52 protein-coding genes and 1 other RNA gene (1 of these 53 running past the window's edge) are annotated in these 56,912 nt (G+C 66.9%); 38 read left to right on the forward strand and 15 right to left on the reverse strand.

Annotation, left to right across the window (positions count from 1 at the left end; all coding sequences use genetic code 11):
* Positions 1-198: 198 nt before the first annotated feature.
* Both WS69_RS05120 and WS69_RS05125 read right to left on the reverse strand, forming a co-directional pair.
* Positions 199-621 carry a YidB family protein gene (locus WS69_RS05120; protein WP_059469727.1) on the reverse strand — a complete coding sequence of 141 codons (423 nt, stop codon included), beginning with the start codon at positions 619-621 and terminating at the stop codon, positions 199-201.
* A gap of 80 nt (positions 622-701) precedes the next feature.
* On the reverse strand, positions 702-1,283 hold the full coding sequence (locus WS69_RS05125) for a ComEA family DNA-binding protein (RefSeq protein WP_059469728.1): 582 nt from the start codon (positions 1,281-1,283) through the stop codon (positions 702-704).
* Between the two features lie 443 nt (positions 1,284-1,726).
* On the opposite strand from WS69_RS05125, the gene WS69_RS05130 reads away from it, so the two are divergent.
* A complete protein-coding gene (locus WS69_RS05130) occupies positions 1,727-2,212 on the forward strand; it encodes a MerR family transcriptional regulator (protein WP_059469729.1) in 486 nt (161 codons plus the stop codon).
* On the forward strand, positions 2,161-2,571 hold the full coding sequence (locus tag WS69_RS05135) for a carboxymuconolactone decarboxylase family protein (protein WP_059469730.1): 411 nt from the start codon (positions 2,161-2,163) through the stop codon (positions 2,569-2,571). The genes WS69_RS05130 and WS69_RS05135 overlap by 52 nt, the downstream gene beginning before the upstream one ends.
* Before the next feature lie 209 nt (positions 2,572-2,780).
* Here WS69_RS05135 and WS69_RS05140 read toward each other — a convergent pair whose 3' ends face one another.
* From WS69_RS05140 to trxA, 8 genes are all read right to left on the reverse strand, one after another.
* Positions 2,781-4,136, reverse strand: a complete 1,356-nt coding sequence (locus WS69_RS05140; RefSeq protein ID WP_059469731.1) for an MATE family efflux transporter — start codon at positions 4,134-4,136, stop codon at positions 2,781-2,783.
* 3 nt (positions 4,137-4,139) lie between these two features.
* Positions 4,140-5,888: an ArnT family glycosyltransferase gene (locus WS69_RS05145; RefSeq protein WP_059469732.1), complete on the reverse strand. Its 1,749-nt coding sequence runs from the start codon at positions 5,886-5,888 to the stop codon at positions 4,140-4,142.
* 224 nt (positions 5,889-6,112) lie between these two features.
* A complete protein-coding gene (locus tag WS69_RS05150; RefSeq protein WP_010103191.1) occupies positions 6,113-6,376 on the reverse strand; it encodes a type B 50S ribosomal protein L31 in 264 nt (87 codons plus the stop codon).
* 218 nt (positions 6,377-6,594) lie between these two features.
* On the reverse strand, positions 6,595-7,440 hold the full coding sequence (locus WS69_RS05155) for a zinc-dependent peptidase (protein ID WP_059469733.1): 846 nt from the start codon (positions 7,438-7,440) through the stop codon (positions 6,595-6,597).
* Positions 7,441-7,481: 41 nt separating this feature from the next.
* Positions 7,482-9,038, reverse strand: a complete 1,557-nt coding sequence (locus WS69_RS05160) for an MFS transporter (RefSeq protein WP_059469734.1) — start codon at positions 9,036-9,038, stop codon at positions 7,482-7,484.
* Entirely contained in the window at positions 9,035-9,550 is a 516-nt protein-coding gene (locus WS69_RS05165) for a MerR family transcriptional regulator (RefSeq protein ID WP_059469735.1), read from the reverse strand. Before WS69_RS05165 ends, WS69_RS05160 begins: the two co-directional genes overlap by 4 nt.
* A gap of 138 nt (positions 9,551-9,688) precedes the next feature.
* Complete coding sequence (rho, locus tag WS69_RS05170; protein WP_059469736.1) at positions 9,689-10,951, reverse strand: transcription termination factor Rho; 1,263 nt, start codon at positions 10,949-10,951, stop codon at positions 9,689-9,691.
* Between the two features lie 194 nt (positions 10,952-11,145).
* The gene (gene trxA, locus WS69_RS05175; protein WP_009890789.1) at positions 11,146-11,472 is read right to left on the reverse strand and encodes a thioredoxin TrxA; all 327 of its coding nucleotides are present in this window, start codon (positions 11,470-11,472) and stop codon (positions 11,146-11,148) included.
* A gap of 394 nt (positions 11,473-11,866) precedes the next feature.
* On the opposite strand from trxA, the gene ffs reads away from it, so the two are divergent.
* The 10 genes from ffs (at position 11,867) to WS69_RS05225 (ending at position 21,455) form a co-directional block, all read left to right on the forward strand.
* An RNA gene (gene ffs, locus WS69_RS05180) (signal recognition particle sRNA small type) lies at positions 11,867-11,965 on the forward strand.
* A gap of 134 nt (positions 11,966-12,099) precedes the next feature.
* Complete coding sequence (locus WS69_RS05185) at positions 12,100-14,547, forward strand: DNA polymerase III subunit gamma/tau (protein ID WP_059469737.1); 2,448 nt, start codon at positions 12,100-12,102, stop codon at positions 14,545-14,547.
* A gap of 94 nt (positions 14,548-14,641) precedes the next feature.
* Complete coding sequence (locus WS69_RS05190) at positions 14,642-14,968, forward strand: YbaB/EbfC family nucleoid-associated protein (protein ID WP_059469738.1); 327 nt, start codon at positions 14,642-14,644, stop codon at positions 14,966-14,968.
* A gap of 31 nt (positions 14,969-14,999) precedes the next feature.
* Positions 15,000-15,602, forward strand: coding sequence for a recombination mediator RecR (gene recR, locus WS69_RS05195; protein WP_082715960.1), 603 nt, complete (start codon positions 15,000-15,002; stop codon positions 15,600-15,602).
* 63 nt (positions 15,603-15,665) lie between these two features.
* A complete protein-coding gene (locus tag WS69_RS05200; protein WP_059469739.1) occupies positions 15,666-16,871 on the forward strand; it encodes a CaiB/BaiF CoA transferase family protein in 1,206 nt (401 codons plus the stop codon).
* Between the two features lie 92 nt (positions 16,872-16,963).
* The gene (gene surE / locus WS69_RS05205; protein WP_059469740.1) at positions 16,964-17,725 is read left to right on the forward strand and encodes a 5'/3'-nucleotidase SurE; all 762 of its coding nucleotides are present in this window, start codon (positions 16,964-16,966) and stop codon (positions 17,723-17,725) included.
* Entirely contained in the window at positions 17,722-18,720 is a 999-nt protein-coding gene (locus tag WS69_RS05210) for a protein-L-isoaspartate(D-aspartate) O-methyltransferase (protein ID WP_059469773.1), read from the forward strand. The genes surE and WS69_RS05210 overlap by 4 nt, the downstream gene beginning before the upstream one ends.
* A gap of 11 nt (positions 18,721-18,731) precedes the next feature.
* Positions 18,732-19,571: a peptidoglycan DD-metalloendopeptidase family protein gene (locus WS69_RS05215; RefSeq protein WP_197419206.1), complete on the forward strand. Its 840-nt coding sequence runs from the start codon at positions 18,732-18,734 to the stop codon at positions 19,569-19,571.
* A gap of 11 nt (positions 19,572-19,582) precedes the next feature.
* Complete coding sequence (rpoS, locus tag WS69_RS05220; RefSeq protein ID WP_059469742.1) at positions 19,583-20,671, forward strand: RNA polymerase sigma factor RpoS; 1,089 nt, start codon at positions 19,583-19,585, stop codon at positions 20,669-20,671.
* 7 nt (positions 20,672-20,678) lie between these two features.
* Positions 20,679-21,455 (forward strand): 3'-5' exonuclease, encoded by a 777-nt coding sequence (locus tag WS69_RS05225; RefSeq protein ID WP_059469743.1) that lies wholly within the window; start codon positions 20,679-20,681, stop codon positions 21,453-21,455.
* A gap of 57 nt (positions 21,456-21,512) precedes the next feature.
* Here WS69_RS05225 and WS69_RS05230 read toward each other — a convergent pair whose 3' ends face one another.
* Complete coding sequence (locus tag WS69_RS05230) at positions 21,513-22,373, reverse strand: endonuclease/exonuclease/phosphatase family protein (RefSeq protein ID WP_059469744.1); 861 nt, start codon at positions 22,371-22,373, stop codon at positions 21,513-21,515.
* A gap of 76 nt (positions 22,374-22,449) precedes the next feature.
* On the opposite strand from WS69_RS05230, the gene rlmD reads away from it, so the two are divergent.
* Positions 22,450-23,847, forward strand: coding sequence for a 23S rRNA (uracil(1939)-C(5))-methyltransferase RlmD (rlmD, locus tag WS69_RS05235; protein ID WP_059469745.1), 1,398 nt, complete (start codon positions 22,450-22,452; stop codon positions 23,845-23,847).
* Between the two features lie 83 nt (positions 23,848-23,930).
* On the opposite strand, the gene WS69_RS05240 is transcribed toward rlmD, so the two are convergent.
* Positions 23,931-24,626 (reverse strand): Bax inhibitor-1/YccA family protein, encoded by a 696-nt coding sequence (locus tag WS69_RS05240; RefSeq protein ID WP_059469746.1) that lies wholly within the window; start codon positions 24,624-24,626, stop codon positions 23,931-23,933.
* Between the two features lie 248 nt (positions 24,627-24,874).
* Here WS69_RS05240 and ndk point away from each other — a divergent pair, with 248 nt between their 5' ends.
* The 16 genes from ndk to WS69_RS05320 all read left to right on the forward strand — a co-directional run bounded on the left by ndk (position 24,875) and on the right by WS69_RS05320 (position 41,407).
* Positions 24,875-25,300 carry a nucleoside-diphosphate kinase gene (ndk, locus tag WS69_RS05245; protein ID WP_059469747.1) on the forward strand — a complete coding sequence of 142 codons (426 nt, stop codon included), beginning with the start codon at positions 24,875-24,877 and terminating at the stop codon, positions 25,298-25,300.
* Between the two features lie 42 nt (positions 25,301-25,342).
* Positions 25,343-26,479 carry a 23S rRNA (adenine(2503)-C(2))-methyltransferase RlmN gene (gene rlmN, locus WS69_RS05250; RefSeq protein WP_059469748.1) on the forward strand — a complete coding sequence of 379 codons (1,137 nt, stop codon included), beginning with the start codon at positions 25,343-25,345 and terminating at the stop codon, positions 26,477-26,479.
* 147 nt (positions 26,480-26,626) lie between these two features.
* A complete protein-coding gene (locus WS69_RS05255; RefSeq protein WP_059469749.1) occupies positions 26,627-27,700 on the forward strand; it encodes a helix-turn-helix domain-containing protein in 1,074 nt (357 codons plus the stop codon).
* An 88-nt stretch (positions 27,701-27,788) separates the two neighbouring features.
* The gene (ispG, locus tag WS69_RS05260) at positions 27,789-29,093 is read left to right on the forward strand and encodes a flavodoxin-dependent (E)-4-hydroxy-3-methylbut-2-enyl-diphosphate synthase (protein ID WP_059469774.1); all 1,305 of its coding nucleotides are present in this window, start codon (positions 27,789-27,791) and stop codon (positions 29,091-29,093) included.
* 19 nt (positions 29,094-29,112) lie between these two features.
* Positions 29,113-30,453, forward strand: a complete 1,341-nt coding sequence (gene hisS, locus WS69_RS05265) for a histidine--tRNA ligase (RefSeq protein ID WP_059469750.1) — start codon at positions 29,113-29,115, stop codon at positions 30,451-30,453.
* A 51-nt stretch (positions 30,454-30,504) separates the two neighbouring features.
* Positions 30,505-31,134 carry a tetratricopeptide repeat protein gene (locus tag WS69_RS05270; protein WP_059469751.1) on the forward strand — a complete coding sequence of 210 codons (630 nt, stop codon included), beginning with the start codon at positions 30,505-30,507 and terminating at the stop codon, positions 31,132-31,134.
* A 43-nt stretch (positions 31,135-31,177) separates the two neighbouring features.
* Positions 31,178-32,323 (forward strand): outer membrane protein assembly factor BamB, encoded by a 1,146-nt coding sequence (gene bamB / locus WS69_RS05275; RefSeq protein WP_059469752.1) that lies wholly within the window; start codon positions 31,178-31,180, stop codon positions 32,321-32,323.
* Positions 32,324-32,595: 272 nt separating this feature from the next.
* A complete protein-coding gene (der, locus tag WS69_RS05280) occupies positions 32,596-33,933 on the forward strand; it encodes a ribosome biogenesis GTPase Der (protein WP_059469753.1) in 1,338 nt (445 codons plus the stop codon).
* A 133-nt stretch (positions 33,934-34,066) separates the two neighbouring features.
* A complete protein-coding gene (gene hfq, locus WS69_RS05285; protein ID WP_004192796.1) occupies positions 34,067-34,306 on the forward strand; it encodes an RNA chaperone Hfq in 240 nt (79 codons plus the stop codon).
* A 71-nt stretch (positions 34,307-34,377) separates the two neighbouring features.
* Complete coding sequence (gene hflX / locus WS69_RS05290; protein WP_197419207.1) at positions 34,378-35,541, forward strand: GTPase HflX; 1,164 nt, start codon at positions 34,378-34,380, stop codon at positions 35,539-35,541.
* An 81-nt stretch (positions 35,542-35,622) separates the two neighbouring features.
* The gene (gene hflK / locus WS69_RS05295; RefSeq protein WP_059469755.1) at positions 35,623-36,936 is read left to right on the forward strand and encodes an FtsH protease activity modulator HflK; all 1,314 of its coding nucleotides are present in this window, start codon (positions 35,623-35,625) and stop codon (positions 36,934-36,936) included.
* 15 nt (positions 36,937-36,951) lie between these two features.
* Positions 36,952-37,851: a protease modulator HflC gene (hflC, locus tag WS69_RS05300; protein WP_059469756.1), complete on the forward strand. Its 900-nt coding sequence runs from the start codon at positions 36,952-36,954 to the stop codon at positions 37,849-37,851.
* Between the two features lie 24 nt (positions 37,852-37,875).
* The gene (locus tag WS69_RS05305; protein WP_059469757.1) at positions 37,876-38,067 is read left to right on the forward strand and encodes a DUF2065 domain-containing protein; all 192 of its coding nucleotides are present in this window, start codon (positions 37,876-37,878) and stop codon (positions 38,065-38,067) included.
* A gap of 120 nt (positions 38,068-38,187) precedes the next feature.
* Entirely contained in the window at positions 38,188-39,336 is a 1,149-nt protein-coding gene (locus WS69_RS05310; RefSeq protein ID WP_059469758.1) for an ATP phosphoribosyltransferase regulatory subunit, read from the forward strand.
* A gap of 124 nt (positions 39,337-39,460) precedes the next feature.
* The gene (locus tag WS69_RS05315; protein ID WP_059469759.1) at positions 39,461-40,807 is read left to right on the forward strand and encodes an adenylosuccinate synthase; all 1,347 of its coding nucleotides are present in this window, start codon (positions 39,461-39,463) and stop codon (positions 40,805-40,807) included.
* Positions 40,808-40,813: 6 nt separating this feature from the next.
* The gene (locus WS69_RS05320) at positions 40,814-41,407 is read left to right on the forward strand and encodes a phosphoribosyltransferase (RefSeq protein ID WP_059469760.1); all 594 of its coding nucleotides are present in this window, start codon (positions 40,814-40,816) and stop codon (positions 41,405-41,407) included.
* A 116-nt stretch (positions 41,408-41,523) separates the two neighbouring features.
* Here the strand turns inward: WS69_RS05320 and WS69_RS30160 are convergent, their stop codons facing one another.
* The gene (locus tag WS69_RS30160) at positions 41,524-41,718 is read right to left on the reverse strand and encodes a hypothetical protein (RefSeq protein WP_082715961.1); all 195 of its coding nucleotides are present in this window, start codon (positions 41,716-41,718) and stop codon (positions 41,524-41,526) included.
* Between WS69_RS30160 and WS69_RS05325 the strand changes: the two genes are divergently transcribed.
* A complete protein-coding gene (locus WS69_RS05325; RefSeq protein WP_059469761.1) occupies positions 41,683-43,575 on the forward strand; it encodes a potassium transporter Kup in 1,893 nt (630 codons plus the stop codon). The genes WS69_RS30160 and WS69_RS05325 overlap by 36 nt on opposite strands.
* Positions 43,576-43,876: 301 nt before the next feature.
* Here the strand turns inward: WS69_RS05325 and WS69_RS05330 are convergent, their stop codons facing one another.
* A complete protein-coding gene (locus WS69_RS05330) occupies positions 43,877-46,204 on the reverse strand; it encodes a Tex family protein (RefSeq protein ID WP_059469762.1) in 2,328 nt (775 codons plus the stop codon).
* Positions 46,205-46,344: 140 nt separating this feature from the next.
* Between WS69_RS05330 and WS69_RS05335 the strand changes: the two genes are divergently transcribed.
* The 3 genes from WS69_RS05335 to WS69_RS05345 all read left to right on the forward strand — a co-directional run bounded on the left by WS69_RS05335 (position 46,345) and on the right by WS69_RS05345 (position 49,731).
* On the forward strand, positions 46,345-47,094 hold the full coding sequence (locus tag WS69_RS05335; RefSeq protein ID WP_059469763.1) for a hypothetical protein: 750 nt from the start codon (positions 46,345-46,347) through the stop codon (positions 47,092-47,094).
* 107 nt (positions 47,095-47,201) lie between these two features.
* Positions 47,202-47,417, forward strand: coding sequence for a YdcH family protein (locus tag WS69_RS05340; RefSeq protein WP_010103275.1), 216 nt, complete (start codon positions 47,202-47,204; stop codon positions 47,415-47,417).
* Positions 47,418-47,475: 58 nt separating this feature from the next.
* On the forward strand, positions 47,476-49,731 hold the full coding sequence (locus tag WS69_RS05345) for an ATP-dependent DNA helicase (protein WP_059469764.1): 2,256 nt from the start codon (positions 47,476-47,478) through the stop codon (positions 49,729-49,731).
* 156 nt (positions 49,732-49,887) lie between these two features.
* Here WS69_RS05345 and WS69_RS05350 read toward each other — a convergent pair whose 3' ends face one another.
* Positions 49,888-50,712, reverse strand: coding sequence for an outer membrane protein assembly factor BamD (locus WS69_RS05350; protein WP_010103277.1), 825 nt, complete (start codon positions 50,710-50,712; stop codon positions 49,888-49,890).
* Positions 50,713-50,765: 53 nt separating this feature from the next.
* On the opposite strand from WS69_RS05350, the gene WS69_RS05355 reads away from it, so the two are divergent.
* The 5 genes from WS69_RS05355 to WS69_RS05375 all read left to right on the forward strand — a co-directional run.
* Complete coding sequence (locus WS69_RS05355; RefSeq protein ID WP_059469765.1) at positions 50,766-51,953, forward strand: RluA family pseudouridine synthase; 1,188 nt, start codon at positions 50,766-50,768, stop codon at positions 51,951-51,953.
* 6 nt (positions 51,954-51,959) lie between these two features.
* Positions 51,960-52,817, forward strand: coding sequence for a peptidoglycan editing factor PgeF (gene pgeF, locus WS69_RS05360; RefSeq protein ID WP_059469766.1), 858 nt, complete (start codon positions 51,960-51,962; stop codon positions 52,815-52,817).
* 505 nt (positions 52,818-53,322) lie between these two features.
* Positions 53,323-55,122: a class I poly(R)-hydroxyalkanoic acid synthase gene (phaC, locus tag WS69_RS05365; protein ID WP_059469767.1), complete on the forward strand. Its 1,800-nt coding sequence runs from the start codon at positions 53,323-53,325 to the stop codon at positions 55,120-55,122.
* Between the two features lie 96 nt (positions 55,123-55,218).
* Positions 55,219-56,400 (forward strand): acetyl-CoA C-acetyltransferase, encoded by a 1,182-nt coding sequence (locus WS69_RS05370; protein ID WP_059469768.1) that lies wholly within the window; start codon positions 55,219-55,221, stop codon positions 56,398-56,400.
* A 126-nt stretch (positions 56,401-56,526) separates the two neighbouring features.
* Positions 56,527-56,912 carry the 5' portion of a 3-ketoacyl-ACP reductase gene (locus WS69_RS05375; protein WP_059469769.1) on the forward strand. The gene runs 355 nt beyond the window's last position, so the window shows 386 of its 741 coding nt (coding positions 1-386); it begins with the start codon at positions 56,527-56,529; the stop codon falls past the right edge of the window.

Below are 56,912 nucleotides of genomic sequence, written 5' to 3' on the forward strand. Positions count from 1 at the left end.
TGGGCAGGCCTCGCCTCACCTGACCTCAACTACTCGAACCGCCCGGTGCGGACCCGCATGCCGGGTGGTGTGGGAGGCGATCGGCTAGGTCACTGGCCGCCCCTATCCCGATTACCGGCGGCGCGTTTCTGCGGCCGCCGTGGCGGGGGCATCGCGCGGGGCGCCGACGGCGCCGCACGCGATGCCGTGCGCTGCCGCTCAGGCCTGCTTGTTGCCGAACAGGCCCGCCAGCTGCGACAGCGTGCCGAGCACGTTCGACGTGTCGAGCTGGCCGTTCGCCGGCACTTCGCCGTTCGGCGTCGCGCCGTTGACGATGTGCGGCAGCACCTGCGCGAGGATGCCGGACGCCTGCTGCGGATCGACGCCGATCTTCTGCGCGAGCGCGCCGACCGTGTCCGAGCCGAGCACATTCTGCAGCGTCTCCGACGAGATCGGCTGGTTTTCGCCGGTGCCGATCCACGAGCCGATGATTCCGCCCGCGCCGCCCGCGTTGAATTTCTCGATGAGGCCGTTCAGGCCGCCCGGCTGGTTGTTGATGAATTCCAGCGCGGCGCTGACGAGCGCGTTCTGATTGCCGCCTTGGCCGCCGATCAGACCGCCAACGATGTCGAGTAGACCCATGATTCACCTGCTAGGTTGAGGCGGCGCCGCGAACGGCGCCGGTGGAACGAAGACGCCGCGCGCGGCGCGCGGCGCCCGACTTATGCGCCCGATGCAGCGGGCGCGGGCGTCGCCGCCTTGTTCTTCTTGCTCTTCTTCGAGCCCTTCGCCTTTGTCGACGACGCGGCGGCCGGCGCGCTCGCGTCGGTTGCGGCGCTTGCAACTGCCGCGGCTTTTTCCTTCTTCTTCGACGCACGCGTCTTCTTCGCCGTCGGCGTGCTCGCCGCCGTCGCCGGCGTGGTGGCGGCAGGCGACGGCGTCATCGTGGCCGGCGTCGGCGCCGGTGCGGCGGTCGTCGTGGTCGCGGCCGGCTTCGCCGTGCTGGTCTTCGCCTTCGCGCCCGCCGGCGGCGTCGACGAGCCGCCGATCGTCAAGCCTGCCGCCTCGAGATTGGCGACCGACTTCGCGCCGAGGCCCTTCACGCGGCTCGCGAGATCGTCGGCGTCCTTGAACGGGCCGTGCTTCGCGCGCTCGTCGATGATCGCCTTCGACTTCACCGGGCCGAGGCCCTTCACCGATTCGAGCGCCGCCTGATCGGCGGTATTGACTTCGACCGCGGCGGCGAACGCTGCGGTCAGCGAAAGCGACAGTGCGACGACCAGCATCAGCAGCTTTTTCAGCATGGCGGGGGCTCCCTTGTGACGAAACGGATGAATGGCTGTCAGAACGGACGCCGGCGCGCGGCGCGGGCCGGGCGTTGCGTTCAAGCATAGGACAAATGCGTGCCCTTTTTAAGACAGCGGGGGCAATGTTGCGCATCGACGGCCACACTGTAAAGGTTGCGGCGGGGCATGCGGGCGGGTTTTTACCATCTTTGACGGAAATCGGGCCGGACGGGGGCAATCGGTAATCACGAACCCTGCCGACCGAGATCCGCGGGTCCCAAATCCCGGATATCGGCTGCAGTTTGCCGGGTCGCCCGGACCTCCGCCCGCTTACTCGTCAACGCCCGTTCTCGCCGGCAGTGCGACCTCCGTCGCCGCGAGGCGATTCGCACTATGCCGCCGCTGGCCATCACGCGCTGCTTGACTTAGAGTGCACTCTAAGTCCTAACCTTGAGAACGTCATGTCGAACGCATCGAAGCAAACGTCCCCGCGCGCGTTGACGATCGGCCAGGTCGCCGCGCTCGTCGGCGTGTCGACGCACACGCTGCGCTACTACGAACAGGCCGGCCTGCTGCGGTCGATCTCGCGCACGCAGTCGGGGCATCGGCTGTACGCGCCCGCCGATCTCGATTGGCTGCGCTTCGTGATGCGCCTGAAGGCGACCGGGATGCCGATCGCCGGGATGCACGCGTTCGCCGAGCTGCGCGCGCTGGGCGACGCGACGATCGGCGAGCGGCGTGCGCTTCTCGCCGCGCATCGCGACAGGGTGCGCGCACAGATCGACACGCTGCAGACGAACCTCGACGCGATCGTCGACAAGATCGCGTATTACGAGCGGGCCGAGCGCGACGCGATTCGACAGGCGAATCAACCTCAACCGGACAAGGACGAACGATGGAACAATGCACCGCAGAAGACCGCTATACGCGAGGCTGGAACAAGCTGAAGGAAATCGACGGCGACGTCGGCGAGCGCGTGGTCGCGGCGCTCGCGCCGATCGCGCCCGACTTCGGGCGGCTGCTTGTCGAGTTCGGTTTCGGCGACATCTACAGCCGGCCGCAGCTCGATCTGAGGTCGCGCGAGATCGCGACGATCGCGTCGCTCGCGACGCTGGGCCACGCGCAGCCGCAGCTGAAGGTGCACATCGAGGCGGCGCTCAATGTCGGCTGCACGCGCGACGAGATCGTCGAGGTGTTCATGCAGATGGCCGTGTACGCGGGCTTCCCGGCCGCGATCAACGCGCTCTTCGCCGCACGCGACGTGTTCGAACAACGTGATGCCGCCGACGCGCGCGCGCATGCGTGACGACCGCTGCGGCGGCCGACGCCGCCGCGCTCACGCGCGATGCGGCGCGACGATGCCGGACTTGGCGATACGCCACTCGGGGGAACTGGCGCGTGGGCGCTGACATGCAGGCTCGACATAGGGGCGAGAGGCCGAGCGCCGGAATGCAGAAGGCAGAATTCGCGCATCGAAAACCGCAAGGGCAGGAAGCGCGCGGCACCCGCCGCCCGTCACCGCCCGCCGCTCAGATCCCGCCGCCCGATGCGTCGCAGATAGAGCGCGAGCCCGCCGCCCGCGAGGATCAGGCTCGCCGTGTTGGCGATCCAGAAGCCGCGCGCGCCCGTGAGCGACGCCGGCACGACGCCGCCGACGTCGAAGCCGAGCAGATAGCCGCCGCCGAGCCCGACGCCCCACAGCGCGATCGCATAGATCGCGGTCGGCACGACGGCGACCTTGTGTGCGCGCAGCACGAACGCGGTCGTGATCTGCAGCGCGTCGAAGAAGTGATAGAACGTCACGATCGCGATGAGCGGCATCGCAGCCGCGGCGACGGCCGGATTCGGCGTGTAGCCCGATACGATCAGCGGCCGCAGCGCGAACACGACGATCCCGTATACGCACGCGGCCGCGCATGCAAGCGCGATCCCGTGCCGGCCGAGCGCGCGCGCTTCGTCGAGCCGCTTCGCGCCGAGCGCGCGCGCGACGAGCGTCGACGACGCGACGCCGATGGAAAGCGGCGTCATGTACAGCACCGCGCCGACGTTGCTCGCGATCTGATGGCCGGCGAGCGTCGTCGTGCCGAACTGCGCGATGAAGAGCGCCATGAACGTGTACGACGTGACCTCGATCAGATATGAGAGCCCCATTGGCACGCCGAGCGTGAGGAGGGCCTTCTGCCGCTGCCAGACGGGCCGCGTGAAGCGCGAGAAGATCGCGAGCGGCTCGAACACGTCGAGTTTCGCGAGCAGCGTGAAGCCGACGGTCGCGAGCGCCCAGTTGACCAGTGTGCTCGCGAGCCCGCAGCCGGGGCCGCCGAGCGCGGGCACGCCGAGGCCGCCGAAAATGAACCAGATGTTGAGCGGCACTTTGACGACGAGCGCGCCGAGCTGCAGGATCATCGCGAGCCGCGGCTTGCCTGCCGCGTTCGTCAGCGCGTTGTAGATCCGAAAGAGGAGGCTCGCGGGCAGCCCGAACGACAGAATGCGCAGATAGGCAACCGTGCGCTCGTGCAGCTCGGCGGGCGCGTGCGCGATTTGCAGCAGCGGTTGCGGAAAATGCAGCAGCAGGAAGCCGGGGATCGCGAGCAGCACGGCGAGCCACATCGCCTGGCGCGCTTCCTCGCCGATCTCGGCGTAGCGTCGCGCGCCGTACAGCTGTCCCGCGATCGGCTGCAGGGCGGACAGGATCCCGGTCAGCCCGATGAACACGGAGATGTAGATCGACGTGCCGAGCCCGAGCGCCGCGAGATCGAGCGCGGAGAAGCGGCCGACCATCGCAGTGTCGATCACGCCGAACGCGATGATCGCAAGCTGGCCGACGAGCACCGGCCACGCGAGACCGGCAATCTTGCGGATGTCGCCGAGCATCGGTCAGCGGGCCTTGTGCAGCGGGCGGCGCTTGACGGGCGTTTTCGGGCGTTCGATCCGTTCGTACAGGCGGAAGCGCTCGTCGCGGTCGGCGGCGCGGCGGCCTTCCCACACGAGGCGCCACACGTACTGCGACATCGAGCTCGGCTCGCCGAAGTCCGCGCGGTCCTGGCGCAGGATCACGTCGCAATCCTCGGTGAACGAGAAGTGCATGTCGCCGAAGTACGCGAACGTCGCGATCTGCGCGTCGCCGAGGCGCACGGGCGAGATGCACTCGTAGTCGGACGGCAGGTGCGCGGCGATCTGCTGCGCGACGTCGCGATAGGTCCGGCTGTAGTTGACGATCGGCAGCCACAGCGTCATCAGCAGCACCCACATCAGCGTCGTGCCCGCGCTCGACAGCACGACGCTGCGCCACAGCACCTTCGGCTGCCGCGAGATGCGCCAGCGCACGAGCATCAGCCAGCATGCGGTCGCCGCGACCGCGCAGACGAACGACAGCACCTTGAAGTGCGGCTCGTAGCCCGGCACGAGGCGGCCGAGATTGCGCGCGAGCGGATGCGGGAAGCCCGTCAGCGACGCGAGCCACACGAGCCACACGAACGTGCCGAGGATGGTGAAGCTCAGCACCGCGAACCAGTCGATCGCGTTGATCGCGCCGCGCTTGAGCGTCGGCAGCGCGAACGTCGCGACGACGGCGAGGGGCGGCAGCAGCAGCATGTACATCCGGTTCGTCTGCTGGCTTTGCAGGATCACGAGCGCGACGAGCGGCATGACGACCGACAGCGGAATCGCGATATGCGGCCGGCGGCGCAGGCCCGCCCAGCTCACCCACGCCCAGATCGCGAGCGGCCAAGCGGGCCACGTGAAGAGCGGAAGGTTCTTCGCCGCGTACGCGAGCACCGTCGTCGGCGGGCCGGAGAAGCGCATCAGGCTGCCGTGCAGCCATTGATTGAAGAACCAGCTCGCGTCATCCGGGAAGGCGGCGAGCGCGGCGAACGGCCAGATCGCGAACACCGCGACGGCGAGCGGCAGCCCGATCGCGGGCAACTGCACGCAGCGGATCTCGGGCGTGACGAGATAGAGCGCGAGCGTGCCGACTGCGAGCGCGGCGACGAGCACCGGATTGCCCGACAGCGCGACGAGGCCGAGCGCGATGCCCCACCAGAGCGCGCCTTGCGCGGGCTTGTCGATCGCGCGCACGAGCCCGTAGACCAACATCGCGATCCATGCGAATTGCGCGAGCTGCGGCGTGGTTTCGTGGCCGCGCTCGGCGAGGCCGAAACAGGCGAGCAGGACGAGGAGTGCGCCGTCGGCGAGCGTGCGGCCGTAATCGCGCGGCTCGGGCTCGCCGCCGAACGCATACTTGAACGGCTGGATTTCGGCGCGCCGGCCGAGCAGGTACGCGGCGTACCAGACGAACGTGGACGCGACGCAGAACAACACACCCGAATAGACACGCGACGCGTTGCTCGCGTCGATCCACGGCAGCGCGCGGATCGCAAGGCTGCCGAGCCAGTAGCCGAGCGGCCCGTCGGACGTGACGAATTTGCCGACGAGATTCGGCAGCAGCCAGTCGTGCAGCCCGCCTTGCGCCATCGTCCACATCACGCCGAAGCCCGCCGCGTCCTCGTTCTTCCACGGATCGCGGCCGAACAGCCCGAACGCCGCATAGACGATGCAAAGCGTGAGCAGCAGCCAGCGCGGCAGTGCTCGGGTGGCGGAAGCGGTAAGGCGAACGACAGGCTTCATGCAGATGGGCGGCAGAGGATGGGTGACATGCCCGACGCGGGCGCGGCGGGCCATTTCGAGCATCCGGCATTGTAGACGCGCTGGACGACGCGCGTCAGCGAACCGGATGGCCCGCGCGGCGCTCGGCGACCGTGCGGGATGAGCGGGGACAAAAAAAGGCAGCCTGGGCTGCCTTCTTTGCGGAGCCGGTCCGGCGCGAGGCCGGTGCCGACGGGGCGCGAAGCTTACTTCGCAGCCTTGCCGCTGGCGCGTGCGCCGAACTTGTTCTTGAACTTCTCGACGCGGCCCGCCGTATCCATGATCTTTTGCTGGCCGGTGTAGAACGAGTGCGACTCCGACGACACTTCGATCTTCGCGAGCGGGTAGGTCTTGCCGTCGAGCTCGACGGTTTCGCGCGTCTGGATCGTCGAGCGCGTGATGAACTTGAAGCCGTTCGACATGTCTTGGAAGACGACTTCGCGGTAATCCGGGTGAATGCCTTGTTTCATGGTTTTTCCAGTGTAAGAGCGGTAGCCAGCCCGCCGCTTGCGCATCGCGCTTCGCATCATGTCCGGACAGCCGGACATGCGTGCTGGGCGCGTCGTGAATCGACGCCGGTCGGCGCTGCGCGGTGCCGAGGTGCGAAAGCCCGGCGCGAGCCACTTGCCTAAGGTCGAAAGCTCGCGATTATGCCAGAAAATCAGACGCCTGGCGAATTTTTCGTCCGTCAAGCGCGCGCCGCGGGCTGCGCGAGGACACCCGTTTGCGCGGGATCCTGCCGGTAATAGCGGGCGAGCAGCCGGTAAAGCTCCGGAAATTCGGCCTCGAACGCCCGGGGCTTGACGAAGAGCGCTTCGCTGCAGACCGCGAAGAATTCCGACGGGTGGTCGGCCGCATACGGATCGATCAGCGAATCGCGCTCGAAGCGCGCCCACGCGCGGTCCGGCACCGCGTCGACGCGGTCGCAGAATTGGTCGTACGCATGGTCGAACACGTCGGCCCAGCGTTCGGCGTCGAGGTCCGGCGCGTGCCAGCGGCGAAAAAGGGGCGGATGACCGTCGGCCGGGCCGCTCATCATGTCGATCTTGTGCGCGAATTCGTGGATCACGACGTTGTACGCGTCCGAGCCGTCCGACATCTGCACGTCCTCCCACGACAGGATCACCGGGCCGCCTTCCCACGCTTCGCCGCTCGCGTCGTGCTCGACCTCGTGAACGACGCCGTCCTCGTCCTCGACCGTCTTGCGGATCACGAACTCGCCCGGATAGACGACGATGCCGACCCAGCCGCGATACAGGTCGAGGCCGAGATTCAGCACGGGCACGCACGCTTGCACGGCGATGCCGACGACGATCGCATCGGTGAGCTCGAGCCCGTGCGCGGTCGAGAACGACTTCTGAGCGAGAAAGAGACTCGTCGTCTCGCGCAGCCGCTCACGGTCTTCGGTCGACAGATACGACAGAAACGGCAGGTGCTCGAGCGTGTCGCGCCACAGCGCATCCGGGATCGGATGCGCGCGCAGCGCGCGGTCGCGGCGGCGCGCGTCGAACCACTGGGTGAGTTTGGAAAACATCGGGATGGCGAGGGCGTGAAGCGACAGGCGCTAAACGTACCTCAATCGATCTCTTTTTGCCAGGCGGCGAAGATGCCGCCGCAGATCGCGACGCCCGCGAGGAAATAGAAGCCGTCGAGCGACGACAGAAACGACGCCTGCTGCGCGATCGTCCGGCTCACGGTGACGAGCGCGAGCGCGTGCGCCTCGTTCAGCGCGTGGCCCGCCTCGGCGAAGCTGCGCGTCAGCGTATCGATGGTCTGCTGGAACAGCGGGTTGTAGACGTTCGCCTGCTCGACGAGCCGCGTCTGATGCACGGCGAGCCGGTGCTGCTCGACGATGATGACGGACGCGGTCGCGAACGAGATCGTCAGTTGTCGAACGATGTTCTTCAGCCGGTAGCCGTGCGAATATTCTTCGATCGCGAACACGCGGAACGTTAGATTCGCGACGGGCAGCACGATGAAAAGGAGCAGCAGCCCGCGCATCAGGAGCGGCACGACGAGCGCGGCCTGGCCGACGTCGGGCGCCATCCGCGTCATCCACAGTGCGGCGAACGCGGCCATCGCGAAGCCCGGCACGATGATCCATTTCTTGTGCGTGAGCCGCGCCGCGTAGCGCAGATAGACGAAGAGCGCGCTCGCGGAGATCAGCGACATCGTGCCGACGAGCCGCCCGGCGTTCTCGACCGGATAGCCGAGTCCGGTTTCGAGAAAGCGGGAGATCAGGTAGCTGTAGCCCGTCGTCTCGTAGTAATAGAACATATAGAGCAGCAGGCCGACCTGAAACGTGCGCTCGCGAAACGCGTGCAGCCGCACGAGCGGCGCCGGATGGCGCCACTGGTGGTAGCCGAACCACGCGAGCGCGGCGAGGCCGCCCGCCGTCAGCAGCACGAGCTGCGGCGAGCCGGCGAAGAGCTGGAAGCGCACCTGCTGCATCACGATCTGCAGCGCGGCCTGCGCGAGCGCGAAGGTCACGTACGGCCAGAAATGCGCGCTGCCGCGCTCGTCGGGCGGCGTGTGGCCGGAATCCGGCAGCGCGACGAATGCGAGCGCGGCGAACAGGATGCCCGTCGGCACCGTGCACGCGAACAGGGCGCGCCACGTGAAGTGCGCGACCAGCAGGCCGCCCGCGATCGGCGCGAGCGCGCTGCCGAGCAGCAGCATGATGAGGAACGCGCGCGTCGCGGGCGGGCGGTCTTTCGGCGCGAAGCTGGTCTGGATCAGGATCCGGCACGCGCCCATCATCGGGCCGATGAAATAGCCTTGAAAGCCGCGCGCGAATGCGAGCTGCAGCGACGTGTCCGCGAGCGCCGCGGCCGCCGCGCCGAGCGAGAACATCAGCATGCAGCCGGCGACGTAGCGGCGATGCCCGAGCCGGTCGACCCACCATTGCTGCTGCAGGATGCCAAGCACCGCGGTCACCGCGTACGTGCTCGACGCCCACACGAGCTCGTCCGGCGACGCATTGATCCCGCCCGCGATGTAGCTCGCGAAAAACGAGAACGCCGCGTTGTCGAAGTAGTCGAGGCCGGTGACGATCGCGAGCACCCATGGAAAGAAATCGCCGCGCAGGTTCGCGGCGCTCCAAAGCGGCGGCCGATCCGGCGTTGCGCTCATGCGTCGGTCCCGCCCGTCTTGCGGCTGCTCGATTGGCGGCCGTGCGCCGCGGCCCGGCGCTGGGCGATCAACTCGTCGGGGTTTTCGCCGGCGAGCCGGCGCTCGACATAATCGATGTCGTGCTGCAACTCTTTCTTCAGCGCGCGCACCTCCTTCAATTCACGCTGTGCGGCGGCGATGCGCGCATCGAGCGTCGCGATCTGCTGCGACAGATCCGCGTGAATGTCGCGCAGCGACGCGTCCGAGTAGCGCCGCCGCCCGTCGCCCGTCGCTTCGAGCGGGCGCTTCAGCATCTCGGTGATGCCGTGCAGCGAGAAGCCGAGCGCGCGCAACCGCAGGATGCGCTCGAAGCGCTCGAGATCCGAGGCGTCATACAGCCGGTAGCGGCCTTCGCTGCGCGACGGCGTGATGAGCCCGCGCTCCTCGTAGTACTTGAGCGTGCGCGGCGTCACGCCGAGCCGCGCGGCGGCGTCGCGTACGGTCAGGAGCAGGGTGGGAGGGGCGTCGCTCATGGCTGGGAAATCTCCGGACGACGAAGGGTCGATATCCGCGATTATAGATCAACGTGTACGTTCACGTACATGTTGATCTATAAAAAACCGCCCGGCGAACGGGCGGTTCTTCACTGCGGCGAGCGAGCGGAGCGGGCGTCAGCCGCCGCGGCGCATCAGATCGAAGAATTCTGCGTTGCTCTTCGTCTGGCGGATCTTGTCGAGCAGGAATTCCATCGCTTCGACTTCGTCCATGTCGTGGATGAACTTGCGCAGCACCCAGATTTTTTGGAGGATCTCGGGCTTGATCAGCATTTCTTCGCGACGCGTGCCGGACTTGTTCAGGTTGATCGACGGATAGACGCGCTTTTCCGCGAGGCGGCGCTCGAGGTGCACTTCCATGTTGCCCGTGCCCTTGAACTCTTCGTAGATCACGTCGTCCATACGGCTGCCGGTTTCGATCAGCGCGGTGCCGATGATCGTGAGCGAGCCGCCTTCCTCGATGTTGCGCGCCGCGCCGAAGAAGCGCTTGGGGCGCTGCAGCGCGTTCGCGTCAACGCCGCCCGTCAGCACCTTGCCCGACGCCGGGATCACGGTGTTGTACGCGCGTGCGAGACGCGTGATCGAGTCGAGCAGGATCACGACGTCGTGCTTCATTTCGACGAGGCGCTTGGCCTTCTCGATCACCATTTCGGCGACCTGCACGTGACGCGTGGCCGGTTCGTCGAACGTCGACGCGATCACTTCGCCCGCGACCGAGCGCTGCATTTCGGTCACTTCTTCGGGGCGCTCGTCGATGAGGAGCACGAACAGGATCACGTCCGGATGGTTCTGCTTGATCGCATGCGCGATGTGTTGAAGCATCACGGTCTTGCCGGACTTTGGCGACGCGACGAGCAGGCCGCGCTGGCCCTTGCCGATCGGCGCGATCATGTCGATGATGCGGCCCGTCACGTTTTCCTCGCCGCGCATTTCGCGCTCGAGCGACAGCGGCTTGTTCGGGTGGAGCGGCGTGAGGTTCTCGAACATGATCTTGTGTTTCGAGGCCTCGGGCGGCTGCCCGTTGACTTTGTCGACCTTCACGAGCGCGAAATAGCGCTCGCCGTCCTTCGGCGTGCGGACTTCGCCTTCGATCGTGTCGCCGGTGTGCAGGTTGAAGCGGCGGATCTGCGACGGGCTGATGTAGATGTCGTCGGTGCTCGCGAGGTACGACATTTCCGGCGAGCGCAGGAAGCCGAAACCATCCGGCAGCACTTCGAGCGTGCCGTCGCCGAAGATCGTTTCTCCCGTCTTGGCGCGCTTTTTGAGAATGGCGAACATCAACTCCTGCTTGCGCAGGCGGTTCGCGTTTTCGATCTCCAGGCCATTGGCCATTTCGATCAATTCGGAGACGTGCAGAGACTTGAGCTCGGATAAATGCATACGGAGATCCCGCCAGGGAGGAGATGCGACGAAAGATATAGGGAGGAGGGCGAGCGGAAGCGCTCAGAGACTTATATGCGTCTTATCGACGTTTTTGATTCTAGCATAGGCCGATTCGGGCTTGAGCGGCCGATCGGCGGATTTCGCGGCGCATGTGTTGTCGGCTGACAACACGTGCGCCGCGGTGTATCCGTTTAGAGATGGCTGTCCAGGAACGCGGTAAGTTGCGACTTCGACAGCGCGCCGACCTTCTGCGCGGCGACCGCGCCGTTCTTGAAGAGGATCAGCGTCGGGATGCCGCGCACGCCGAACTTCGCGGGCGTCGCCTGGTTGTCGTCGACATTGATCTTCGCGATCTGCAGCTTGTCGCCGTAGTCCTTCGCGACTTCGTCGAGGATCGGGGCGATCATCTTGCACGGACCGCACCACTCGGCCCAGAAGTCCAGCAGGACCGGCTTGTCGGACTTGACGACGTCCTGCTCGAACGATGCGTCGCTGATGTGTTTGATCTGTTCGCTCATTGGGTCAATACCTCTTTCGGTTCGGGGACTGCCTGCGCCGGCTGCCCACGGGCTTTGCCGGTCGCCGGGGCAGGAAGCTCCGCTCTTGCGAAAAGAAGGGCGTGAGCGCTGCATGCCGCGGCTCGCGGGTCATTCGGGCGTCATATTAGCCTAAATTGCTATCTGCTGTTGACGGCGATAGTAGCCGCTACGCGAATAAGGGGTGATGCGCATCCGGCTCGCCGCCCGCGTGTGCATCAAATGGGCGCGGCGCAGCGAATTGCAAGGGGGCAATCGGATAATCGACGGCGGTGCGTTCGGGAAAGCGCGGATCGGCATTGGGAATGGCGCGATTTATCGTCTCGTATGCGAATAACGGTCGCGCCGCGCGCGAAGCGATGCTAGAATGCGCCGTGACGGGCCTCCTCGCATGGTGGGGTGGTCAACCTGGTCAGGTCGGGAACGAAGCAGCCACAGCCGTTTTCCGCCAGTGCCGAGGGTCGGGCTCGTCACCTTCCGCTTGTATTTCCCGCGCACGTTCTTCCGTTTTCTTCCCTTTCCTTTCGCTTCCCAATCGACTCCGATGTGCGCGTGCTTCGCGACGTTCAACCTGTCGGCGCGGCGCAGCGTTGCTGATACAATTTCCCGATGACCTATCAAGTTCTCGCACGCAAGTGGCGTCCGAAGGATTTCGCTTCGCTCGTCGGCCAGGAGCACGTCGTCAGGGCGCTCACGCACGCGCTCGACGGCGGGCGTTTGCACCACGCCTATCTATTTACAGGCACGCGCGGCGTCGGCAAGACCACGCTGTCGCGAATCTTCGCGAAGGCGCTCAATTGCGAGACGGGCGTCACGTCGCAGCCGTGCGGCGTGTGCCGCGCGTGCCGCGAAATCGATGAGGGACGCTTCGTCGACTATGTCGAAATGGACGCGGCGAGCAATCGCGGCGTCGACGAAATGGCCGCGCTGCTCGAGCGCGCGGTGTACGCGCCCGTCGATGCGCGCTTCAAGGTCTACATGATCGACGAAGTGCACATGTTGACGAATCACGCGTTCAACGCGATGCTGAAGACGCTCGAGGAGCCGCCGCCGCACGTCAAATTCATCCTCGCGACCACCGATCCGCAAAAGATCCCTGTCACTGTGTTGTCGCGCTGCCTGCAGTTCAATTTGAAGCAGATGCCGGCTGGGCACATCGTGTCGCATCTCGAACGGATTCTGGGCGAAGAAAAGATCGCGTTCGAGCCGCAGGCGCTGCGTCTTCTCGCGCGCGCCGCGCAAGGCAGCATGCGCGACGCGCTGTCGCTGACCGACCAGGCGATCGCGTATTCGGCGAACGAAGTGACGGAAACCGCCGTGTCCGGCATGCTAGGCACGCTCGACCAGACTTACATGGTGCGCCTCCTCGATGCGCTAGCAGCGGCCGACGGTCCGCAGATCCTTGCCGTCGCCGACGAGATGGCGCTGCGCAGCCTGTCGTTCTCGGCCGCGCTGCAGGATCTCGCGAGCCTGCTGCACCGGATCGCATGGGCGCAGTTCGCACCGGCGTCGGTGCTCGACGAATGGCCGGAAGCGGCCGATCTGCGCCGCTTCGCCGAGCTGATGAGTCCCGAGCAGGTGCAACTCTATTATCAGATCGCGACGGTCGGGCGCGGCGAGCTCGGTCTCGCGCCCGATGAATACGCGGGCTTCACGATGACGCTGCTGCGGATGCTCGCGTTCGAACCCGCGACGACGGGCGGCGGCGCGCCGGGCGGCGGGTTGCCGGCTCAGGCGAGCGGCGCGGCGACGAAGTCGAGCGCGCGCGCGGCTGCGGCACTCAGTGCATCGCCGGCGGCGATTGCCGCTACGGCGCAAGCGCCGAAGGCGGCTGGCGCACGCGCGGCGGCGGTTCGCTCCGACTTGCCGCCTGCGCAAGCGGAGCCGGCAGCGGCAGAGCGAAGTGGCGACGCGCCCACGAACGCGCGTGTTCCGGCCAGCGCTCGATCGGACGACGCGCAATTGCGTTCCGCTGCGCCGCGCGCCGAATCGAGCGCACCGGAAAACTCGCAGCCAAGCGTTGCATCCGAATCCGCGGCGCGCGCGACCGCTTCGCACGAGCCGGCATCCGCCGCGACGATCGCCGCGGCCACGCCTGCTGCTGCCGCATCGACGGCTGAAACCGCTGCGGAGCCGGTGCCTGTCGCGGCCGGGCAAGCGCCGGCTCCGGCCGCGCTCGCCGCACAGGGTTCCGCATCCGCGTCGCGCGCGACCGGTGCGGCCGCGGCGCTCGACGTACTGCGCAACGCGGGCATGCGCGTGTCGTCCGATCGCGGTCGTGGCGCCGGTGCCGCCCGCTCGGCCGAGCCGGCTGCCGCACCCGCGGCGAAGTCCGCGCCGCGCGCGCCGGTGCCGGTGCCGACGCCGCGCGCCCGTTCGGCGCCAGGCGATGCGTCGCCGAACGGCGCTGCGCGCGCGGATGCGCGATCCGAGTCTCGCAACGCGCCGCCGCCGTGGGAGGACATTCCGCCCGACGACTACGTGCCGTTTTCGATGGACGACGGTTTCATCCCGCCCGACGACGGATTCATGCCGGTATTCGGCAGCGGTCCCGACGACGTTCGGGTCGCGCCGAAGCCGGCGCCCGCGCCGCCCGTCGACACGCGTCCGCTGCCGGAGGCGATTCCGCTCGACGCGATCGGCTACGACGGCGAATGGCCGACGCTCGCTGCCAGCCTGCCGCTCAAGGGCGTCGCTTATCAGCTTGCGTTCAACAGCGAGCTGACGTCCGTCGACGGCGGCGTGCTCAAGCTCGCCGTGCCGGTGCAGCAATACGCGGATGCCGCGCAAATCTCGAAGCTGAAGGCGGCGCTCGCGGATGCGCTCGGCAAGCCGGTCGACGTCTCTGTCGAAGTCGGGCCGGCGCGCCGCACCGCGGCCGCGATCGCCGCCGCCGAGCGCGTGAAGCGGCAGCGCGAGGCCGAGCAGGAAATGAGCGCCGATCCGTTCGTCCAGCAGTTGCTGCGCGAATTCGGCGCGAGCATCGTCGAGGGTTCGATCCGACCCGTCGGCCCGGATGCGGGCGCTGCGGACGGCGCTGCGCCGACGCTGCATTGACGCGAATCGGACGCCTCCCCGCGTCCGATTCCCATATTCATGAACCGGCGCTAAGATCGCGCCCGTTCGCAATCGATTACGAAGGAGCAAGTCCATGATGAAAGGCCAACTCGCGGGGCTGATGAAGCAGGCCCAGCAGATGCAGGAAAACATGAAGAAGATGCAGGAGCAACTGGCCCTCGTCGAAGTGGAGGGCCAGTCGGGCGCGGGGCTCGTCAAGGTGACGATGACCTGCCGCAACGAAGTGCGCCGTGTGTCGATCGATCCGAGCCTGCTTGCCGACGACAAGGACATGCTCGAGGACCTCGTTGCCGCCGCGTTCAACGATGCGGTGCGCAAGGCCGAGGCGACGTCGCAGGAGAAGATGAGCGGCATGACGGCGGGCCTGCCGCTGCCGCCCGGCTTCAAGCTGCCGTTCTGACGATGAACCGTACGGTCGACGCCGTTTGCGCATGAGCATCAAGCCGCCTTCCGCGCTGTCCGGGCTCGTCGAAGCGCTGCGCGCGCTGCCGGGCGTCGGACCGAAGTCCGCGCAGCGCATCGCGTACCACCTGATGCAGCACGATCGGGAGGGCGCGGAGCGGCTCGGACGGTCGCTCCTGTTCGCGACCGAGCATCTGCGTCACTGCGAGAAGTGCAACACGTTCACGGAGGCGCAGATCTGCGAGGTCTGCAGCGATCTGGAGCGCGATCCGACGCTGCTGTGCGTCGTCGAAACGCCGGCTGATCAGATCATGCTCGAGCAGACGATGACCTACCGCGGGCTGTACTTCGTGCTGATGGGCCGCCTGAGTCCGCTCGACGGCATCGGTCCGAAGGAGATCCATTTCGACCGGCTCGTGCGCCGCGCGTCGGACGGCGTCGTGAAGGAAGTCGTGCTCGCGACGAACTTCACGAACGAAGGCGAGGCGACCGCGCACTACCTCGGCCAGACGCTGAAGGCACGCGGCCTCGCCGTCACGCGGCTCGCGCGCGGCGTGCCGGTGGGCGGCGAGCTCGAATACGTCGACGCCGGTACGATCGCCCGCGCGATGCTCGACAGGCGCACCATCTAGCCGGCGCGCGCCGGCACCGCGCGGCCGAACGCCGCGCTCCGTTCAACGATCCAAGGAAGCGATATGAGCGCAACCCACGGCCCGCTCGCGGGCGTCAAGGTGCTCGAACTCGGCACGCTGATCGCGGGCCCGTTCGCCGCGCGCCTCTTCGCCGAGTTCGGCGCGGAAGTCATCAAGATCGAAGATCCGAACGGCGGCGACCCGCTGCGCAAGTGGCGCAAGCTGTATCCGGAGGCGGGCGGCACGTCGCTGTGGTGGTCGGTGCAGGCGCGCAACAAGAAATCGGTGACACTCAACCTGAAGTCCGACGAGGGCAAGGAGATCATGCGCCGCCTCGCGCGCGAAGCCGACATCGTCGTCGAGAACTTTCGCCCGGGTCTCCTCGAAAAGCTCGGGCTCGGCTACGACGTGCTGTCCGCGGAAAATCCGGGCCTCGTGATGGTGCGCCTGTCCGGCTACGGGCAGACGGGCCCGTACCGCGACCGTCCCGGCTTCGGCGCGATCGCCGAATCGATGGGCGGGCTGCGACACATCACGGGCTACCCGGAACTGCCGCCGCCGCGCATCGGCATCTCGATCGGCGATTCGATCGCGGCGCTGCACGGCGTGATCGGCGCGCTGATGGCGCTGCATCATCGCAACGCGAACGGCGGCGCGGGGCAGGTCGTCGACGTCGCGCTGTACGAGGCCGTCTTCAACATGATGGAGAGCGTCGTGCCCGAATACGGCGTCTACGGGCTCGTGCGCGAGCGCACGGGCGCGTCGCTGCCGGGCATCGTGCCGTCGAACACGTATCCGTGCCGCGATGGCAGCATCGTGATCGGCGGCAACAGCGATCCGATCTTCAAGCGCCTGATGAAGGCGATCGGCCGCGACGACCTCGCGGCCGATCCGGCGCTCGCGCACAACGACGGCCGCGTGCCGCGCACGCAGGAGATCGACGCGGCGATCGGCGCATGGCTCGCCGAGTGCACGATCGACGACGCGCTCGCGGTGCTGAACGCGGCCGACGTGCCGGCGTCGCGGATCTACAGCGTCGCCGACATGTTCACCGATCCGCAATTCGTCGCGCGCCAGATGATCCAGCGTTTCAAACTCGCGGGCGGCGCGGAGATCCCGCTGCCGAACGTGACGCCGAAGCTGTCCGATACGCCGGGCGAAACGCGCTGGCTCGGCCCCGAGCTCGGCGAGCATACGGACGAGGTGCTCGGCGCGCTCGGCTACGACGCGCAGGCGATCGCCGCGCTGCGCGAGAAGCGCGCGATCTGAGCGTTGAGGCCGCGCGCGCACCGCTGCCCGCTGCGCGCGAGGCGGCCCCGGCTGTCGCTCTCGCGCAATCTTTCCTCGGTTACAATCGCCGGATGCGAATACTACTCAGCAACGACGACGGATACCTCGCGCCCGGCATCGCCGCGCTGTACGAAGCGCTGCGCCCGATCGCCGAGGTCATGGTGATGGCGCCCGAGCAGAATTGCAGCGGCGCGTCGAACTCGCTGACGCTGTCGCGTCCGCTCTCGGTGTCGCGCTCGGCGACCACGGGTTTCTACTACGTGAACGGCACGCCGACCGATTCGGTGCACATCGCGCTGACGGGCATGCTCGACGCGAAGCCGGACCTCGTTGTGTCGGGGATCAACAACGGCCAGAACATGGGCGACGACACGCTGTATTCCGGCACGGTCGCCGCCGCCACCGAAGGCATCATGTTCGGCATGCCGGCGATCGCGTTCTCGCTCGTTCACAAGGACTGGGCGCATCTCGCGGATGCGGCGCGCGTCGCGGCCGAGGTCGTTCGCCACTATCTCGACAATCCGCTGCCCGGCCAGCCGCTCCTGAACGTCAACATTCCGAACCTGCCTTACGACGAGCTGAAGGGCTGGTGCGTGACGCGGCTTGGCAAGCGCCATCCGTCGCAGCCGGTGATTCGCCAAACCAATCCGCGCGGCGAGCCGATCTACTGGATCGGGGCGTCGGGCGAGGCGCTCGACGCGAGCGAAGGCACCGATTTCCACGCGACCGCGGCGGGCTGCGTGTCGATCACCCCGCTGCAGCTCGATCTCACGCACACGCAGATGCTGGCAGCCACGCGCGATTGGGCGCGGGCTGGGAGCGGCGCTTCATGAGCGGCGAGCGCGCGAAGCGGTTTCCGCTCGCGCTCGAGGACCTGAAGCGCGAGCCGCGCAAGCCCGAAGGGCGCGCGGCCGAGCGCCAGGCGACGGGCGACGCCGCCCGCCAGCGCCTCACCGCCGCGGCGGCTGCGGCGCCCGCCGCGGCATCCGCGCTCACGCCCGATCGGCGCACGCATCGCACGGCCGGCGCGACGGGGGCAGCCGGCGTGTCCGCTCCGAAGGCGAAGGCCACGCACGCGAAGAAGCATGCGCCGGGTGCGCCCGGCGCCGCGAAGGGCGCGCCGCCCGCATCCGCGAAGAGCGGAGACAAGAGCGCCGCGCCGAACGTCGCGCTGACGGGCGCGCTCGCGCTCACTTCGGAACGGGTGCGCGAGCGCATGGTCGAACGGCTGCAGGCGAACGGCGTGACCGATCCGCGCGTGCTCGCTGCGATGGCGGCCGTGCCGCGCCACATGTTCGTCGATCCGGGTCTCGCGGCCCAGGCGTATGAAGATGCGGCGCTGCCGATCGGCCATCAGCAGACGATCTCGAAGCCGTCGGTCGTCGCGCGGATGATCGAGCTCGCAGCGGCGGGCCGCACGCTCGAGTGCGTGCTCGAAATCGGCACGGGCTGCGGCTATCAGGCCGCGGTGCTGAGCCGCGTCGCGCGCGACGTGTATTCGATCGAACGCGTGAAGCCGCTCTACGAGCGCGCGAAACTGAATTTGCGGCCGCTGCGCGTGCCGAACATCCGCCTGCATTATGGCGACGGACGCGTGGGCCTGCCCGCTGCGGCGCCGTTCGACGCGATCGTGATCGCGGCGGCGGGGCTCGACGTACCGCGGGCGCTGCTGGAACAATTGGCGATCGGCGGCAGGCTCGTCGCGCCTGTCGGCGAGCAGGCGGGCGAGCAGGTGCTGACGCTCGTGGAACGCGTCGCACCCGCGCAGTGGCGCGAGTCGCGGCTTGATCGCGTTTTCTTTGTCCCTTTAAAATCCGGAGTGATTTGATACCGATGAGTATGCTGCGCGCGATGCAAAACAATCGTTCGAAGGTTCCGCTCTCGCTCGCTCAGCGCGCGATTTGCGTGGCGGCTTTCACGCTGCTCGGCGCGTGCGCGACGCGGCTCGACCAGGCGCCCGTCGTCGACCGTTCCGGCTCGCTCGGCACGACGGCTGCGACGCAGCCGGCCGCGCCGCTGCCGCCGGCGCCCCCGGGCTTCTACCGGGTGAAACCGGGCGACACGCTTTATCGGATCGCGCTCGAGAACGGTCAGAATTATCGCGACATCGCTGTGTGGAACAACCTCACGAACCCGAACCAGATCGAAGTCGATCAGTTGCTGCGCGTCGCGCCGCCCGCAGGCGGCACGGCGACGCCGCCGCTCTCGAGCGGCCCGGCCGCGGCGCCTCCGATCTATGGCTCCGGTTCCAGCGCGAGCTCCGCGCCTGCCGCGCCTGCGCCGAGCGACACGAGCGCACCTGCCGCGAGCAGCAACGTGTCGTTCGCGTGGCCGGTGCGCGGCGCGCTGTTGAGCACGTTCGACGATTCGAAGAACAAGGGAATCGACATCGGCGGTTCGGCCGGCGAGGCCGTGAAGGCCGCGGCGGACGGGCGCGTGGTCTATGCGGGGAACGGGCTGCGCGGCTACGGCAACCTCATTATCATCAAGCACGACGCAACTTATCTCACGGCGTATGCACACAATCGCGCTTTGATGGTAAAAGAGGGGGACGCGGTGACGAAAGGCCAGAAGATCGCCGAGATGGGTAACAACGATTCCGACCGCGTGATGCTGCATTTCGAGGTTCGCCGGCAGGGTAAACCTGTCGATCCGCTGAAGTATTTGCCGCCTCAATAAACGAGACGACCATGCCGAAATCGAAGCGCCACGAGCCGCAAGCCGAGTCTGAGAAAATCAGTCGAGCCACGCAAGCATCGGTGGAGCGTGCTGGTGCTTCGACGGACGAGGACGAAGACGTCGCCGACAACGAACGCGACTACGAGTCGCGCGAAGCCGATTCGGACGACTCGGGCGAAGAGCGCGGCGGCACAGCCGACGCGGCGCCCGATCTCGACGACTTCCGGGCGCTTCTGCAGGCGGAGCTCACCGCCGACACGATCCAGCACTACCTGAACCGCATCAGCGTGAAGCCGCTCCTGACGGTCGAGGAGGAACAACGCTATTCGCGGCTCGCGAAGGCGGGCGAGTTCGACGCGCGGCAAGTGATGATCGAGCGGAACCTGCGGCTCGTCGTCAGCATCGCGAAAGGCTATCTGAATCGCGGCGTGCCTCTGCTTGATCTGATCGAAGAGGGCAACCTCGGGCTCATGCATGCGATCGAGAAATTCGATCCCACGCGCGGCTTCCGCTTCTCGACGTACGCGACCTGGTGGATCCGCCAGAGCATCGAGCGCGCGATCATGAATCAGGCGCGCACGGTGCGGCTGCCGGTGCACGTGATCCGCGAGCTGAACCAGGTGCTGCGCGCGAAGCGCCATCTGGAGAAGAACTCGATGTCGACGGGCGAGGCGGCCGAACGCCGCGAGGCGAGCATCGACGACATCGCGTATCTGACTGGCAAGACGGCCGAGGAGGTCACGGACATCCTCGCGCTGAACGAGCACACCGCGTCGCTCGACGCGCCGCTCGATCTCGATCCGGCGAGCAGCCTGCTCGATCTGCTGCCCGACGATCAGAGTCAGTCGCCCGACGCGGAGGTTCAGCATCGCGAGCTGGAGACGCTGACGCGCGCGTGGCTGTCGCGCCTGTCCGACAAGCACCGCCACGTGATCGAGCGGCGCTTCGGCCTCAATCACATCGAACCCGCGACGCTCGAGGAGCTTGCCGACGAGATGGGGCTGACCCGCGAGCGGGTCCGCCAGATCCAGCAGGAAGCGCTCGTGCGGCTCAAGCGGTTTTTCGCATCCAACGGCGTACGCAAGGACGCCGTTCTGTAACTGATCAATGACACCGATTCTGGTTTTTGACATCGAGACGATTCCCGATGTCGACGGCATTCGCCGTCTTGAAGATCTCCCCGCCGACCTCGCCGACGCCGATGTGGCCGAGCGCGCGTTCGCCGCGCGCCGCGAGAAGACGGGCAGCGATTTCCTGCCGCTTCATCTGCAACGGGTCGCGGCGATCTCGTGCGTGTTTCGCGACAACACCGGCTTTCGCGTGCGCTCGCTCGGTGCGCCGGGCGACCCGGAAGCGACACTGATCCAGTCGTTCTACCGCGTGATCGAGAAATACACGCCACAGCTCGTGTCGTGGAACGGCGGCGGCTTCGATCTCCCGGTGCTGCATTACCGCGGACTCGTGCACGGCGTCGCGGCGCCGCGCTACTGGGACATGGGCGAGGATGATCGCGAGTTCAAGTGGAACAACTACCTGTCGCGCTATCACACGCGGCACCTCGACCTGATGGATCTGCTCGCGCTCTATCAGCCGCGCGCGAGCGCGCCGCTCGACGCGCTCGCGAAGCTGTGCGGCTTTCCGGGCAAGCTCGGGATGAATGGCAGCCAGGTATGGGCGGCGTTCCAGGAAGGGCGGATCGAAGAGATCCGCAACTACTGCGAGACCGACGTCGTGAACACGTACTTGCTGTATTGCCGGTTCCAGCAGATGCGCGGCGGCCTGTCGCCCGCCGAGTACGCCGAAGAAATCGCGCTCGTGAAGAACTCACTCGTGCAGGAGCCTGCGCCGCACTGGGCCGAATACCTCGCCGCGTTCGACGCGTGACCGGACGTCGCCCTTCCCGTTCGCCTCCATCCGTCTGACCGACCGGCGCTTCGATGCTTACGTGTCGCTCAATTCGAGCACGATCGGCTGGTGGTCGGACGCGCGAATCGCGCCGTCGATCTCGCAGCGCGACAGACGGCCGACGAGCGTATCGGTGACGAACACGAAATCGCAGGTGAGCGGCCCTTCCTTCCATTGCTCGATGTCATAGACGCCCGCCGTCATCGGCGGCGTCTCGCCCGGATGGCGCGCGAGCCACGCGTCGACGAAGCGCGGCGCGTCCGGAAGCGGCGCGAGAAAGCGCCGGTACGCGTCGCTGCGGTACGCGCTGTTGAAGTCGCCGCAGACGATCGCGTCGGCCGCGCGCGCCGACGGTGCGAACGGGCCGGTCGGCGTCTCCGGCGGCGCGCTCGCGCGCGTATGCGCGGCTGCCTCGCGATGCAGGCGTCGCAGCGCGTCGACCTGTGCGAGCCGCTGCTCGGCCGAGTAGTACTCGAGATGCGTGACGACGACGCGCAGCGCACCGAGCGGCGCGCGCAGCGTGACTTCGAGCGCGCAGCGCGGCATCGATGGCGCGGCCGCGCTCGCGGGCCACGGCAGCGCGTGGCGCATCACGCGCTCGACGGGCAGCCGTGTCGCGAGCGCGTTCCCGAATTGCCGGCGCGGCGCGCCCGGCTCGAGCGGCGGCAGATCGACGCCGATCGCGTCGAACACGGCGTAGCCTGGCAATAGCGCGGCCAGTTCCGCATACTGATCGTCGGACGGACCGCCCGGCAGCGCGCGAAAGCCGCGCGTGACTTCCTGCATGCACAGCACGTCGAAGTCGCCGAGCCGCCGGGCGGCGCCGACCGTGCGAGCAAGGTCGACCGTGCCGTCGGCGTCCCTTCCCCATTGGATGTTCCAACTGATGAGTCGCATCGTCGAATCTCCATTGTGTGACGGCCGTTCGTCTACAATCTCGTCTTTCCCCACAATCGTTCGTCAGGAAAAGCTGGTGTCAGAAGCCGTCCCTCTCTCCTTGCGCCGCGCGTCGAATGCGCCTGCCGCCCCCGATCGCGCCCCGGTTCTCGATATCGATTCGCTCGACATGGAAGCGCGCGGCGTCGGCCGCGTCGTCGACGAAAACGGCAAGCCCGGCAAGGTGATCTTCGTCGAGGGCGCGTTGCCCGGCGAGCGCGTCACGTATTCGAGCTTCCGCCGGAAGCCGACCTACGAGCAGGCGCAGGTCGTCGATATTCTGCGCCCGAGCGTGATGCGCACGCAGCCGAAATGCGTGTTTTTCGGAACCTGCGGCGGTTGCTCGATGCAGCATCTCGACATGCGCGCGCAGGTCGCGATCAAGCAGCGCGTGCTCGAGGACAATCTGTGGCATCTCGCGAAGCTGCGCGCGGAGGCGATGTTCGCGCCGATTCACGGTCCGTCGTGGGGCTACAGGTATCGGGCGCGCCTCACCGTGCGCCACGTCGCGAAGAAGGGCGGCGTGCTTGTCGGCTTCCACGAGAAGAAGAGCAGCTACGTCGCCGACATGACGAGCTGCGAAGTGCTGCCGCCGCACGTATCGGCGATGCTCGTGCCGCTGCGTCGGCTCGTCGAGCAACTGTCGATCCGCGACCGCATGCCGCAGATCGAGCTCGCGGTCGGCTCGCAGGTGACGGCGCTCGTGCTGCGCGTGCTCGAGCCGATCAACGCGGCCGACGAGGCGCTGTTGCGCGAATTCGCCGACGCGCACCGCGTACAGTTCTGGCTGCAGCCGAAGGGGCCGGATACGGTCGCGCCGTTCTATCCGCTCGACGTGCAGCTCGACTACACGCTGCCCGAATACGGAATCCGGATGCCGTTCAAGCCGACCGACTTCACGCAGGTCAATCACCAGATCAACCGCGTGCTCGTCGGCCGCGCGCTGCGCCTTCTCGCGCCCTCGCGCGACGATCGAGTGCTCGATCTGTTCTGCGGGATCGGCAACTTCACGCTGCCGCTCGCGCGGCTCGCGCGCGAGGTGGTCGGGATCGAGGGCAGCGAAACGCTGACGTCGCGCGCGCTCGAGAATGCGAGGGAAAACGGCGTTGGCGGCCATACGTCGTTTGCATGCCGCAACCTGTTCGAGGTCACGGCCGACGATCTGCGAGCACTCGGCGCGTTCGACAAGTTCCTGATCGATCCGCCGCGCGAAGGCGCGCTCGCGGTGTCGAAGGCGCTCGCGGAGATCGCGCAGAGTGGCGTCGGGCCGCTGCCTTCGCGGATCGCCTACGTGTCGTGCAATCCGTCAACGCTCGCGCGGGACGCGGGTCTCCTCGTGCACGAGGCGGGCTACCGCCTGAAGGGCGCGGGCGTCGTCAACATGTTCCCGCACACGTCGCACGTCGAATCGATCGCGCTCTTCGAGCGCGCGTGACGGCGGCGCCCGCGCGGCACGCACGCAAAAAAACCGGCCAGAGGGCCGGTTTTTCGTGACGTGCGCCGAGGTGTCGCTCAGGCTCAGTTTCGGTTGCCGCCGAAGATGCCAAGCAGCGCGAGCAGGTTTGTGAACACGTTGTACAGATCGAGGTAGATCGCGAGCGTCGCGCTGATGTAGTTGGTTTCGCCGCCGTTCACGACGCGCTGGACGTCGAACAGCATGTACGCCGAGAAGATCACGATCGCGAGCACCGACACGGTCAGCATCAGCGCCGGCAACTGCAGAAACATGTTCGCGACCATCGCGAGCAGGAGCACGATCACGCCGACGAAGAGCCACTTGCCGAGGCCCGAGAAATCGCGCTTGCTGACGGTCGCGACCGTCGCCATCGCGGCAAAGATCACGCCGGTGCCGCCGAACGCGAGCATGATGAGCGACGGGCCATTCGAAAAGCCGAGAATGAAGCTCAGCAGGCGCGACAGCATCAGGCCCATGAAGAACGTGAAGCCGAGCAGCACGAACACGCCGGCCGAGCTGTTCTTCGTGCGCTCGATCGCGAACATGAAGCCGAACGCTATCGCGAAGAACGCGAGGAGGCTCATCATCGGGCTCGTCGCGGCGAACAGCGAGAAACCCGTCGCGACGCCGACCCACGCGCCGAGTACGGTCGGCACCATCGACAGCGCGAGGAGCCAGTAGGTGTTGCGCAGCACGCGGTTGCGAGTCTCGGCCGTGCTGATCGCGCCGCTGCGGCCGAAGTTGTACGAGTCGTTCATGGTTTCTCCTAACATGGAACGTCGCGGCGCCGCCGGCGGGCGGCGCGCTTGTTGCGCCGCAAAAACCGTGAGGCCGCTACCCCCTAAGATAGGTTTCGAGGGCGGAGGTTTCAACGCCTCGGCGCCCGCGAAACACGAAGTATTGGAACCTTTCGTTCGTGTAAGGGTTCAATCGCAATGATACACGGGAACGTGTTACAATGGCGGATTCATTTGAAACTGTAACCTCTTAATTTCTTGGAGTTTTTATGGCAATCGAGCGCACCCTGTCGATCATCAAGCCGGATGCGGTGGCGAAGAACGTGATCGGCCAGATCTACAGCCGTTTCGAAAGCGCCGGCCTGAAGATCGTGGCGGCGCGCATGGCGCACCTGTCGCGCGCCGATGCGGAGAAATTCTATGCCGTGCACGCCGAGCGTCCGTTCTTCAAGGATCTCGTCGAATTCATGATCTCGGGCCCGGTGGTGATCCAGGTTCTGGAAGGCGAGAACGCGATCCTCACGAACCGCGACCTGATGGGCGCGACGGATCCGAAGAAGGCGGAAAAGGGCACGATCCGCGCCGACTTCGCGGACAGCATCGACGCGAACGCCGTGCACGGCTCGGACGCCCCGGAAACGGCGCGCGTCGAAATCGCGTTCTTCTTCCCGGAAATGAACGTCTACTCGCGCTAAGCGGGTCGGGATCCGGCGCGTTTGGGGGCAAGGCAGGGCATCATGGCGAGCGAAACCATCGTCAATCTACTCGACCTCGACGCCGAGGGTCTCGTCGCGTATTGCGGCAGCCTCGGCGAGAAGGCGTTTCGCGCTAAGCAACTGCAGCGCTGGATCCATCAATACAACGCAGCCGATTTCGACGGGATGACCGATCTCGCGAAATCGCTGCGCGAGAAGCTGAAGGGGCGCGCCGTCATCGGCACGCCCGACATCCTGAGCGATCACGTGTCGGCCGACGGCACGCGCAAGTGGCTCATCAACGTCGGCAGCGGCAACGCGGTCGAGACGGTGTTCATCCCCGAGGAGACGCGCGGCACGCTGTGCGTGTCGTCGCAGGCGGGGTGCGCGGTCAATTGCCGCTTCTGCTCGACCGGCAAGCAAGGTTTTTCCCGCAATCTGTCGACGGGCGAGATCGTCGGGCAACTGCGGATGGCGGAATTCGCGCTTCGCGCGTCGCTCGGACGCGAGCCCGGCCCGAACGGCAAGGCGGAACGCGTCGTCACGAACGTCGTGATGATGGGCATGGGCGAGCCGCTCCTCAATTATTCGGCGGTCGTGCCCGCGATGCGGCTGATGCTCGACGACAACGCATACGGCCTGTCGCGCCGGCGCGTGACGTTGTCGACGTCGGGCGTCGTGCCGATGATGGACAAGCTCGGCGCCGAGCTGCCCGTCGCACTCGCGGTGTCGCTGCACGCGCCGAACGACGCGCTGCGCGACGAGCTTGTGCCGCTCAACAAGAAGCATCCGCTGCGCGAGCTGATGGCCGCGTGCCAGCGCTATCTGAAGGTCGCGCCGCGCGATTTCATCACGTTCGAATACTGCATGCTCGACGGCGTCAACGACACCGAAGCGCATGCGCGCGAGCTGCTCGCGCTGACGCGCGACGTCCCGTGCAAATTCAATCTGATCCCGTTTAATCCGTTCCCGGAGTCGGGGCTCGTGCGCTCGAAGCCGGATCAGATCAAGCGCTTCGCGCAGATCCTGATCGACGCGGGCGTCGTGACGACGATCCGCAAGACGCGCGGCGACGACATCGACGCCGCCTGCGGCCAGCTGGCGGGCGCGGTCAAGGACCGCACGCGTCTCGCCGAGCGGACGGGCGCAGCAAAGATTATCGAGGTTCGGGCGGTTTGACGGGAATGCCCGGGCTGGCAGTGAAATACGCGTAAAGCGATCGGGGGCGGCGCGCGGCGCCGCGCAGTGTGTGACAACGGTGATGTTGCGAGCCCGGCCGGAGCCGGCGCGGGCGTGCAGGCAAGAAGAATCGACGCGAGGAAGAGAATGAGCGAACCGCAGCCGTCTAAGAGCCCAGAGACGAACGCAGGCGAGAAACCGGCGGTGGCTGGCGCCGGCATTGCGTCGGTCGCGGCAGTGGGCGCACGGCTCGCGGAGTTGCGCGAGGCGAGGGGATGGTCGGTCGAAGACGTGTCCGCGCGGCTGAAGGTTGCGGCGCCGAAGCTGCAGGCGCTCGAGGCGGGCGATACGAGCCAGCTGCCGGGCACGACCTTCGCGCTTGGCCTCGTGCGCAGCTACGCGAAGATGCTCGGTGTCGATCCGGAGCCGTTCGCGCAGGCGCTGCGCCGCGAGAAGGGCGTGCCCGAGGTCGATCTGTCGATGCCCGCATCGGCCGGCACCGATCTGCCGCGCGGCCGGGTATCGATTCCGCTCGGCGGTTCGTCGCGCGGCCGGCCATGGCTGTGGGCGGTCGCGGCGGTCGTCGTCGCGCTCGTCGCCGCGGTGATGTGGCACACGGGCGGCGAATCGTCGAACTGGCTTGCGCGCTTCAAGTCGAGCGGCGCGGACGAAGCCGCATCGGCCGCGCATGCGCAGCAGCCGGAAGGCGCCGCGTCCGATCTGCCCGCGAGCACGGCCGTGTCGGGCACGGTGACGCAGGCGGGCGCCGTCACGGCGCCTGCGGTGCAGCCCGTCAGCGGCGCATCGGGCGGTGACGCGGCTACGGCGGGCGCGCCGGCCGCCGGTTCCGCGCCGGCAGTCGCGAGCACCGTGACCGCGCCGCCCGCGTCGGCTGTGGTTGCGCCTGCGGCGGCGGTTCAGCCGGCCGTGCCGGCGGCCGACGGCGCGAACGCAGCCGTGACGGTCGCGCCCGGCCAGTCGGTCGTCGCACTGAAGGTTGCGCAGGACTGCTGGTTCAGCGTGCGGGACAAGAACGGCAAGGAGTTGTTCTCGTCGCTCGTGCGCGCCGGCGAGACCAAGCAGATCGCGGGTGACGCGCCGCTCAAGGTCACGATCGGCAACAAGGCCGGGCTCGAATCGATCGCTTTCGACGGCAAACCCGTCGATCCGGCAAAATACTCGACGGCTCGGGGCAACGTCGCGCGTTTCGCATTGCCCTGACGGCAAGCGCCGTGGCCGACGGGACACGGCGCTTTTCTCTTTCGCGCGCGGCCGATGGCGGCGCGTTTGGCGTAAATTGGATCTATCGATGCAATCCGAAGCTCAATCCCCACGCAGCAGTCAGATTTGTTCAACCGAGCCGGTGTTCGGCGGGCATGCGCCGCGGCGCGTGTCGCATGCGGTCGACGTCCGCTGGGGTGGAACGCTCGTGACGATCGGCGGCGCCGCGCCCGTGCGCGTGCAGTCGATGACCAATACCGACACGGCCGACGCGATCGGCACCGCGATCCAGGTGAAGGACCTCGCGAACGCGGGCTCCGAGCTCGTGCGCATCACCGTGAACACGCCGGAGGCCGCCGCCGCCGTGCCGGCGATCCGCGAGCAGCTCGACCGGATGGGCGTGTCGGTGCCGCTCGTCGGCGATTTCCACTACAACGGCCACCTGCTGCTGCGCGACTATCCCGGCTGTGCGGAATCGCTGTCGAAGTACCGGATCAATCCGGGCAACGTCGGCCAGGGCGCGAAGCGCGATTCGCAGTTCGCGCAAATGATCGAAGCCGCGATCAAGTACGACAAGCCGGTGCGGATCGGTGTGAACTGGGGCAGCCTCGATCAGGATCTGCTCGCGCGGATGATGGACGAGAACGGCGCGCGCGCCGAGCCGTGGGAAGCGCAAAGCGTGATGTACGAGGCGCTGATCCAGTCAGCGATCGGCTCTGCCGAGCGTGCGGTCGAACTCGGCCTCGGCCGCGACAAGATCGTGCTGTCGTGCAAGGTGAGCGGTGTGCAGGACCTGATTGCCGTCTACCGCGAGCTCGCGCGCCGCTGCGGCTTCGCGCTGCACCTCGGCCTCACCGAGGCGGGCATGGGCTCGAAGGGCATCGTTGCGTCGACGGCCGCGATCGGTGCGCTGCTGCAGGAAGGGATCGGCGACACGATCCGCATCTCGCTCACGCCGGAACCCGGCGCGCCGCGCACGGGCGAAGTGATCGTCGGCCAGGAGATCCTGCAGACGATGGGGCTGCGCTCGTTCGCGCCGATGGTGGTCGCGTGCCCGGGTTGCGGGCGCACGACGAGCACGCTGTTCCAGGAGCTCGCGCTGCAGATCCAGACGTACCTGCGCGAGCAGATGCCCGAGTGGCGCAAGGCGTATCCGGGCGTCGAGAAGATGAACGTCGCGGTGATGGGCTGCATCGTCAACGGCCCGGGCGAGTCGAAGCACGCGAACATCGGCATCAGCCTGCCGGGCTCGGGCGAGAACCCGGCCGCGCCCGTGTTCGTCGACGGCCAGAAAGTGAAGACGCTGCGCGGCGAGCACATCGCGGAAGAATTCCAGCAGATCGTGAGCGACTACGTCGCGCGCACCTACGGCCGCGCTGCGGTCCAGAATTAATTCGTCTACCGTATTTCAGATGACAGAACAAAAGCGAAAGCTCGAGAAGCTGACGGGCGTGAAGGGTATGAACGACATCCTCCCGCAGGATGCCGGCTTGTGGGAATTCTTCGAGGCGACCGTGAAGTCGCTGCTGCGCGCGTACGGCTATCAGAACATCCGTACGCCGATCGTCGAGCACACGCAGCTCTTCACGCGCGGCATCGGCGAAGTGACCGACATCGTCGAGAAGGAGATGTACAGCTTCGTCGACGCGCTGAACGGCGAGAACCTCACGCTGCGTCCCGAGAACACCGCCGCCGTCGTGCGCGCGGCGATCGAGCACAACATGCTGTACGACGGACCGAAGCGCCTGTGGTACGTCGGCCCGATGTTCCGTCACGAGCGTCCGCAGCGCGGCCGCTATCGCCAGTTCCACCAGGTCGGCGTCGAGGCGCTCGGCTTCGCGGGCCCGGACGCGGATGCGGAAATCATCATGATGTGCCAGCGCCTGTGGGACGATCTCGGCCTGACGGGCATCAAGCTCGAGATCAACTCGCTCGGCCTTGCCGAAGAGCGCGCCGCGCACCGCGTCGAGCTTATCCAGTATCTCGAGCAGCACGCCGAGCAGCTCGACGACGACGCGCAGCGCCGCCTTTACACGAATCCGCTGCGCGTGCTCGACACGAAGAATCCCGCGCTGCAGGAGATCGTGCAGAATGCGCCGAAGCTGATCGACTTCCTCGGCGACGCGTCGCGCGCGCACTTCGAAGGCCTGCAGAAGCTGCTGAAGGCGAACAACCTGCCGTTTACGATCAACCCGCGTCTCGTGCGTGGGCTCGACTACTACAACCTGACCGTGTTCGAGTGGGTGACCGACAAGCTCGGCGCGCAAGGCACGGTCGCCGCGGGAGGCCGCTACGATCCGCTGATCGAGCAACTGGGCGGCAAGCCGACCGCCGCGTGCGGGTGGGCGATGGGCGTCGAGCGCATTCTCGAGCTCCTGAAGGAAGAGAACCTCGTGCCCGAGCAGGAGGGCGTCGACGTGTACGTCGTCCACCAGGGCGATGCGGCGCGCGAGCAGGCGTTCGTCGTCGCGGAGCGTTTGCGTGACACGGGCCTCGACGTGGTTCTCCACTGCAGCGCGGACGGCGCGGGCGCGAGCTTCAAGTCGCAGATGAAGCGCGCGGACGCGAGCGGCGCGGCATTCGCGGTGATTTTCGGCGAAGACGAGATCGCGAACGGCACGGCGAGCGTGAAGCCGCTGCGCGGCACGGGCGCCGGAGGCGACAAGAACGTTCAACAGTCCGTGCCGGTCGAAAGCTTGACCGATTTTCTAATCAATGCGATGGTTGCAACCGCCGAAGACGGCGACGACTGATCGCGGCGCATCCGCTCGACAAAAGCGTGTACAGGAAGGAATCGCTAGGCGATGAGTTATCACGACGAACAAGAATCGATTGAAAGCCTGAAGGCGTGGTGGGCTCGATGGGGCAATCTGACGACCTGGATCGCGATTGCCGTCCTCGCCGCCGCTGCCGCCTGGAACGGCTGGAATTACTGGCAACGGCGCCAGGCCGCGCAGGCGGCCGTGCTGTACGAGCAGGTGCAGCAGGCGGTCCAGTCGAACGACAAGGCGAAGGTCGCGCGCGTCGCGTCGGACATGGAAGACAAGTTCGGCGGCACCGCATATGCGCAGATGACGGCGCTCGAAGCGGCGAAGGCGCTGTACGGCGCGGGCGACGCGGCGGGTGCGAAGGCGCAGTTGCAGTGGGCCGCCGATCACGCGAAGGACGACGAGTACAAGCAGATCGCGAAGCTGCGTCTCGCATCGCTGTTGCTCGACGAGAAGGCGTACGATGCTGGCCTCGCGCTGCTGTCGGGCACGCCGTCGGACGCGTTCAAGGGCATCGTCGCCGATCGCCGCGGCGATCTGCTCGCCGCGCAGGGCAAGAGCGACGACGCGCGCGCCGCGTACAGGCTCGCGCTCGATTCGCTGTCGAAGGACGACACGTCTGCGCGCCAACTCGTGCAGTTCAAGCTGGACGCGCTCGGCGGTTGAGCGCCCACGCTCCGTTTTACAACTTAACTTTGCTTCGCTATCGATGAATCTGCTGAAACGTTACGCTGCACCCGTTGCCTGCGCGGCGGCCGTCCTGGTTCTCGCGGCCTGTTCGTCAACGAAGGACGCACGCCGCGTGCCGACGCCGCTCACCGAGTTCAAACCCGTGCTCGACGTGCAGCAGGTGTGGAAGGCGAGCGTCGGCAAGGGCGGCCGCTACTCGTTCTCGCCCATCGCGGTGGGTGACGCGGTGTACGTCGCCGGCGCGAACGGTTCGGTCGAGAAGATCGACGCGAAGACAGGCCAGGAAGTCTGGCGCGCGAAGGTGGGTTCCGATCTGTCGGCGGGCGTCGGCAGCGACGGCAACCTGACCGCGGTCGGCGCGCTGAAGGGCGGCGTGTTCGTGCTCGGCCCGGACGGCAAGCTGCTATGGAAGACGACCGTGCAGGGCGAAGTCTTTTCGCCGCCGCTCGTCGGCAACGGCCTCGTGATCGTGCGCACGATCGACGGCCAAGTGATCGCATTCAACGCGCAGACGGGCGAGCAGAAGTGGAGTTACCGCAATCGCGCAGTGCCGCTCAATCTGCGCGTGTCGGCCGGCATGACGTTCGCCGGCGATGCGGCGGTGCTCGCGGGCTTCCCGGGCGGCGGTCTCGTCGCGCTGAACCTGCAGACGGGCGAGCCGTTCTGGCAGACGCCCGTGTCGTTCCCGAAGGGCGTGACCGAAGTCGAGCGGATCAACGACGTGACGGGCGCGCCGACGCTCGTCGGCGCCGAGACGTGCGCGGTGACGTTCCAGGGCCAGCTCGGCTGCTTCGACGCGAACTCGGGCCGTCCTCTGTGGGAGAAGGCGTTCTCGAGCCGCAGCGGCGTCGCGCAGGACGATACGGTGGTCGCAGGCGGCGACGACTGGTCGGTCGTGTCGGCGTACGACGTCGCGACGGGCAAGGAGCTCTGGCGCAACGACAAGCTGAAGAGCCGCGACGTCGGCGTGCCGTATCTGCTCGGCCGTGCGGTCGTGTTCGGCGACTACAAGGGCTTCGTGCACTTTCTGTCGCGCGACGACGGCACGTTCGTCGCGCGGCTGAAGACGGACGGCAGCGCGATCAACGCGGCGCCCGTGCTCGCCGGCAACACGCTCGTCGTCCAGACGCAGGACGGCGGCGTGTACGGTTTCCGTCCGCGCTAAGCGCGCGACGCAACCGCGCGGCCGCGCGCTTCGCCGGCCGTGCGTCGTATTTTTTGCGCGTGCGTTCGGCCATTGCCGGGCGGCCGCGGCCCGGCGGCGCGGCATGACGCGATCCGCGGGGGCTGGGAGCGAATCGAAAAAAAAGAGCGGCGCGACACGTATGCCGCCGCCTGCGCCGACGCGGCGTGAATTCGTGCTAATTTCCATCAAGCGCAGCCGCCTGCGGCATGCGGGCTCACCGCCGCTGCGTTTCACGTAGACGACATCATCAGATGAAACCGGTCATTGCCCTCGTTGGGCGCCCCAATGTGGGGAAATCCACGCTGTTCAACCGGCTCACGCGCTCGCGCGATGCGCTGGTCGCCGATCTGCCCGGCCTGACGCGCGATCGCCATTACGGCGAGGGGCGAGTCGGCGCGCGGCCGTATCTCGTCGTCGACACGGGCGGCTTCGAGCCCGTCGCGAAGGACGGCATCCTGCACGAGATGGCGCGACAGACGCGCCAGGCGGTCGAGGAGGCGGACGTCGTCGTGTTCATCGTCGACGGCCGCAACGGCCTCGCGCCGCAGGACAAGTCGATCGCCGATTATCTGCGCAAGACCGGACGGCCGATCTTCCTCGTCGTCAACAAGGCCGAGGGAATGAAATACACGGCGGTCGCGTCGGATTTCTACGAGCTCGGCCTGGGCGATCCGCGCGCGATCTCGGCCGCGCACGGCGACGGCGTGACCGACATGATCAACGAGGCGCTCGAAGTCGCGTACGCGGGCCAGCCGGACGAGAGCGAAGAAGACGCCGCCGCGCGCGGCATCAAGATCGCGATCGTCGGCCGGCCGAACGTCGGCAAGTCGACGCTCGTCAACACGCTGATCGGCGAAGACCGCGTGATCGCATTCGACATGCCGGGCACGACGCGCGATTCGATCTATGTCGACTTCGAACGCAACGGCAAGCAGTACACGCTGATCGACACGGCGGGCCTGCGCCGTCGCGGCAAGGTGTTCGAGGCGATCGAGAAATTCTCGGTCGTGAAGACGCTGCAGTCGATCTCCGACGCGAACGTCGTCATTCTTCTGCTCGATGCGCGGCAGGACATCTCCGATCAGGACGCGCACATCGCGGGCTTCGTCGTCGAGCAGGGGCGCGCGCTCGTCGTCGGCGTGAACAAGTGGGACGGCCTCGATCCGCACGTGCGAGAGCGCGCGAAGGCCGATCTCGCGCGCAAGCTCAAGTTCCTCGATTTCGCGAAGTCCCACTTCATCTCGGCAGCGGAGAAGACGGGCATCGGCCCGCTGATGCGCTCGGTCGACGACGCGTATGCGGCCGCGATGAAGAAGCTGCCGACGCCGAAGCTCACGCGCGCGCTGATCGATGCGGTCGAGTTCCAGCAGCCGCGCCGACGCGGCCCGGTGCGGCCGAAACTGCGCTATGCGCACCAAGGCGGACAGAATCCGCCCATCATCGTCATTCACGGCAACGCGCTCGACGCGGTGACCGAGACGTACAAACGCTATCTCGAGAATCGATTCCGAGAAACTTTCTCGCTGATGGGCACTCCATTGCGCATAGAGTTTCGCTCGTCGACGAACCCTTACGCCGATAAGGAGTGAGTGAGGCGCGCCGCGTCAGCCGGACGGCAGAGCCGGGCGGGGCGGACAAAATCGGCTATAGTGTAGCGATTGGCGGCGGATCTCTTTTTCTTCGCCCCAATCTAGTCAACCTGCAAAAAAGATGGAGTACGCCATGAGCAACAAAGGGCAATTGTTACAAGACCCGTTTTTGAACGCACTGCGTAAAGAGCACGTGCCGGTTTCGATCTATCTCGTCAACGGCATCAAGCTTCAAGGGAACATCGAATCGTTCGACCAGTACGTCGTGTTGCTCAGGAACACGGTTACACAGATGGTTTACAAGCACGCCATTTCGACGGTCGTGCCGGCGCGTCCGGTGAACTTCCACCCGGATGCGGAAGCAGCGTCCTAACCCATTGCCGCGGCTGGCTCGCGTCGCCGTCGGCTTCCGATGCCAGCCGCCTTACCTTGACATCCGATAATTTGATCAACGCAGCGTTAGTGGGCATCGATTTCGGCAAGACCGATTTCGAAGCCAGTCTCGAAGAACTCAGTCTGCTCGCCTCCAGTGCGGGCGCCCATCCCGCCGTCACGCTGACGGGCCGCCGTTCCAGTCCCGACGCCGCCATGTTCGTCGGCAGCGGCAAAGCGGACGAACTCCGGCTTGCCTGCGAAGCGAACGACGTCGAAATCGTCATCTTCAATCACGCGCTCGCCCCCGCCCAGCAACGCAATCTGGAGCGCATGCTTAATCGGCGCGTCGTCGACCGCACGAGCCTCATCCTCGACATCTTCGCGCAGCGCGCGCGCAGTCACGAAGGCAAGCTGCAGGTCGAGCTCGCACAGCTCCAATACCTTGCGACCCGGCTGATTCGAGCCTGGACCCACCTCGAGCGCCAAAAGGGCGGTATCGGCCTGCGCGGCCCCGGCGAAACGCAGCTCGAAACCGACCGGCGCCTGATCGGCGAGCGCATCAAGATGCTGAAGACTCGGCTCGACAAGCTGCGCCGCCAGCATCACACGCAGCGTCGGCAGCGTGCGCGCAGCGGCACGATGTCGGTGTCGCTCGTCGGCTACACGAATGCGGGCAAGTCGACGCTCTTCAATGCGCTGACGAAAGCACAGGCATACGCGGCGGATCAATTGTTCGCGACGCTCGACACGACGTCGCGGCGCGTGTATCTCGGCGACGAGGTCGGGCAGATCGTCGTGTCCGATACCGTCGGCTTCATCCGCGAGCTGCCGCACCAACTGGTCGCGGCATTCCGCGCGACGCTCGAAGAGACGATCCACGCGGATCTGCTGCTGCACGTTGTCGATGCGTCGAGCGCGGTGCGGCTCGAGCAGATCGAGCAGGTCAACGAGGTGCTGCACGAAATCGGCGCGGACTCGATCCGCCAGATTCTCGTGTTCAACAAGATCGATGCCGTGCCCGAGCTCGAGGCCCGCGGGGATGCGGTCGAGCGGGACGAGTATGGTAATATCTCGCGCGTCTTTTTGAGCGCGCGCACGGGCCAGGGTCTGGACTCGCTGCGTGCCGCCATCGCCGAGATCGCTACCGCGGAACATCTTGTCGGCGCCGTGCCGCTCGACGGCGCGCCGGCGCAACCACACGAAGACCACCCGGTTTCCGAACATGGGCGCTGACGGCTGCGGCCGGTCAAGTTGCTCCAATCTGGTGAACAAACACAGGTGAATGACTACAACGAGCGGAGTACCTGGCGGCGGATGTGCGCCTTGCTGTCGATCAACGATCCCCGCTGGGGACGCGGCGGCAACGGCGACAAGCCGCGACCGAACGAATCGAAGCGCCCGAACGGACGCGACGATGGCCCCCCGGACCTCGATGAGATGTGGCGGAGCTTCAACCGTCGCCTGAGCGGCTGGTTCGGCGGCAAGGGTGGCGGCAACAACGGCTTTCGTCCGGACAACGGGCGCGCAGCGCGTGTCGGCGTCGGCATCGTCGCGGGCGTGCTGATCGCAATCTATCTCGGCAGCGGCATTTTCATCGTTCAGGACGGTCAGACGGGCGTCGTGCTGCGCTTTGGCGAGTACAAGGGCTCGGTCGGCGACGGTGTCCACTGGCGCCTGCCATATCCGTTCGAATCGCACGAGATCGTCGATACGGCGCAGGTGCGGTCGATCGAGATCGGACGCAACAACGTCGTGCGGCTCGCGAACGTGAAGGACGCGTCGATGCTGACGCGCGACGCCGACATCGTCGACGTGCGCTTCGCCGTTCAATATCGGATCGGGTCTGCGACCGACTACCTGTTCCGTGCCGCCGATCCCGAGCGCAGCGTGTCGCAGGCGGCGCAGGCGGCGGTGCGCGAGATCGTCGGCGCGAAGAGCGCGGACGACGTGCTCGCACAGGATCGCGACGCGCTGCGCGATGCGCTCGCGAAGGCGATCCAGCACGACCTCGACCGCTACCGGACGGGGCTCGTCGTCACCGGCGTGACCGTGCAGAGCGTCGCGCCGCCCGAGCAGGTGCAGGCGGCCGTCGACGACATCGCGAAGGCGCGTCAGGACGGCGAAGCCGCGAAGAACGCCGCGCAGGCGTACGCGAGCGAATTACTGCCGCGTGCGCAGGGCGACGCGGCGAAGATGGTCGACGACGCGAAGTCGTACGCGGAGCGCGTCGTCGCGCAGGCGGAAGGCGACGCCGAGCGCTTCAAGCAAGTCTATGCGCAGTACTCGAAGGCGCCCGCGGTGATCCGCGAGCGGATGTACCTCGAGACGATGCAGGAGATCTATTCGAACACGACGAAGGTGTACGTCGGCAACAAGGCGGGCAACAGCGTGCTGTATCTGCCGCTCGACAAGATCGTCGAAGCGGGCCGCCAGCGCGCGGCCGACGCGGCGAGCGCCGCCGCGCCCGCGAGCGGAGCACAGACGCCTGCGTTTTCCGCGCCGGCGTCGGCTGCGGCGAGCGCGCCTCGCGCGTCCGCGCCCGCCGCGGCGAGTCCGGCGTCCGGCAGCGATCCGCTGCGCTCGCGCGAGGCGTTCCGCAGCCGCTCGCGCACCGATGATCTGCAGTAACGAGGAGCGCATTACATGAACCGAATCATCGCGCTCGTCGTAGCGATCGTCATCGTCGCACTGGTGGCTTCGTCGACGGTGCTCGTCGTCGATCCGCGCCACGCGGCCGTGCTGTCGTCGCGCGACGGCGACGCGCCGACGCTCGCCGGCCCCGGCCTTCATTTCAAGCTGCCGCAGCCGCTGCAGACGGCGACGTTCGTCGACGTCCGCATCCAGACGCTCGACTCGGCCGATCCGCAGATCCTGACGACGAAGGACAAGAGCGACGTGCTCGTGAGCCCCGTCGTCAAGTACCGGGTCGCCGACGTGCTCAAGTACTACAAGGAAACGGGCGGTGCGCCGCGCGGCGAGGTCGATCGCCTGTCGGCGGCCGTCAAGGGCGCGCTCGGCGGCGCGTTCGCGAAGCGCGAGCTCGACAGCGCGCTCGGCAGCCAGCGCGCGATCGCCGACGAGGCGAAGCGCGTGCTGCAGGCCGATGCGACGCCGCTCGGCATCGACATCGTCGATGTGCAGCTCATGCGCATCGATCTGCCTGCCGCGCAGGCGGACGGCGCGTACCAGCGGATGACGGCCGAGTTGCAGCGTCAGGCCGAGCGCGAGCGCGCGGAAGGCGCGGCGCAGGCGGAAGAGATCAAGGCGGACGCGGCCCGGCAGCAGCAGACGATTCTCGCGGAAGGCTACAAGGCCGCGCAGTCGATCAAGGGGGAGGGCGACGCGAAGGCCGCGTCGATCGCCGCCGACGCATTCGGCCGCGATCCGCAGTTCTACCAGTTCTACGCGAGCCTGCAGGCGTATCGGAACAGCTTCAAGCCGAACGACGTCATCGTCGTCGATCCGGACAGCGAGTTCTTCCGCTTCATGCGCAGCCCGACGGGCGGCGCCGCGGCGCCGGCTGCCGCTCCCCGCAACCGTTGATGTGCAAGGGGCGTCGTCGTCCGCATGGATTTCGCTGGTTCGTTACTGCTTGCTCTCGCGCTGATGCTCATCATCGAGGGCGCCTTTCCGTTCGTGTTTCCGAGCGCGTGGCGCGACACGTTCCGTAGAATAGCGGAGCGGCCTGCGCACCATATCCGGATCGGCGGGTTCATCGTGATGGCGATCGGGCTTGCGCTGCTCCTGCTCGTCACCTGACCCGGCCGTGCGCGTCCGCTCGGCGCTTCCCGGCCATCCGCCGGGACGCCGGGCGCCGACCCGATTTCAATCCGAGGCGCGCGTCGCGCGCGCCGTGTTTCCCGTCGTAGGATCGCAACGATGTCGACCTGGTTACTTCCCGAGAATATTGCCGACGTGCTGCCGTCGGAGGCGCGCAAGATCGAGGAGCTGCGTCGCAGGCTGCTCGACCGATTTCGTTCGTATGGCTACGAGATGGTCATGCCGCCGCTCCTCGAGTATCTGGAATCGCTGCTGACGAGCGGCGGCAACGAGTTGCGGTTGCGCACGTTCAAGCTCGTCGATCAGGTGTCGGGCCGCACGCTCGGCTTGCGCGCGGACATGACGCCGCAGGTCGCGCGGATCGACGCGCACCTGCTGAACCGCCAGGGCGTGACGCGCCTCTGCTACGCGGGCCCCGTGCTGCACACGCGGCCGCGCGGGCTGCACGCGAGCCGCGAGCAGCTCCAGGTCGGCGCGGAAATCTACGGACATGCGGGCCTCGAGGCCGATCAGGAGATCCAGCAGTTGATGCTCGACGCGCTGCATCTGACTGGTCTGAAGAAAATTCGGCTCGACCTGTGCCATGCGGGCGTGCTGGCGGCGCTCTTCGCGCGCGACGCGGTCGCGGCCGAGCGCGGCGAGGCGCTCTACGACGCGCTCGCCGGCAAGGACGTGCCGCGCCTGAACGAATTGACCGACGATCTCGGCGCCGATACGCGCGCCGCGCTGCGCGCGCTGCCGCGCCTGTACGGTGACGCGTCGGTGCTCGACGAGGCGCGCCGCCAGCTGCCGGCGCTGCCCGAAATCGCGCGCGCGCTCGACGACCTCTCGCATCTCGCCGCGCAGGTGAAGGACGCCGAGGTCGCGATCGATCTCGCCGATCTGCGCGGCTACGCGTATCACAGCGGCGCGATGTTCGCCGCATACGTCGACGGCGTGCCGAACGCGGTCGCGCACGGCGGCCGCTACGACCACGTCGGTCAGGCGTACGGCCGCGCGCGCCCGGCGACGGGCTTTTCACTCGACCTGCGCGAAATTGCGCGGATTTCGCCGATCGAGGCGCGCGGCGCCGCGATTCTGGCGCCGTGGAAGCAGGACGACGCGCTGCGCGCGGCGGTCGGTGCGCTGCGCGACGCGGGCGAAGTCGTGATCCAGGCGCTGCCGGGGCACGATCACGTGCTCGACGAGTTCGCGTGCGACCGCACGCTCGTCGAACAGGGCGGCGCGTGGGTGGTCGAGCCCCGCTGAACGCGTCGCGCCGCCGGGCTTCCGACGCGCTTCCAGCGTGCAATGTCGTTGAAGCGAAACGGAAAAATTCGGAACCGGCGGCGAACCTAGGTAGAATACGTTTTTAACCAGCTAACGAATCAACATGTCTGCCAGCGCAGTGAACGCGACTCCCGGGCGCAATGTCGTCGTCGTGGGGACTCAATGGGGTGATGAAGGCAAAGGCAAGATCGTCGACTGGCTGACGGACCACGCTCAGGGCGTCGTGCGTTTCCAGGGCGGCCACAACGCCGGCCACACCCTCATCATCGGCGGCAAGAAGACCATCTTGCGCCTCATCCCGTCGGGCATCATGCGTGAAGGCGTCGCCTGCTACATCGGCAACGGCGTCGTGCTGTCGCCCGAGGCGCTCTTCAAGGAAATCGGCGAGCTGGAAGAGGCAGGGCTGAACGTTCGCGAGCGCCTGTTCATCTCCGAAGCCGCGACGCTGATCCTGCCGTACCACATCGCGATCGACCAGGCGCGCGAAGCGCGCCGCGGCGCGGGCAAGATCGGCACGACGGGCCGCGGCATCGGCCCCGCGTACGAAGACAAGGTCGGCCGCCGTGCGCTGCGCGTGCAGGATCTGTTCGACGCGAGAACGTTCGCCGACCGCCTGCGCGAGAATCTCGACTTCCACAACTTCGTGCTGACGCAGTATCTCGGCGGCGCGGCCGTCGATTTCCAGGCGACGCTCGACACGATGCTCGGCTACGCGGACCGTCTGAAGCCGATGGTCGCCGACGTGTCGCGCCGTCTGTACGAAGAGAATCACGCGGGCCGCAACCTGCTGTTCGAAGGTGCGCAAGGCACGCTGCTCGACATCGATCACGGCACCTATCCGTTCGTCACGTCGAGCAACTGCGTCGCGGGCGCGGCGGCGGCGGGCGCGGGCGTCGGTCCGCAGAAGCTCGACTACATCCTCGGCATCACCAAGGCTTATTGCACGCGCGTCGGTTCGGGCCCGTTCCCAAGCGAGCTGTACGACGCGGACAATCCGAGCCGCCAGGACCAGATCGGCGTCACGCTCGCGAACGTCGGCAAGGAATTCGGCTCCGTCACGGGCCGTCCGCGCCGCACCGGCTGGCTCGACGCGGCCGCGCTGCGCCGCTCGATCCAGATCAACGGCGTGTCGGGCCTCTGCATGACGAAGCTCGACGTGCTCGACGGCCTCGAGGAAGTGAGGCTGTGCGTTGGCTACAAGATCGACGGCGAAGACGTCGACCTGCTGCCGCGCGGCGCGGCCGAGGTCGCGCGCTGCGAGCCCGTCTACGAGACGTTCGGCGGCTGGAAGGAAAGCACGGTCGGCATCAAGTCGTGGGACGCGCTGCCCGCGAACGCGCGTGCGTATCTGACGCGCGTGCAGGAAGTGGCTGGCGTGCCGATCGACATGGTGTCCACTGGCCCGGATCGCGACGAGACGATCCTGCTGCGTCATCCGTTCAAGGTGTAAGCGCCGATGACGCAGAATCTCCTGGCGACGCTCTCGATGTCCGACCCGCGCAACGACGACAAGAATCTCTGGGTCGGCTGGGACGAATACCACCGGTTGATCGAGATGCTCGCGCTCGCGGTGCACGATTCGGGTTGGAAGTTCGACAAGATCCTGTGTCTTGCGCGCGGCGGTCTGCGCGTCGGCGATCAACTGTCGCGCATCTACGACCTGCCGCTCGCGATCCTCGCGACGAGCTCGTATCGCGAGGCGGCGGGCACGGAACAGGGCGATCTCGACATCGCGCAATACATCACGATGACGCGCGGCGATCTGTCGGGCAACGTGCTGCTCGTCGATGATCTCGTTGATTCGGGCGTGACGCTCGCGCGCGTCCAGCAGCATCTGAAGGAGCGTTATCCGGCCGTGACGGCCGTGCGTTCGGCGGTGCTCTGGTACAAGGGCTGCTCGAAGGTGAAGCCCGACTACCATGTCCAGTACCTGCCGACGAATCCGTGGATTCATCAGCCGTTCGAGGAATGGGATACAGTGCGTCCGCACAATCTCGCGGCATGGATCAAGCGCGGCAACGCGCAGCGCAACGACGCGTCCGGCGCGTGAGCGCGGCCAATGTTGCATCGAAAACGGCGCCCGGACGGCGCCGTTTTTTTTACGTCCTCTTTACAGCACCCGAAGAATCGCGCGGCAAGGGTAGGCGCGCCGCCCTCGCCCGGCTATCATGACGCCCCGTCGCGGGGGGAAGCGTCACGACCCCGTGCTACACTCGGCGCGCCGCCGCAAGTGGTGTGCTGACAACACCAGTGGGCGGCATTTTTGCGTGCCCAGTTAGAATAGCGCTCGATTTTCCGACCCCAGCACGGATTTATACCGCTTTTATGACCGACACGAATCACTCGTCCACGCGCCAGCATTCGCTGCAATCGCTCGCGATCGCCGCAATCGGCGTGGTTTTTGGCGACATCGGCACGAGCCCGCTGTACTCGCTCAAGGAAGCGTTCAGTCCGGCCCATGGCATTCCTCTCACGCAAAGCTCGATTCTCGGTGTGATCTCGCTGCTGTTCTGGGCGATCATTCTCGTCGTTGGCATCAAATACGTGTTGTTCGTGATGCGTGCGGACAACAACGGCGAAGGCGGCGTACTCGCGCTGATGGCGTTGTCGCTGCGGCCGCTGAATCCGAAGTCCCGCGTCACCGGGCTCATGATGGCGCTCGGCATCTTCGGCGCGTGCATGTTCTACGGCGACGCGGTGATCACGCCGGCGATCTCGGTGATGTCGGCGGTCGAGGGTATCGAGGTCGCGGCGCCGCAGCTAACGCATCTCGTGCTGCCGATCACGATCGTGATCCTGATCGCGTTGTTCTGGATTCAGCGGCACGGCACGGCGATGGTCGGCAAGCTGTTCGGCCCGATCATGGTGCTCTGGTTCGTCACGATCGCGGTGCTCGGCGTCTATCACATCGCGCGCGCGCCGATGGTCATCGCGGCGATCAACCCGTACTACGCGTTCTCGTTCATGTCCGAGCACGTGCTGCTCGCATACGTGGTGCTCGGCTCCGTCGTGCTCGTGCTGACGGGCGCGGAGGCGCTCTACGCGGACATGGGCCACTTCGGCGCGAAGCCGATCCGGCTCGCCGCGTACGTGCTCGTGATGCCGTCGCTCGTGATCAACTACTTCGGCCAGGGCGCGCTGCTGCTCCTCGATCCGAAGGCGATCGAGAATCCGTTCTTCCTGCTCGCGCCGCAATGGGCGGCGCTGCCGCTCGTCGTGCTGTCGACGGTCGCGACCGTGATTGCGTCGCAGGCGGTGATCTCGGGTGCGTATTCGCTGACGAGCCAGGCGATCCAGCTCGGCTATGTGCCGCGGATGAAGATCCTGCACACGTCCGACCTTGCGATCGGCCAGATCTACGTACCGGTCGTCAACTGGCTGCTGTTGTTCGTGATCCTCTGCATCGTGATCGGCTTCAAGAGCTCCGACAACCTCGCGGCCGCGTACGGCATCGCGGTGACGGCGACGATGGTGATCACGACGATCCTCGCCGCCGTCGTGATGGTGAAGGTCTGGAACTGGAACAAGCTGCTCGTCTCGCTCATCATCGGCGTGTTCCTCGTCGTCGATCTCGGCTTCTTTGGCGCAAACCTGTTGAAGGTCGAACAGGGCGGCTGGCTGCCGCTCGGCATCGGTGCGATGCTGTTCTTCCTGCTGATGACGTGGTACAAGGGGCGTCACATCGTCAAGGAACGCACAGCGGCCGACGGCATCCCTCTTACGCCGTTCCTGCAGGGGCTGCTCGCGCATCCGCCGCATCGCGTGTCGGGCACCGCGATCTATCTGACCGGCAACGACAAGCTGGTGCCGGTGAGCCTGCTGCACAACCTGAAGCACAACAAGGTGCTGCACGAGCGGACGCTGTTCCTCACGTTCGTCACGCGCGACATTCCGTATGTGAAGGATGACGAACGAGTCACGATCCAAGACGCGGGCGAGGGACTCTACATCGTCAAGGCGGAGTACGGCTTCAACGAGACGCCGGACGTGAAGGCGGTGCTCGAGGAAGTCGCGCGGCAGCGCGGCCTCACGTTCGAGCTGATGGATACGTCGTTCTTCCTCGCGCGCGAGACAGTCGTGCCGACTCATCTGCCCGGCATGTCGATCTGGCGCGAGCGCGTGTTCGCGTGGATGCACCAGAACGCCGCGAAGCCGACCGACTTCTTCTCGATTCCTGCCAACCGCGTTGTCGAGCTCGGCACGAAGATCGAGATCTGAGCGACGCATGCCGCGCCGTTCGTCGTCGAGCGGCGCGGCTCGATGCGTGAGTGGCGTCGAACTGCCTGTCGGCATTGACCGGCGCCGCACCACAAAAAAGCCCGCATCGGTGCGGGCTTTTTCATGTGCGCCCAGTATGGGCGCACTCCTGCGGGTGCAAGTCCCGCCATAAGCGGATCACGGCAAATGAAGCGAAGCGCAACTGCACGAGGGCGATCGAGTGTGGGGAGGACGCGTGGAGCGTAAATCGCGACGGTCAGATTAACTGACTGCCCCTATCCCGATTGCGGACGACGCGAGCTCAGCGCTGCTGCTTGAGCTTTGCGAACGCGGCGGCCATCGCGCCCGCCGGCTCCGGCTCGCGCGAGCGCTGCGGACGGTTGCCACCACGCATTCCGCTGCGATCCGCGCCGCCGCGGTCGCCTGCCGCACTTGGCGCAGCGTCGTCGTCGAGACGCATCGTCAGCGAGATCCGCTGGCGCTTCACGTCGACGTCGAGCACCTTCACCTTGACGACCTGACCCGCCTTCACGACTTCGTGAGGATCCTTGACGAATTTCGTCGACATCGCGGACACGTGGACGAGCCCGTCCTGGTGCACGCCGATGTCGACGAACGCGCCGAACGCGGCGACGTTCGTCACGACGCCTTCGAGCACCATGCCCGGCGCGAGATCCGACACTTTCTCGACGCCTTCGCGGAACGTCGCGGTCTTGAATTCGGGGCGCGGATCACGGCCCGGCTTCTCGAGCTCGACGAGAATGTCGCGCACCGTCGGCAGCCCGAAGCGTTCGTCGACGAATTCGGTGGGCGACAGGCCCGCGAGCGCGTCGCGGTTGCCGAGCACGTCGTCGATGCGCTTCTGGATCTTCGCGAGCATTCGCTCGACGACGGGGTACGCTTCCGGGTGAACCGACGAGCGATCGAGCGGGTTCTCGCCGCCGTTGATGCGCAGGAAGCCCGCGGCCTGCTCGAACGTCTTGTCGCCGAGGCGCGGCACCTTGCGCAGATGCTCGCGCGATGGGAACGGGCCATTCGCGTCGCGGTAGTCGACGATGTTGCGCGCGAGCGTCGTATTGAGGCCCGACACGCGCGCAAGAAGGGCGGCGGACGCGGTATTCGCGTCGACGCCGACCGCGTTCACGCAATCCTCGACGACCGCATCGAGCGAGCGCGCGAGCTCGCGCTGGTTCACGTCATGCTGATACTGGCCGACGCCGATCGCTTTCGGCTCGATCTTCACGAGTTCGGCGAGCGGGTCCTGCAGCCGGCGTGCGATCGACACCGCGCCGCGCAGCGACACGTCGAGTTCCGGGAATTCCTTCGCCGCTAGTTCCGACGCCGAGTAGACGGACGCGCCCGCTTCGGACACGACGATCTTCTGCAGTCCGAGCGTCGGATGTTTCGCGATCAGCTCGCTCGCGAGCTTGTCGGTCTCGCGCGATGCAGTGCCGTTGCCGATGCTGACGAGCTCGGCCTGCGTCTGTGCGGCGATGCGCGCGAGCTTCGCGAGCGAGCCGTCCCAGTCGCGGCGCGGCTCGTGCGGGTAGATCGTGTCGGTTGCGAGCAGCTTGCCGGTGCGGTCGACGACCGCAACCTTCACGCCCGTGCGCAGGCCGGGGTCGAGACCGATTACGGCCTTCGGGCCCGCGGGCGCGGCGAGCAGCAGGTCCTTCAGATTGCGTGCGAACACGCGGATCGCCTCGTGCTCGGCCGTCTCGCGCAACTGCGTGAGCAGCTCGGTCTCGATGTGCGGCTGCACCTTCACGCGCCAGCACCAGCGGCACACGTCGGACAGCCACTTATCGGCCGGCCGGCTCTGGTTCGCGATCCCGAAATGGCGCGCGATCATCGCCTCGCCCGGATGCGGCACTTGCGCGTCGAGTTCTTCGCCGAGGCCGAGCTTGACAGTCAGCACGCCAGCGTTGCGTCCGCGGAACAGCGCAAGCGCGCGGTGAGACGGCACTGTCTTGATCGTCTCCGAGTAATCGTAGTAGTCGCGGAATTTCTCGCCTTCCTCGCCTTCCTTGCCCTCGACGACGGCCGACGACACGACGCCGCGCTCGAACAGATAGTCGCGCAGCTTGCCGAGCAATTCCGCCGTCTCGCCGAATTGCTCGGACAAGATGTCGCGCGCGCCGTCGAGCGCCGCTTTCACGTCGGCGACGCCCTTGTCGGCGTCCACGTACGCGGCGGCTTCCGTTTGCGGATCGAGGAGCGGATTCGCGAGGAGCGCCTGCGCGAGCGGCTCGAGCCCCGCTTCGCGCGCGATCTGCGCGCGCGTGCGGCGCTTCGGCTTGTAGGGCAGGTACAGATCCTCGAGCGTCTGCTTGCTGTCGGCCGTGTCGATCGCCGCGCGCAGCTCGTCGGTCAGCTTGCCTTGCTCGTCGATGCTCGCGACGATCGTCGCGCGTCGCTCCTCGAGCTCGCGCAGATACAGGAGGCGTTCCTCGAGCTGGCGCAGCTGCGTGTCGTCCAGATTGCCCGTGACTTCCTTCCGGTAGCGGGCGATGAACGGAACGGTGGAGCCTTCGTCGAGGAGTTGCACCGCTGCGGCGACCTGCCTGGGCTGGACCGCCAGTTCGTCGGCGATGCGCTGTACGATCTTGAGTGCTACGGTTTCCGTCATGTCGTGATGTGCGTCTGCTGCCTGCTGAAATCGCCCGTGCCGGCCGGCTGCGCCTTCGGGCCGGAATGGGCGGGTGAATGGAGCGGGGCATTTTGCCATAAATGCAAATGGGGCTAGCCGCGGGTGTTAGAATTTCACCCATGATCCGCAGCTTTCCTACGACGTTGCCTACCTCCCGATTTTTCGTTGTCGCGTTCGCCGCAGCGCTTGCGGCGATGCTGTCCTGCGCGCCCGTCGCCGGCCTCGCGCAGACGTCTGCCGCCGCACCTGCCGCCGATGCGTCCGATGCGGGCACGTTCGCCGCGCAAGCGAATTTCGATGCGCGTCAAAAAGTGCTCAATCAACGCACGGCGGAAAACGACTATCGTTATGCGGTGGCTCAGCACGATTGCTACAGCACGTTTTTCGTCAATCGCTGCCTGGACAAGGCGCGCGAGACGATGCGCGCCGAGCGCGCGAGCATCAGCGAGGAACAGCTCGCGCTCGACGACGAGCAGCGTGCGGTGCGTGCGCAGGAGCGCGACCGGCAACTGGCGCTGAAGGAAGCCGAGCGCCAGGCGCAAGCGCCGCAGCGCGCGGCCGACGAAAAGGCGAGCGCGGCCGCATACGAAAGCAAGCAGCAGCAAAACGCGCTGAAGCGCGCGGAACGCGACGCACAGGCGCCGCAGCGCGCAGCCGACCAGAAGGCTTACGACGCGAAGCAGGCCGAGTTCCAGCGCAAGCTCGACGCAGCGCACGCGCAAGCGGCGAAGGACGCGCAGCAGCGCGCTGAGAACGCCGCGCGCTACGAACAGAAGCAGCGTGAGGCGGTGCAGCACAAGGCCGACGTCGAGGAGCGCCAGCGGCAGGCCGCCGAGAAGGCGCAACAGAAGCAGCAACAGCAGCAGTAACGGCCGACAGCAGGGCAGTAACGCGGTACGTTGGGTAGTGGTTTCGCAAGGCAATCTCGGGCATGCGGGCGGCTCGGCCGGCATGCTGGTTCAGTGAGGAGGCGAGTATGCAAACCCGTTTGGCGGAAACGCAACAGGAACTGTACAACCGACTGGCGTCGTTGCAGGAGCTGCACAGGCAGCTTGCCCGCGAGATCGAACTGAAGGAGGGTCGTTCCGATATCGACGACTTGGCGCTGCACCGGCTGAAGAAGGAAAAGCTGCTGGCCAAAGACAAAATCATCATGCTGCAATCGCAGCTCGAACCGGATAAGCGCGCTTAGGCGCGGCCTGGCAAGCGCCGGCGCCGCGGCAAGCGCCGGATACTAGGAACCGCTTGCCTTGAATTCACCGCTTGATGCCAATCCCGACGCGCGGCGCGACGAATTGTCCGCCGCGCGCTCACGCACGTCCGACGCCGGAGCGGCGGCAGGAGCGTACACGCCGAGCGTGAAACGCATCAACGAGCTCGACGCCATTTTCGGCGAAGGCGGACTGTTCGCGCGCGCGCTCGACGGCTATCGTCCGCGTGCGTCGCAAATCGACATGGCGCGCGCCGTCGCCGCCGCAATGGAGGCGTCGGGCAAGCTGATGCCCGAACCCGAGATCTTCGAGACGCGCAAGCGTCCCGCGCGGCGCCTGCAGGACGGCGCGTCCGCTGGCCGCGACGGCGCGCCCGCCGCGTCGTCCGACGACGAAGGGGGGGATAACAGCGACAACACGCTGATCGTCGAGGCCGGCACCGGCACCGGCAAGACCTACGCGTACCTCGTCCCGGCGATGCTCTGGGGCGGCAAGGTGATCGTGTCGACGGGCACGAAGCACCTGCAGGACCAACTGTTCCAGCGCGACATCCCGACGGTGCGCGACGCGCTCGCGGTGCCCGTGACGGTCGCGATGCTCAAGGGCCGCGCGAACTACCTGTGCCATTACTACCTGCAGCGCACGGCCGACAACGGCCGCTTGCCGTCGCGACAGGACACCGCGTACCTGCAGGACATCATCCGCTTCGCGAAGCTCACGAAGAGCGGCGACAAGGCCGAGCTCGCGAGCGTGCCGGAGACGTCGCCCGTGTGGTCGATGGTCACGTCGACCCGCGACAACTGCCTCGGCCAGGAATGCCCGCATTACAAGGACTGCTTCGTGATGCAGGCGCGCCGTGAGGCGCAGCAGGCGGACATCGTCGTCGTCAATCACCACCTGTTCTTCGCGGACATCATGTTGCGCGATACCGGGATGGCTGAGTTGCTGCCGAGTGCGAACACGATCGTCTTCGACGAAGCGCATCAGTTGCCCGAGACTGCAACGCTTTTTTTCGGCGAGACGCTGTCGACGACACAGATGCTCGAGCTCGCGCGCGATTCGGTCGTCGAGGGCCTCGCGCATGCGCGCGATGCGGTCGAATGGGTGAAGCTCGGCGGTGCGCTGGAGCGTGCCGCGCGCGATGTGCGGCTCGCGTTCGCCGACGACGGCATCGTGCGCATGTCGCTCGCGCAACTGGGCGACGGCCATCCGCTCTTCGGCGCACTCGATGTGGTCGAGGCGGCGCTCGATGCGTTGTCGACTGCGCTCGCCGGGCAGGCGGAGCGCGCCGAATCGATTGCGGCATGCCAGCGCCGCGCGAGCGAGCTGCAGGATCTGCTCGCGGGCTGGGTCGCGCCCGGCGCGAAAGCGGACGCAGCCGATGCGCAGGCCGCCGCGGAAGCGGGTGAGCGCGGCGATCCGAACGAAAAGGTGCGCTGGGTCGAAGTGTTCGCGCATACGGTCCAGCTGCACGAGACGCCGCTGTCCGTCGCGCCGATCTTCGCGAAGCAGCGTGCGGGCGTGCCGCGCGCGTGGATCTTCACGTCGGCGACGCTGTCGGTGCGCGGCGACTTCACGCACTACGCGGCGCAGATGGGCCTCGATGCACGCCGCTCGATGACGCTGCCGAGTCCGTTCGACTATCAAACGCAAGGACTCCTGTACGTGCCGCGGAATCTGCCGCAGCCGTCGTCACCCGTGTTCACCGACGCGGTGTTCGACGCCGCGCTGCCGGTGATCGAGGCGTCGGGTGGCGGCGTGTTCGTGCTGTGCACGACGCTGCGCGCGGTCGACCGGATCGCAGCGAAGCTGCGCGACACGATCGAGGCGCGTGGCTGGAACACGCCGCTCCTCGTGCAGGGCGATGCGAGCCGCACCGAACTGCTTGATCGGTTCCGTGCGTACGGCAACGCGATTCTCGTCGGCAGCCAGAGCTTCTGGGAGGGTGTCGACGTGCGAGGCGACGCGTTGTCGCTCGTCGTGATCGACAAGCTGCCGTTCGCGCCGCCCGACGATCCGGTGCTTGCCGCACGGCTCGATGCGCTGACGAAAAAGGGATTGAGCCCGTTCGCCGTCCATCAGCTGCCGCAGGCCGTCATCACGCTGAAGCAGGGCGCGGGCCGGCTGATTCGTGCGGAGACGGATCGCGGCGTGCTGATGATCTGCGACACGCGCCTCGTCGACAAGCCGTACGGCCGGCGTATCTGGCAGAGCCTGCCGCCCTTCAAGCGCACGCGCGAGATCGACGTCGTGCGCGATTTCTTCGCCGAGCGGCGCGAGGCCGAGCAGGCATAGGCAAGGGCGTCCAAGCGAATCGTCGACGGCGGCAGCGGCGGCGCGTGGCACGCGCCGCGGTCGACGCAGTCATCGCGACACGGATCGACGGCGCGCAAAAAGAAAAACCCGGCCTGTCGAGCCGGGTTTTTCTTTACCGCGTCGACTGCGCGGCGCTCAGAATTGCCACCACGATTTCTTCGCGCCCGGCCGTGCACGGCCCGTGACATACGGGCTGTCCGGGAACGTCGACGCGAGCACGCGTTTCGTGTCGTCGGCCAACTGGGGCTGATTCAGCTTCGCGTACGACAGCATCATGATGTGCAGTGCGTCCTCGATCGCGGGCGCGTTCTTGTATTCCTTGATCGCGAGCTGCGCGCGGTTGATCGCCGCGACGTATGCGCCGCGCCGATAGTAATAGTCGGCCGAGTGCACTTCGTGCGATGCGAGTGCGTTGACGATGTAGCGCATCCGCGCGGCCGCGTCCGGCGCATACTTGCTCTTCGGATAGCGGTCGACGACGACCTTGAATGCGTCATACGATTCGCGCAGCGCCTGCGGATCGCGCTCGCTCATGTCCTGGCCGGAGAAACGGCCGAAGAGACCGAGGTCGTCGTTGAAGTGGATCATCCCCTTCAGGTAGTACGCGTATGCGATATCCGGGTGATCCGGGTGGAGCTGGATGAAGCGGTCGATCGCCTGGTCGGCCGCGGCCGCTTCGTTGTCCTTCCAGTTACAGTAGGCGACATTGATCTGCGCCTGCTGCGCGAAATGGCCGAACGGATCGCGGCCCTGCAGCGCTTCGAAGTATTTCGCGCACTTGCCCCAGTCGCCGCCCGTCAATGCATCCTGAGCCTCTGAGTATAATTTGTTGTTCGACCAGGCCGCCGTTTCATCGGTCTTCTGCGGCAAGCCGTGGCAGCCCGCGACGAGCGCCGCGGCCGCGGCCAGCGCGGCCCAGGCCGCCGCAGGTTTCGCGACGCGTTTGGTCGAATGCATCATGGTGAATAGGGCTCGCATTGTCCTAGCTTCAAGTCTCAAGTGACCCAGTCTAAATGACCCGTTCAAGTACGTTGAATGCCCGTACGGGCACGTCAAACCGCGACGATTATAGCCCAAGCGCCGGCCTCGCCGACGCTTCTCCCGGTGATTCGCTCGACGACGATCTGACGAGCGACGCGCTCGTCGCTCCCGTGAGCGCCGATCTCGGCGCCGACGCGCCGCGCGTGATCGAGGTACCGCCCGCGCTTGCGGGCGAGCGCCTCGACAAGGCGCTCGCGCAGCTTTTCCCCGAGTTCTCGCGCAGCCGTCTGCAGCAATGGATCGAGTCGGAGCGCGTGCGCGTCGATGGCGCGCTCGCGAAGATCCGGCAGCCCGTGCCGCTCGGCGCGACGATCGAGCTGTTGCCGGACCTGCTGCCCGAGCAGCTCGCGTTCGCACCGGAGCCGGTGCCGCTTTCGGTCGTCTACGAGGACGACACGCTCGTCGTCATCGACAAGCCGGCCGGCCTCGTCGTCCACCCGGCCGCGGGCAACTGGAGCGGCACGCTGCTGAACGGCCTGCTGCACCGCTATGCCGACGCGGCCGGTTTGCCGCGCGCGGGCATCGTGCATCGGCTCGACAAGGAGACGTCGGGCCTGATGGTCGTCGCGCGCACGCTCGCCGCGCAGACCGATCTGATTCGCCAATTGCAGGCGCGCACGGTGAAGCGCCGCTATTTCGCGCTCGCATGGGGGCAGATGCCCGCCGAGGGCACGATCGATGCGCCGATCGGCCGCGACCCGCGCGAACGCACGCGGATGGCGGTCGTGACCGGCGCGGCGGGCAAGCCGGCGCGCACGCACTTTCGCACCGTCGATACGACGATGTGGGAACGCCAGCCGGTATCGGCGATCCATTGCGACCTCGAGACCGGGCGCACGCATCAGATCCGCGTACACTGCGCGCACGTCGGACATCCGCTCCTCGGCGATCCGGTGTACGGCCGCGCGCGCGGCAAGCGCTCGGTCGCGCCGCTGCCGGGCGGCTTCGCACGGCAGGCGCTGCACGCGTGGCGGCTCGGCCTCGTCCATCCAGCGACCGGCCGGACGATGCAATGGCGCGCGCCGCTGCCGGACGATCTCGCGGCGCTCGTCGACGCGCTCGGCTTCGGCTCGGACGATGCGGAATTCGGCGACGCCGACGCGGTCTATGACGACGGTTACGATGAAGGCATCCCGTATGCGGATGACGATGAGGATTGACTGCCGATGACGACGTTGCGACCCCTGACGCTCGCCGATTGCGTGCAACCCGACTGGCACGCGCCGCCGCGCGTGCGCGCGCTCGTCTCGACGCGCAACGGCGGCGTGAGCGACCCCCCTTTTGGCGGGTGGGGCGACGCGGGCGAGGTTGCGGGCGGGATGAACCTCGGCCGGCATACGGGCGACGACCCGGCGCACGTCGAGACGAACCGCGCGCGGTTGCTCGCGTTGACAGGCCAGCCGCGCGCGGCCTGGCTCGACCAGGTTCACGGCACGGACGTCGTGCGCGCGGAGGACGTGCTCGCCGCGAGCGAGGGCGAATCGGGCGAGGGCGAGACGGGCGGCGTCGTGCGCGCGGACGCGAGCGTGGCCGCGACGCCGGGCGCGGTTTGCGTCGTGATGGTCGCCGACTGTCTGCCGGTGCTGCTGTGCGACAGCGCGGGCCGTGCGGTCGGCGCTGCGCACGCGGGCTGGCGCGGCCTCGTCGCGGGAATCGTCGAGAAGACGGCCGAGCGTGTCGCGGCATTGGCGGGCGGCGGCGTCGACGATCTCCATGCGTATCTCGGCCCGGCGATCGGTCCGACCGCGTTCGAGGTCGGCGCCGAAGTGCGTTCGGCCTTTCTCGGTGCGGCGCCGCTCTCCGATTATGCGGCGACCGAGCGCGCGTTCGCGCCGCGGGCGGACGCCCCCGGCAAGTATCTGGCGGATCTCCATGCGCTTGCGCGGCTGCGCCTCGCGCGCGCGGGCGTCACGCACGTGAGCGGCGGCGCCGCGTGCACGGTGACCGAGCGCGAGCGTTTCTATTCGTATCGGCGCGATCGCGTGACGGGCCGAATGGCCGCGATGATCTGGCTCGCCGAATGACGGCCGCCCGCCGCGAGCGGCCCTTTATTGCGAATCGCGACGGAATCGAAGCGATATTTTCGCTGCGCTGCCTGGGCGCGATTTGCTGCGCTGCTCTGTGCGATTGCTGTCATCAAGATCGTCTAGACGACTCTTGCCGGCCCAATCGGCCGGGCGTTCCCGCCAAGCCTCGCGTAGCGCGTTTCGCAACAGTCATTCCGGTTTGCGAACCATGTGTTGTCGGAGGTGACGGATCACATGGGGAAAACGATAATGATAAAACTACTGCACTGCGGCAGAATCTGGAGAAACGCTCCAGAACACGACGCCCGGCTGGACGGGGCGTGCAGTGGGTGGTCGACATCATGCGGCTCGAGCAGGATTTCCAGGGTCCCCGCAGGCAATACCGAGGAACCACCGAGGAACCACCGTTAAGGCAGGTATGACAGCATCGAAAAATTCGTCGACGTCCTCTCATACGGATACTCCCCAAGGTCGCGAGACAGCCGGATCGGCGACCCAGCCCATGCAACAGATGTTCGAGGCCTGGCTGAACGCGTGGCGCGGCTTCGCGGACCCGGCCCGGGCAGCAGCAGGCGGTGCGTCCGCACAGCCGCCGTACGCGGCGTTCCAGCCGCCTCAGCCGTTCCCGTTCGCGATGCCGAAGATGCCGCCGATGCCGGAGTGGCCCGGCGCGGCCGCGTCGTTCCCGGGGCTCGCGCCCGTCGCGGCGGTGCCGCCCACGCAGTTGCAGAAGCTGCAGGCCGACTATTCGCGCGATTGTCTCGCGCTGATCCAGCAGGCGACGGCCGCGTCGCCGATCGCCCCTGATCTGAAAGACCGGCGCTTCAGCGCGGACGCGTGGAAGGCGTCGCCCGCGCACGCGTTCGCGGCCGCGTGGTATTTGCTGAACGCGCGCTATCTGGAGGAGCTCGCCGACGCGCTCGAGACCGATCCGAAGACCCGCGAGCGGATCCGCTTCACGATCCAGCAGTGGACAGCCGCGGCGTCGCCGAGCAACTTCCTCGCGCTCAATCCCGAGGCGCAGAAGAATCTCGTCGAGACGCAAGGCGAGAGCCTGCGGCTCGGGATGATGAACCTGCTCGCCGATATGCAGCGAGGCAAGATCTCGCAGACGGACGAATCGCAGTTCGTCGTCGGCAAGAATCTCGCGGTGACGGAAGGCGCGGTCGTCTACGAGAACGACCTGATCCAGTTGATCCAGTACAAGCCGACGACGGCGACCGTGTTCGAGCGGCCGCTCCTCGTCGTGCCGCCTTGCATCAACAAGTTCTACATCCTCGATCTGCAGCCGGAGAATTCGCTCGTCGCGCATGCGCTGTCGTGCGGCCATCAGGTCTATCTGGTGTCGTGGCGCAACGCCGACGCGTCGGTCGCGCACAAGACCTGGGACGACTATATGGACGAGGGGCTCCTCGCCGCGATCGACGTCGTTCAGCAGGTGAGCGGGCGCGAGCAGATCAACACGCTCGGCTTCTGCGTCGGCGGGACGATGCTCGCGACGGCGCTTGCGGTGCTCGCTGCGCGTGGCGAACATCCGGCCGCATCGATGACGCTTCTCACTGCGATGCTCGACTTCTCCGATACGGGCATCCTCGACGTGTTCGTCGACGAAGCGCACGTGCAAATGCGCGAACAGACGATCGGCGGCAAGAACGGCGCGACGCCGGGCCTGATGCGCGGCGTCGAGTTCGCGAATACGTTCTCGTTCCTGCGTCCGAACGATCTCGTCTGGAACTACGTCGTCGACAACTACCTGAAGGGCCGCACGCCGGCGCCGTTCGACCTGCTGTACTGGAACAGCGATTCGACGAGCCTGCCCGGCCCGATGTACGCGTGGTATCTGCGGAACACCTATCTCGAGAACAAGCTGCGCGAGCCGGACGCACTCACCGTGTGCGGCGAGCCCGTCGATCTGTCGCGGATCGACTTGCCGACCTTCATCTACGGCTCGCGCGAGGATCACATCGTGCCGTGGCAGACCGCATATGAATCGACGTCGCTGCTGACGGGGCCGCTCGAGTTCGTGCTCGGCGCGTCGGGCCACATCGCGGGCGTCATCAATCCGCCCGCGAAGAAAAAGCGCAGCTACTGGACCTACGACGCGGGTGTGAAGGAACTGCCGGAATCGGCGAACGACTGGCTCGACGCGGCGACCGAGCATCCGGGCAGTTGGTGGCCGGAGTGGATCGAGTGGCTCGACCAGTACGGCGGCCGCAAGGTGAAGCCGCGCGCGCAACTCGGTTCCGCGCGCTTCCCGGCGATCGAGCCCGCGCCCGGCCGGTATGTGATGCGCCGCGATTGACGAACGGCGTAAGGCGGAGCACGCTTTCCTGCGCTACCGATTTTTAACAGGGCGGTTCGCGGCGCGCCGTGCCGCGTTCGCTCGGAGGATAGGGAAATGACTGACGTAGTGATCGTATCGGCCGCGCGCACCGCGGTCGGCAAATTCGGCGGCTCGCTCGCGAAGATCGCGGCGCCGGAGCTCGGCGCAACCGTGATCCGCGCAGTGCTCGAGCGAGCGGGCGTGAAGCCGGAGCAGATCAGCGAAGTGATCCTGGGCCAGGTGCTGACGGCGGGCTCGGGCCAGAACCCGGCGCGCCAGGCGCTGATCGCGGCGGGGCTGCCGAGCGCGGTGCCCGGCATGACGATCAACAAGGTGTGCGGCTCGGGCCTGAAGGCCGTGATGCTCGCCGCGAACGCGATCGTCGCGGGCGATGCGGAAATCGTCGTCGCGGGCGGCCAGGAGAACATGAGCGCCGCGCCGCACGTGCTGCCGGGCTCGCGCGACGGCTTCCGGATGGGCGACGCGAAGCTCGTCGACAGCATGATCGTCGACGGCCTGTGGGACGTCTATAACAAGTACCACATGGGCGTCACCGCGGAGAACGTCGCGAAGGAGTACGGCATCACGCGCGAAGAGCAGGACCAGTTCGCCGCGCTGTCGCAGAACAAGGCGGAGGCCGCGCAGAAGGCAGGCCGCTTCGACGACGAGATCGTGCCGATCGGGATCCCGCAGCGCAAGGGCGAGCCGCTTCGCTTCGCGACCGACGAATTCGTCCGCCATGGCGTGACGGCCGAGTCGCTCGCGGGCCTGAAGCCCGCGTTCACGAAGGACGGCACGGTGACGGCCGCGAACGCGTCCGGCATCAACGACGGCGCGGCCGCGGTGCTCGTGATGTCGGCGAACAAGGCCGAGGCGCTCGGCCTCGAGCCGCTTGCGCGGATCAAGGCGTACGCGAACGCGGGCGTCGATCCGAGCGTGATGGGCATGGGCCCCGTGCCGGCATCGCGCCGCTGTCTCGAGCGCGCGGGCTGGTCGGTCGGCGATCTCGACCTGATGGAGATCAACGAGGCGTTCGCCGCGCAGGCGCTCGCGGTCCACAAGCAGATGGGCTGGGATACGTCGAAGGTCAACGTGAACGGCGGCGCGATCGCGATCGGCCATCCGATCGGCGCGTCGGGCTGCCGGATTCTCGTCACGCTGCTGCACGAAATGCAGAAGCGCGATGCGAAACGCGGCCTCGCGTCGCTTTGCATCGGCGGCGGGATGGGTGTCGCGCTCGCGGTCGAGCGTCCGTAACGCGAGTCCGACGGCAACCGGTCGGGCCGTGCCGATGGGCGCGACCCGGCGAACAGGCGGATCGGCAGGCAGGCGACGGAGAGGTTGCCGCGCGGCGCTTCTCAAAACGATAATGGAGTGATGGTTATGTCTCAGCGAATTGCTTACGTAACGGGCGGGATGGGCGGCATCGGCACGAGCATCTGCCAGCGCTTGCACAAGGACGGCTTCAAGGTGGTCGCGGGCTGCGGCCCGAATTCGCCGCGCCGCGTGAAATGGCTCGAGGACCAGAAGGCGCTCGGCTACGAGTTCCATGCGTCCGAAGGCAACGTCGGCGACTGGGATTCGACGAAGCTGGCGTTCGACAAGGTGAAGGCCGAGATCGGCGAGGTCGACGTGCTCGTCAACAACGCGGGCATCACGCGCGACGTCGTGTTCCGCAAGATGACGCGCGAAGACTGGACGGCCGTGATCGACACGAACCTGACGAGTCTCTTCAACGTCACGAAGCAGGTGATCGACGGTATGGTCGA

It is taken from the genome of Burkholderia sp. BDU5, assembly GCF_001522845.1.
GTDB classification, from domain to species: domain Bacteria; phylum Pseudomonadota; class Gammaproteobacteria; order Burkholderiales; family Burkholderiaceae; genus Burkholderia; species Burkholderia mayonis.

Excerpts from the sequence above, each read along its gene's own strand:
- bamB (WP_059469752.1), top strand. The coding sequence starts at position 31,178 with ATGAATCTGCTGAAACGTTACGCTGCACCCGTTGCCTGCGCGGCGGCC.
- WS69_RS05190 (WP_059469738.1), top strand. The coding sequence starts at position 14,642 with ATGATGAAAGGCCAACTCGCGGGGCTGATGAAGCAGGCCCAGCAGATG.
- WS69_RS30160 (WP_082715961.1), bottom strand. The coding sequence starts at position 41,718 with ATGCTGGCGCGTGGACGAGTGATTCGTGTCGGTCATAAAAGCGGTATA.
- trxA (WP_009890789.1), bottom strand. The coding sequence starts at position 11,472 with ATGAGCGAACAGATCAAACACATCAGCGACGCATCGTTCGAGCAGGAC.
- surE (WP_059469740.1), top strand. The coding sequence starts at position 16,964 with ATGCGAATACTACTCAGCAACGACGACGGATACCTCGCGCCCGGCATC.
- WS69_RS05155 (WP_059469733.1), bottom strand. The coding sequence starts at position 7,440 with ATGTTTTCCAAACTCACCCAGTGGTTCGACGCGCGCCGCCGCGACCGC.
- WS69_RS05165 (WP_059469735.1), bottom strand. The coding sequence starts at position 9,550 with ATGAGCGACGCCCCTCCCACCCTGCTCCTGACCGTACGCGACGCCGCC.
- WS69_RS05225 (WP_059469743.1), top strand. The coding sequence starts at position 20,679 with ATGACACCGATTCTGGTTTTTGACATCGAGACGATTCCCGATGTCGAC.
- der (WP_059469753.1), top strand. The coding sequence starts at position 32,596 with ATGAAACCGGTCATTGCCCTCGTTGGGCGCCCCAATGTGGGGAAATCC.
- WS69_RS05160 (WP_059469734.1), bottom strand. The coding sequence starts at position 9,038 with ATGAGCGCAACGCCGGATCGGCCGCCGCTTTGGAGCGCCGCGAACCTG.
- WS69_RS05230 (WP_059469744.1), bottom strand. The coding sequence starts at position 22,373 with ATGCGACTCATCAGTTGGAACATCCAATGGGGAAGGGACGCCGACGGC.
- WS69_RS05140 (WP_059469731.1), bottom strand. The coding sequence starts at position 4,136 with ATGCTCGGCGACATCCGCAAGATTGCCGGTCTCGCGTGGCCGGTGCTC.
- WS69_RS05255 (WP_059469749.1), top strand. The coding sequence starts at position 26,627 with ATGAGCGAACCGCAGCCGTCTAAGAGCCCAGAGACGAACGCAGGCGAG.
- WS69_RS05320 (WP_059469760.1), top strand. The coding sequence starts at position 40,814 with ATGACGCAGAATCTCCTGGCGACGCTCTCGATGTCCGACCCGCGCAAC.
- hflC (WP_059469756.1), top strand. The coding sequence starts at position 36,952 with ATGAACCGAATCATCGCGCTCGTCGTAGCGATCGTCATCGTCGCACTG.
- pgeF (WP_059469766.1), top strand. The coding sequence starts at position 51,960 with ATGACGACGTTGCGACCCCTGACGCTCGCCGATTGCGTGCAACCCGAC.
- WS69_RS05325 (WP_059469761.1), top strand. The coding sequence starts at position 41,683 with ATGACCGACACGAATCACTCGTCCACGCGCCAGCATTCGCTGCAATCG.
- WS69_RS05335 (WP_059469763.1), top strand. The coding sequence starts at position 46,345 with ATGATCCGCAGCTTTCCTACGACGTTGCCTACCTCCCGATTTTTCGTT.
- hfq (WP_004192796.1), top strand. The coding sequence starts at position 34,067 with ATGAGCAACAAAGGGCAATTGTTACAAGACCCGTTTTTGAACGCACTG.
- rho (WP_059469736.1), bottom strand. The coding sequence starts at position 10,951 with ATGCATTTATCCGAGCTCAAGTCTCTGCACGTCTCCGAATTGATCGAA.
- WS69_RS05310 (WP_059469758.1), top strand. The coding sequence starts at position 38,188 with ATGTCGACCTGGTTACTTCCCGAGAATATTGCCGACGTGCTGCCGTCG.
- hflK (WP_059469755.1), top strand. The coding sequence starts at position 35,623 with ATGTGCGCCTTGCTGTCGATCAACGATCCCCGCTGGGGACGCGGCGGC.
- WS69_RS05355 (WP_059469765.1), top strand. The coding sequence starts at position 50,766 with ATGACCCGTTCAAGTACGTTGAATGCCCGTACGGGCACGTCAAACCGC.
- WS69_RS05305 (WP_059469757.1), top strand. The coding sequence starts at position 37,876 with ATGGATTTCGCTGGTTCGTTACTGCTTGCTCTCGCGCTGATGCTCATC.
- WS69_RS05215 (WP_197419206.1), top strand. The coding sequence starts at position 18,732 with ATGCTGCGCGCGATGCAAAACAATCGTTCGAAGGTTCCGCTCTCGCTC.
- WS69_RS05240 (WP_059469746.1), bottom strand. The coding sequence starts at position 24,626 with ATGAACGACTCGTACAACTTCGGCCGCAGCGGCGCGATCAGCACGGCC.
- WS69_RS05315 (WP_059469759.1), top strand. The coding sequence starts at position 39,461 with ATGTCTGCCAGCGCAGTGAACGCGACTCCCGGGCGCAATGTCGTCGTC.
- rpoS (WP_059469742.1), top strand. The coding sequence starts at position 19,583 with ATGCCGAAATCGAAGCGCCACGAGCCGCAAGCCGAGTCTGAGAAAATC.
- WS69_RS05120 (WP_059469727.1), bottom strand. The coding sequence starts at position 621 with ATGGGTCTACTCGACATCGTTGGCGGTCTGATCGGCGGCCAAGGCGGC.
- hisS (WP_059469750.1), top strand. The coding sequence starts at position 29,113 with ATGACAGAACAAAAGCGAAAGCTCGAGAAGCTGACGGGCGTGAAGGGT.
- phaC (WP_059469767.1), top strand. The coding sequence starts at position 53,323 with ATGCAACAGATGTTCGAGGCCTGGCTGAACGCGTGGCGCGGCTTCGCG.
- WS69_RS05330 (WP_059469762.1), bottom strand. The coding sequence starts at position 46,204 with ATGACGGAAACCGTAGCACTCAAGATCGTACAGCGCATCGCCGACGAA.
- WS69_RS05135 (WP_059469730.1), top strand. The coding sequence starts at position 2,161 with ATGGAACAATGCACCGCAGAAGACCGCTATACGCGAGGCTGGAACAAG.
- ispG (WP_059469774.1), top strand. The coding sequence starts at position 27,789 with ATGCAATCCGAAGCTCAATCCCCACGCAGCAGTCAGATTTGTTCAACC.
- recR (WP_082715960.1), top strand. The coding sequence starts at position 15,000 with ATGAGCATCAAGCCGCCTTCCGCGCTGTCCGGGCTCGTCGAAGCGCTG.
- WS69_RS05185 (WP_059469737.1), top strand. The coding sequence starts at position 12,100 with ATGACCTATCAAGTTCTCGCACGCAAGTGGCGTCCGAAGGATTTCGCT.
- WS69_RS05200 (WP_059469739.1), top strand. The coding sequence starts at position 15,666 with ATGAGCGCAACCCACGGCCCGCTCGCGGGCGTCAAGGTGCTCGAACTC.
- ndk (WP_059469747.1), top strand. The coding sequence starts at position 24,875 with ATGGCAATCGAGCGCACCCTGTCGATCATCAAGCCGGATGCGGTGGCG.
- WS69_RS05130 (WP_059469729.1), top strand. The coding sequence starts at position 1,727 with ATGTCGAACGCATCGAAGCAAACGTCCCCGCGCGCGTTGACGATCGGC.
- WS69_RS05210 (WP_059469773.1), top strand. The coding sequence starts at position 17,722 with ATGAGCGGCGAGCGCGCGAAGCGGTTTCCGCTCGCGCTCGAGGACCTG.
- WS69_RS05145 (WP_059469732.1), bottom strand. The coding sequence starts at position 5,888 with ATGAAGCCTGTCGTTCGCCTTACCGCTTCCGCCACCCGAGCACTGCCG.
- WS69_RS05370 (WP_059469768.1), top strand. The coding sequence starts at position 55,219 with ATGACTGACGTAGTGATCGTATCGGCCGCGCGCACCGCGGTCGGCAAA.
- WS69_RS05340 (WP_010103275.1), top strand. The coding sequence starts at position 47,202 with ATGCAAACCCGTTTGGCGGAAACGCAACAGGAACTGTACAACCGACTG.
- rlmN (WP_059469748.1), top strand. The coding sequence starts at position 25,343 with ATGGCGAGCGAAACCATCGTCAATCTACTCGACCTCGACGCCGAGGGT.
- WS69_RS05150 (WP_010103191.1), bottom strand. The coding sequence starts at position 6,376 with ATGAAACAAGGCATTCACCCGGATTACCGCGAAGTCGTCTTCCAAGAC.
- WS69_RS05125 (WP_059469728.1), bottom strand. The coding sequence starts at position 1,283 with ATGCTGAAAAAGCTGCTGATGCTGGTCGTCGCACTGTCGCTTTCGCTG.
- WS69_RS05270 (WP_059469751.1), top strand. The coding sequence starts at position 30,505 with ATGAGTTATCACGACGAACAAGAATCGATTGAAAGCCTGAAGGCGTGG.
- WS69_RS05350 (WP_010103277.1), bottom strand. The coding sequence starts at position 50,712 with ATGATGCATTCGACCAAACGCGTCGCGAAACCTGCGGCGGCCTGGGCC.